Below are 45216 nucleotides of genomic sequence, written 5' to 3' on the forward strand. Positions count from 1 at the left end.
AAACGAGTCTGAACGATTGTTTTGGAAAAACTCTAAAACCGTGGCCACTTTTACTTGACCACTACACAGGGATGCGCTTTAGCGTGTCAGAGAAGGGTTCCCAGTCGCCTCTGGGCATTAATTTCCTGGCTAGCAACTTGTGACTAAGAGGCTGGCGATCAGCTAAAGATAGACACCTTCTTTGGCGTGGCTCTGTGTTTGTCTGACCGCTTATCGCTGACTGCTATTTTCTTAACCTCGTTTAGGTATTAATTGCGATAGCAGGAAGAAGGCAGCCGCCACCACCACTACCGAAGGTCCGGCTGGGGTGTCGTGGCTTACCGATAACTGCAAGCCGCCAACCACGGCGGCCATGCCCAAACCGCTCGCATACAAAGCCATTTGCTCAGGTGTCCGGCTAAAACGCCGAGCGGTCGCGGCTGGAATAATCAACAGCGAGGTAATAATCAAGGCGCCAACAAACTTCATGGCCACCGCAATCAACACACTGATCATCATCAGCAGTAACAACTTGAGCGCCTCGACCCGAATTCCCTCTACGCGCGCCAACTCTTCGCTGACTGTAATCGACAACAACTGGCTCCAGTAATGGCGTAATATCAGCAATAGCACAAGACCGCCGCCGTAAATCCAGTACAAATCGACCAACTGGATTGCCAATAAGTCACCGAATAGATACGCCATTAAATCCACGCGTACATTATCCATAAAGGCCAATGCGACTAACCCTAACGACAGCGAGGTATGCGCCAAAATTCCCAGCAAGGTATCGGTAGCCAGCCAACTAGAGCGCTGCAAAGCCGCCAATAAAATGCCCAAGCACAAACAGGCCACCAATACCGCCAACGTTAAATCAATTTGTAGCAGCAAGCCAAAAGCCACACCCAGTAAGGATGAGTGTGCCAGAGTATCGCCAAAATAGGCCATGCGTCGCCACACCACAAAGCTGCCCAGCGGTCCCGCCAAAATGGCAATGCCAAGGCCGGCCAATAGCGCATACAATAAAAAACTATCCCACATGACGTACGTCTCCGTGATGCTCATCGTCACAGTCATGATGATGGGTATATACCGCCAGCTGCGCCAACTCGGGCCGACCAAACAACCGGGCAAACTCAGGATGGCGCGCCACAGTTTCAGGCTCGCCGTGACAACAGATATGCTTGTTTAAACAAATCACCCTGTGGGTGCTTGCCATTACAAGATGCAAGTCGTGGGAGACCATTAACACCCCGCACTGCAGTTCGTCACTTAGCTGTTTAATTAAGGCATATAACTCGGTTTGTCCGTGTACGTCCACCCCTTGAGCGGGCTCGTCGAGGATCAGCAATTCAGGGCTCATCATTAAGGCTCGAGCGAGTAAGATGCGCTGCATTTCACCACCGGATAACGCCTGCATAGCGCGATCAGCTAAGCGCTCGGCGCCTACTTTGGCCAAGGCGTGTGCGACCGTAACTCGGCGACCATGAGACAAGCTCATAAAACGCGCCACGGTTAAGGGCAGCACCGAGTCTAAATGCAATTTCTGTGGTACATAACCAATGCGCAAACCGGGCTTAAGCCATAGCTTTCCCGTATGCCCTTCATTAAGGCGTAACACTAATTTTATTAATGAACTTTTACCGGCTCCGTTTGGACCAACAATGGTGAGGATTTCCCCTCGATGTAGAGTCAGTGAAATGCGCTCAAGAATGACATTATTCTCAATACTCAGCCCCACATCGGTCAATTCAACCAGTTTAGTCATTCAATTTACGCCTTTACATTTCAATTTGTAATATTATAACATCACTTATCAACTAAACTCTATTGCCCATCAGGATCTAGTGCCTAATGAAAGCTCTATTATTACTACTCGTCCCTTTGCTGCTCAGCAGCCAAGCTCGCGCCATAGAGGTATTAACCTCGGTCAAACCTTTGCAGCTGATTGCCAGTGCGATTACCGAGGGCGGACCGGCTCCTAAACTACTGCTGTCACCGGGCAGCTCGCCTCATGATTATGCTTTGCGTCCATCCGATGTACGTCGCGTTAACAATGCCGATTTGGTGCTGTGGGTTGGCCCAGAGCTGGAAGTATTTTTAGCCTCCTTGCTCGAGCAGCATCCCAACAGCCTGGCATTGATGACGCAAATCGACACAGACGGTCATCACCCGCAGTCAGGCCACGAGCAGCATTCTGACCATTCTAACTATGCAGACCATACAGACCATGCAGACCATGCAGACCATGCAGACCATGCAGACCATGCAGACCATGCAGACCATGCAGACCATGCAGACCATGCAGACCATGCAGACCATGCAGACCATGCAGACCATGATGATCATTCACATAGCAGTCATGACAAGCATGATACCGATAATATATCGCTCGAAAGCGACGATGATGGTCACGGTCACCATCACGGAGAACAGGATACTCATATCTGGCTGGATCCCCACCATGCCGAAACCATTGCCCGTCTGCTGGCCGAGCGCCTGATTCAACTAGACCCTGACAATGCTGACCGATATCAGCACAATCTTACCGCCTTTCAAGCAGGCTTGGCCCAGGCTGATCAGCAAGTCGCCGCCAAGCTGGCTCCTGCCGCCGGCATCGGATATTTCGTATTTCACGATGCTTATGGGTACTGGGAGCGCCATTATCAGCTACCTTCGCTTGGCCATTTTACCGTGAATCCTGCCCGGGCTCCTGGAGCCAAAACCGTGGCACACATCCATCAGGCACTGCGCCAGTCTCAAGCCGAGTGTGTGTTTGCCGAGCCGCAGTTTAAGCCGGCCGTGGTGGAGGCCGTGATGCGTAATACTCAAGCTCGCATTGGCATATTGGATCCATTAGCCGCCGATATTGAACCCGGTCCGCTCAGCTATTTTGCTTTTATGCATCAATTGGCAGACGCCATGACCACTTGCTTACTCAATGAACACTAAAGCTTTATAATTAAATCCGATATAATAGTGAACTTTGTTGCTCTAAATTGTTCAAACAAGCTTAATACTAAGCGTGGCCATGCTCAAGGCGTGCTGTTTGGTAATAAATATTAACCGCTTTATTACCTTTGGGTCTATGCCTTGGTAAATAAAGCGGTTTTTGCATTCATAATTTTAGTCTCCGACAGCCATAGGTAACCCGGATGAATCTTCTCCGCCCTGTACAATCTAAATTACATAATTTACCCGCTCAATTACCCAAGCGGCATCTATACGGGATGGTGTTGCTCAGCACGCTGACGCTAACTGTCACTATTATGTTGCCCTCAACCAAGAATTTGTTGGAACAGCCGGCTAGTATTAGCATTCCAAACAGTCTGAACTTGCCGCAAAATCATGCAAAGACTAAGGTTAATAATACTGAGTTTTATAGTTTGCCCAACGACGACTTAGGCCCAGTTGAGTCGGCAGATGCATTAGATGATATTGCCGCTAGCGAACCTGAGTGGCAGCAATACAATGTTCAAAATGGCGACACCTTAAGCACCATTTTTAATGGTCTTGGGCTGCCGCTAGCGACCATGTATAAATTATTGGATGCGGATAAAGAGAAAATACTCGACGGGCTCAAACCAGGCCAAGTTTTATCCCTACTGATCGATCCCGACAATCTGTTGCTAGAATTCAAGATCAAACAAGACTTACTACACACGCGCATTTTTACCCGCAGCGGTAACAGCTACGACAGTCAAATTAAGACCGAGACCAGTAATTGGGAAAACCGTGCTCTAAGCGGTGTGATTAAGGGCAGTTTTTATCTTAGCGCCCGTGATGCAGGCTTATCAGCTAACCAAATTCAACGTATCGCTAATCTTTTTCAATGGCGGCTCAACTTTGCCCGCGATTTGCGTCAAGGCGACAGCTTTAAGGTGTTGGTACAGCGTGAATTCGTTAAGGGAAAAAGCACCGGCAAGTCTGAACTCCAAGCCGTGGAGCTGACCAATAAAGGTCACACCTTTTACGCCTTTCGCCATGAAGACGGCAAGTTTTATGACAATAAAGGCCAGAGTTTAGAGCGGGGCTTTATGCGTATTCCACTAGAGCGTTCATCGCGTATTAGCTCGACGTATAACTTAAACCGTAAACACCCCATTACCGGTCGCGTTCGCCCGCACAAGGGCACCGATTTTGCGGTTCCTACTGGCACCGCTGTGCTCGCCCCCAGTGACGGAGTAGTCGTTAAGTCGGTTTATCACGCGCTGGCAGGTAACTATTTAGTGATCCGCCATGGTCGCCAGTACACCACTCGTTTTCTACATTTAAGTAAGTTTTTAGTAAAAGAAGGTGACACGGTACGCCGTGGGCAACGTATTGCGTTATCAGGTAATACCGGCCGCTCTACTGGGCCGCATTTGCATTACGAATTTCATGTGAACAACAGAGCCGTAGATGCCATGCAGGTTAAGTTACCGATGGCAGAAGGATTAGGCGGTGAAGAAAAGCGTTCTTTCTTGGCCACTATCGCCAAATATCAGCAAGAATTAGCGGGTTGAAACATGAATGTGAAGGGTGAAGGGAGAAGAATAACCCCGAGTCTGAAGGTGCAGAGTTTTACTCCTCAAACCTCACCACTGACTCCTCACATGATTCAATAAAAAAAGCGCCTCTCGGCGCTTTTTTTATGCATGACTCTTATATATCACCGATATCACTTAGCGTGATATGGACGAGATAAGCGGTGCACCGACTCAATAAAGGCGCCCGCATGCTCAGGATCCACATCTAAGTGAATACCATGGCCTAAGTTAAAGACATGACCGGGACCTTCGCCAAAGCTTTCTAAAATGGTCGCTACTTCCTGCTCGATGCGAGGAATAGGTGCATACAACATAGAAGGGTCCATGTTGCCTTGCAGAGCCACTTTATCGCCTACGCGACGTTTAGCATCGGCCATATCGATGGTCCAGTCCAGCCCAATACCATCACAACCGGTGGCGGCTATTGATTCTAACCACTGACCACCATTTTTGGTGAACAAGGTCACTGGCACATGGCGGCCATCGTTTTCACGGGTCAGACCATCGACAATTTTCGCCATATACTGTAGTGAAAACTCATTGTAATCACGGGTACTTAAGATGCCGCCCCAAGTATCGAAGATCATCAACGACTGGGCACCGGCCGCAATTTGCGCGTTCAAATAACTGGTCACGCTGTCCGCCAGCTTATCCAACAGCAAGTGCATCGCTTTAGGATCGGCAAACATCATGCCCTTAGTTTTCATAAACGTCTTAGAACCACTGCCTTCCACCATATAAGTGGCCAGCGTCCAAGGGCTACCAGAAAAACCAATCAACGGTACTTCGCCTTTTAGCTCGCGACGAATGGTGCGTACCGCATTCATTACGTACTGCAGTTCGCCTTCTGGGTCGGGAATTCCCAGCTTTTGCACATCGGCCATGCAAGTAATGGGACGCTTAAACTTAGGGCCTTCACCAGTTTCAAAGTACAGACCTAATCCCATGGCATCAGGAATAGTCAGAATATCAGAAAATAGAATGGCGGCATCTAACGGAAAACGACGCAACGGCTGCAGCGTTACCTCACAGGCCAACTCAGCGTTTTTGCACAGTGACATAAAATCACCCGCTTCGGCACGCGTCGCTTTATATTCAGGTAAATAACGGCCTGCTTGGCGCATCATCCATACAGGGGTGTAATCTACTGGCTGGCGAGCAAGCGCACGTAAGTAACGATCATTCTTGAGTGTATTCATCAACCTCGATTCCAAAACAGGTGGCAAATTGGTGACATTATAACATCAGATGTCGTAAAGCCCCAATCTGCCATAAACAACAATTTTAATAGCTTAGAAAAAAGGCAATATACTTGCATGTATCTAAAGTTACAGACTTTTTTAATGCTGACAGCTATGCTTAATAGCGAGCCAACGCTCAAGTTATGCGCAACGCTATTGACCAGAGCAATGATTTTCCTTAATGATGGTAGTCACTACCTGCTCAGGTCATCCCAAGGAGGGAATCATGCTTAGGAAAATGGAACAAACCAAAGCTCAGTTGGCCGGAAAACACCAAGCACTAGATACATTTATCGATGCTCGCCAAAATTTGCTGGTGGAATATATTCGTTTGTCGACCAACGCAAAAACACTGCCCACGCCCAAAGAACTGTCCGACTTTTGCTCTCAGTTGGTCGACTATGTTAGTGCGGCACACTTTGAAATATACGATTATGTAATGGCGGCCTATGAAGCAGCACGCGGCAACGGCCGCACCTTGGCCGAGCGTATTTACCCACGCCTTAAGAAAGGTACGGTACAAGCGCTGGATTTTCATGACAAATACGCCCAAGCAGATGAAGATGCGCTGCTAGAGCTGGATCGCGATTTAAGCCAGCTCGGTGAGATGTTAGAAGAACGATTTAACCTTGAAGACCGGTTGGTTTTTGCCGTATCACTGCTAAACCACCTGAATACCAGTGAACCGGCCTAATTAAGGAGTGCTGACATGGCTGAACGCAGAGTATTTACCCGCATTGGTTTTAGCTCTCCAGCTTGGCTTGTGGGGGCTGACGGCCATCAATATCACACCGAGGTACAAGATATTTCATTGCATGGGGTTCTGGTGTCCGTCACCGAGCCTTGGTCTGCACAAAACGGCGACATCATTGAACTGCGGCTATCGTTAGATGGGCACGATCAAAATATTATGATGCGCACGCAACAACGTTATCACCAGCCAGGTTTTATTGGCCTGGAATGCCAGCAGTTAGACATTAACAGCGCCAGCCACTTACGCCGATTGGTGGAGCTTAATCTTGGGGACGAAACCTTACTGCAGCGCCAATTTGAAGAGCTAATAGGTGACTGAGAAAGCGTAAGGAGTTTCGTTGGGGCGACTTGTTTTGGGTAAGAGCGGTAACCCAAAACTGTGATTCGGCCGAAAAGAGGTAGAATGAATTCGATCTACCATTGGTTATATCTCAAATTTATCGCTCTTTCTTTTAAAGCGCTCAGCACTGACTTTTCTTTAACTGACAGCTTATAGCTGACGGCTTCTTTATAATGCTTCTAGTGCCTCTTCTAGTTTTTTAACGGCGATCACTTCCATGCCCGGCGGTGCCTGCTTGGGTCGATTAGCCCAAGGTATAATGGCTCGAGTAAAGCCATGTTTGGCGGCTTCCATTAAGCGTTCCTGCCCAGAGGGTACTGGCCGAATTTCTCCCGACAAGCCAACCTCACCAAATACCACCAACTCTTGGGGCAAGGGCTTATCACGAAAGCTTGATACTAACGCCAATAGCAACGCTAAGTCGGCACTGGTGTCCTCCACTCGTACCCCGCCGACCACGTTCACAAACACATCCTGGTCTGCCATTTGCAAACCACCGTGGCGATGCAAAACCGCTAATAACATGGATAAGCGATTTTGCTCCAGCCCCACCGTCACTCGCCGCGGGTTACCCAATTGGGAGTAATCCACCAACGCCTGCAATTCAACTAATAACGGTCGGGTGCCTTCCCAAATAACCATGACTACCGAGCCAGTCGTTTGCTCCTCGCCTCGGCTCAAGAAAATAGCCGATGGATTGCTCACTTCTTTAAGGCCAGTTTCAGTCATAGCAAATACGCCGAGCTCGTTAACGGCGCCAAAGCGGTTTTTATGACTGCGTAGCATACGAAAACGGCTGTCATTAGCGCCATCAAGCATAATAGAACAGTCAATGCAGTGCTCTAATACCTTGGGTCCGGCCAGCGCACCGTCTTTGGTCACATGCCCAACCATTAGCATGACCACCCCTTGCTGCTTAGCAAAACGCGTCAACTGTGCCGCGGCTTCTCGCACCTGACTGACCGTACCTGGGGATGATTGTATTTCAGCAACGTGCATCACTTGAATAGAGTCAATGACCACAACTGCAGGCTTTTCTTCTCGTGCTATATGACAAATTTGCTCAACGCTGGTTTCAGACAGCATGCGCAGCTGATTTCTTGGCAACCCGAGTCGCTGAGCACGCATCGCCACCTGTTGTAGTGACTCTTCGCCTGTCACATAAAGCGTTTTCATACGACTGGCCAGTCCACACATCACCTGTAATAACAGCGTACTCTTGCCCGCGCCTGGGCTGCCGCCAATTAAAATGGCCGATCCTGTCACCATGCCGCCGCCTAATACGCGATCCAACTCAGTAAATCCGCTGTTAATGCGCGGCAGCTCCGTTAACGCGACGTCATCGAGTGTTTGCACCTTATTGTCTTGAGTGCCCGCATAGCCTACAAAGCGGCTATTACGACTAGAGGCGGAGGCTGTGGCCGGTGCCAATCGAATTTCGGTGACGGTATTCCACTCTTTACATTCCGAACACTGCCCCTGCCAGCGGGGAAACTCGGCACCGCATTCTCCACAAACAAATGCCGTTTTAGACTTGGCCATGCATATTCACTCATTTAATAACGAGCTGCTATACTGGACCAAGTTTTTCACCCACTCAACCCCAAGCTAGGCCAAGATGGATCTCAGCCCATATAAGACGTTACTCAATAAGTTAGTACCGCTTAGTTACCATAATGACATTGACAGTTTGCTAGATAGCCTACTGCCCGAAGCAGACAAAGATACTCGTTATCGATTGCAGGCTGAGCTGAGTCGTCTAACCAGCCCGTGCCTGCGCGTGCTCGATTTACGCAGCCTGTTCCCTGACAAATGCCAGTTAGTACGCCATCAGGGATTAGATCACATGATGCCCGAGCCACTAGCGCGACGCTTTCACACCCTGCTCAAAGATTTTAATGGCGAATATTCTCGCGGCTTATACGAAGTGCTGCTGGCCGAACTTGCCGCTCTGCGAAAGTTGCCAGCTCAGTTTAACAACACTTCTTGGCATCTACCTGCGCTGGGCTTGCAGCGTAAAGAAAGCCGATTGCGCTTCGTGACACCAGTTGTGCTTCATCTTGATAATGGCAAATCATTACAGGGGAACAGTCTGGATATCTCTCCAGCAGGCTTGTTAGTACAACTGGCCGATGCCGTTCGTCTACCTGAGCAGATAGCTATATCGTTTCCGGAGCTGGCCAAACAACCCAACATGGTCAGCTTGGCCTCGCCACGACGCTATAGTCTCAAGCAAGACTCTGATGATTTAAGCCGCTTGAAGATGCAGCGTCTAGAAGACGCACCGGACTGGCAACAGGCGTTGAGTGAATTTATCGAACAAAACCGCCCTCGCTACGGTCTGGATGCAGAAGATTTATACACAACGGTCAAAACTCAGTGCTGGGGACAAGTTCTTTTGGAGACAAGCCTTAGCCTGTCGTTGTTTTTTGATGAGCAGGGCGAGCTACAACATATACTAACTAACCGTTACAGTAGTAAAACTCTGGCTCCCTGGCAACAAAAGCAGCCTGGCGACCTGCTAACCACATTATTATCGCCCGAACGCATTCTGCAGATGAGCCAGCAACCATTATCGACTACGCTGCTATATAGCTTTCGTCGGCAGGGTAAGCATCTGCCTTATTACTTTGTAGCCAGCCAGCACGAACTAGCGCAGCAGAAAGCCTTTGCTGTCTTTATCAATGAAGGATTAAAGGCTGGTACCCTGCTGTGTTATTACGTCAGTATTCGTCCACTGCATTATGCAGACCAAGCCGTAAATGCGTTAGATCTGCAAGGCATACGTCAGTTAAATCAGCTGAAATGGCAGCTCTGGCTAACGCCACTTTCGATCCCCATTGCGCCGATTGCTGCCGAGCTAAATATTCAGCAACTCGAGCCCTTTATTCGGCCACTGCGCCAGCAAACTCCCACCATCACCCCCTTAGGAAAACAGGCATCCAAACGCCAAGAAACCCGTTTTAAGCTACAGAGTGCGTTAGAATTAACCGTCGCAGGCAAAACTATTAGCGGCCATAGCGAAGACTTGTCGAGCAGGGGTATCAAGGTGTTGCTGACGGAATCGCTTCGTCTTGAAGTTCCTTGCCTAATCTCCGTGCACTTGACCGAACTCAATAAGCGCAGTCCGCGCTCGCGACTAAAAAATCTTCCTTATCGAGTGGTTAATATCAGTGGGGACGGAAAAATATTGCACTTGCGCATTGAAGGGGCAGAAGAAACTCATGCGGCTTATCTGTTTTTGACCGCACTGTTCGAGCAGAATCAGAGTAAGCTTCGCGCTAGACACGAGGCCCATCATACGCCGGCATGGTTAACTTGGCTGAGTCGCCAGACATTACAACAACCATCCTCGCCCACGTTTTTATTGGCCCGTAACGAATCTGGTTTCTACCTGCAAGGCGCCATTTCCTGCCCTGCTCAACAATCATTAATGTCGTTTTTATCTAATGAACACCAGCAGGCTCATTTAAGCCGTTTGGTGTCCCGCCAGCTCTTACAGTCAACGTTTACTCAGCTGCTGCGCCCCGACGGCCGAGATCATCATTATCTTGAGATATGGACGGCGAGTGCGGCAGGTAACAGCGGCCAAAGCTGGTTATTAGTGGATCCCGATGCTAATCGCCGTGCCTTTTTACAAGACTCTCGCCACAGCAAGGACTTACGAGTTAGCTTAGTAATTATCAACCGCTTACAACTGCGCCAACTCGATTATATGGTGCCAGAGTGGGAAAAACTGACTCAAACTTCGCTTTATAAAGCTCAGCAGCTAGAGCAACAGATTGCCGAGCTTTCTGTGTTGAGTCAGGTATTTGATATTACAGAGATGGTACTGTGCCAGCTGCCGGTTAAGGAGCCTGCAACAAACCAAGTACCCCTTCCAAGCTCAGCTGATTAAAGCATACTGGAGCTTGCTCTTGTACTAAGGGCTTGGCATGCAATGCGATGCCTAACCCTGCTTGGGCAAGCATCAGTAAATCGTTGGCACCATCACCAATGGCCACTGTTTGGCTTGGCTCAATATTAAAGTGCTCGGCCAGCTCGAGTAAGATGCGCGCTTTTGCTTCTGCATCTACAATATTGCCTAGAACTTCACCGCTAAAGCGGCCATCTTTAATTTCTAGCGTATTAGCAAAATCCGCATCTAGCGCAAGAATATGTCGCAAGTGGCCGGTAAACGGTGTAAATCCGCCGGACGCCAGCGCAACTTTCCAGCCCATGGCTTTTAAGCCTTCGACTAAGGTAATTAATCCTGGCATCAGTGGCATGTTGGCAATCACTTGATCAATAATCGCGGCATCGGCTCCAGCTAATGCCTTGACTCGACGGCGCAAGCTTTCAGAAAAGGGCAAGGCACCTTCCATCGCGGCACGGGTAACGGCCGCAACCTCTTCGCCCACACCGGCCAAACGCGCAATTTCATCGATGCACTCTATTTGAATAGCAGTCGAGTCCATATCCATCAGCACCAAACCCGGTTTGTTAGCATCAGGCAAAGCAGGTACACACGCGAAATCCCAGCCGTTGGCAACCTGTTGTAACTGTTGTTTAAGTTCTAATGACCAGTCTGACAAACGTAAACTCAATACATCACGATCGGCGACTCGCTTCACGCCTGCGACTTCGACTGCGATGCCAGCAGCGTCCAATACCTGCAAACTTTGTTGTACTGCAGATTTATTTAAATGCTCGGCTAGCAGCACTAAATGCCCTTTAATCGCACTTAAATGCCCACAACTCAGTTGCCCTGACTGCCAAAGGCAAGATTTTCCAGACAATATATCCGCCCAATCAGCTACCTGCTCGGGTAAATCATTCATTAACAGTGTCACTTGCTCTTCCTATGGTCACAAAAGCCAATGCTCAGGGTAGCGTATTGCTTTTTAATCAGGCAAGAGACAATATTAGCCACTATGTGGAAAAAACACTTTACTCGACCTCGGCTCCTACTGTGGCTCGCCTTGTTACTGCTGGTATTACTCACCGGCTGGCAATGGTTGCAAGTCACGCAACTGGGCCATCACTGGCGGCAGTTTCCTCAACGCACGCTAGCCACCCCCTTAGCAGATTATGCCGAGCAACAAGCGGTGCGCGCCTTGCTGACAGAAGATGAAGCACTAGGCTATTTGCTCGTCACTGAGCTTGCCAACGCCCGCCTTATCAGCTCAGCCCAGCTGTATGAAGATAGCGGCCACTTATTAGCCGAGTCGGCTGCGCTAACAGACGAAGGCCGCATCGAGCCAACATTGCCCTATGTTCGCCCGTTATATCAAGAGGGTGAGCCTATCGGGTTTTTACGCCTGCAGCTGGCCAATAACCCCATTGCTGTTGCACAGCGTAATATCTGGCAGCAGCTGGAATACTATTTAGGTTGGTTACTTCCTTTGTGCCTACTGCTAGGTCTGTTGCTGGGATTAGGTTTACAGCACTGGCGACAGCACCGACAAAAAACGATAAAGAGTGAATAGTGATGCGTCAAATACCGAATGTCTGGGTACGATGCCCCTCACTCTTTACACTGCTCTTCGCACAATAAATTTCAGTCTTCCAGCAATACCGATTCCAGAGCTACTTCTATCATGTCGTTGAAGGTGTTTTGCCGCTCATCTGCCGTGAGTGCCTCTTTACGCAGAATATGATCCGACACTGTACAAATAGTCAGCGCCCGTGCGCCGTACTCAGCTGCCACGCCATATAAACCAGCCGCTTCCATCTCTACGCCCAGAATGCCGTATTGCTTCATTAACTCGAATAATTCCGGCTGCGGCGAATAAAATAAATCAGCTGAAAATAGATTACCTACTTTAACTGCCACCTTGCAGGCTTTGGCTGCTGCTACCGCATTACTTACCAGCTCAAAGTCGGCCAGTGCCGCCAGGTCATGGTCCTTAAAGCGCATGCGGTTTACTTTAGAATCGGTACTGGCACCAAGGCCTACCACCAGATCACGAAGCTGAACATCGTCGCGTACCGCGCCGCAGGATCCCACGCGGATCAATGTCTGCACACCAAACTCGGTGATTAATTCTTTGGCATAGATCGACACCGACGGAATGCCCATACCATGGCCCATGACCGACACCGCGCGCCCCTTATAAGTGCCAGTAAAGCCCAGCATATTGCGTACCTGATTAACCTGTTTAACGTTCGATAAAAAGGTATCGGCAATAAATTTCGCCCGCAAAGGATCGCCCGGCATCAGTATGGTATCGGCAAAATCACCGCGCTCGGCATTAATATGAGGAGTCGCCATCATTTTTTCCTGTATAGGATTTAAAAATAAATTCTTTCGCCACCGAATACACGGAACCCACAGAAAAAATTAAGCTGAGATAAGGTCGACAAAAAAACTTTTGCTTTTTAAGAACTAGCCTTGTAGCCAGCGATTACTTTCTTAAACGAAGATCTTCGCCAATTCTGCGAAGCTGGATGGTTTTAAGCTACTGCTTGCAGCTTTTTTCTAGCTCTTACCAATTAAATGTTTTTCAAATCTGCTCTCTCTTTCCGTGTTCTTCAGTGTATTCCGTGACAAAAAAAGCGCTTAATTTTAGTGCTATATCGTTCTCTTCACTCTTTACCCATTACCTTTTACTCGCTTAAAAACGAAGTGCCGTAATCCATGGGGCTGGTGCCAAAGTACTGAGCTAGGCTTTGGCCGATATCGGCGAAGGTATCGCGCTGACCTAAAGATCCGGCCGTTAAACCTGCACCGATGCACAATACCGGTACTTGTTCGCGGGTGTGCTCGGTACCGGGCCAGCTAGGATCGCAGCCGTGATCGGCGGTGAGGATCAGCAGATCGCTCGGTGCCAACTGAGCTAATAATTCAGGTAATCGTCGATCAAAGGCCTCTAACTCAGCTGCATAACCGGTAATATCGCGCCTATGGCCGAAACTGGAGTCGAAATCGACGAAGTTGGTCATGATCAGGGTGCTATCACCCGCGCGGGCGAGCTCAGCCAACGAAGCGTTAAACAAAGCATCCATACCGGTGGCTTTTACATTTTTTGTAATACCCGAGTGGGCATAAATATCGGCAATTTTACCAACCGACACTACTTGGCCTTGGCGCTCGGTCACTAATTTATCGAGCACGGTTGGTGCCGGTGGCTTAATGCTGTAGTCACGACGATTGCCGGTGCGGGTAAAGTCCGCTGGTGTTTCACCAACAAAGGGCCTCGCTATCACGCGCGCTATGTTGTACGGCATCAGTAATTCGCGAGCGACTTCACACACTTCATATAAGCGCTCTAGGCCAAAGTGCTGTTCATGGGCCGCAATCTGAAATACAGAGTCGGCGGAGGTATAGCAAATCGGCTGATTGGAACGCACATGCTCTTCGCCTAATTGCTCCAAGATAGTGGTGCCTGAGGCATGGCAGTTGCCTAAAATGCCCGATAATTTGGCTTGAGCAATGAGATCCGCCACTAAAGAAGCCGGAAAGCTATGTTCAGTGTCTAAAAAATAACCCCAATCGAACAATACCGGCACACCTGCCAGCTCCCAGTGGCCAGAAGGCGTGTCTTTGCCAGACGAAATTTCCTGCGCATGGCCATAACTACCAATAACGGTATCGGGCAAGCTCACGCCTGCGGCTAATTGCCCAGTGCTAGCAAGGTGTGCATGAAACAAGCCTAATTTGGCTAAATTAGGTAATAGCAAAGGGCCGGTTCTGCTCATAGGAAAACGTTTGTTGCTAGTACTACTCACGTCTCCATTAATAAGGTCCGCTCGGCCTTCGGCACAAGCCAAGGCAATGCTGCCGAGAGTATCGGCACCTTGATCGCCAAATTCGGCCGCATCCAGTGCACCGCCAATACCAAAAGAGTCGAGTACTAATACCACTGCACGTTTCATAAGCTTTCCTTGTGCGAGTTATGCGCTAGCTCAGTAGTAAGTCAATATTAAATGAACGGTGTTCCATCGCCCTTAGCTTAATAGTCTGTCGCCAATGGCACAGTGGGCTGTTCATCCAATGTATTTAACAGCTGAGCTAACAAACCAGAGGCGCCAAATCTCATATGGGCCGGCGTTAGCCAGTCTTTTCCCATAATACGCGCAGCCAATTGTAAATACTGCTGGGCATCTTGAGTGGTACGCACGCCACCAGCGGCTTTAAAGCCGACGTTTTTCCCGCTATCTCGAATGGCGATAAGCATCAGCTCGGCTGTATCTAAAGTGGCATTCACCGCTACTTTGCCGGTGGAGGTTTTAATAAAATCCGCGCCGCCTTTTATGGCGAGTTCACAGGCTTGAGTGATCAGCGCCGCCGTGGCCAGCTCGCCACTTTCGATAATGACTTTGAATAAGGTTGGCTTAGCTATGCGCGGTTCAACGCACACCGCTTTTACCGCCTGCACCATGGCTAGCCCGAAGTCGCTATCGCCTGCCATGAGTTGCCGATAAGGCAGTACCAAGTCTATCTCTTGGGCACCGGCGGTAATAGCGGCACGAATATCTTGCTCAACGTGTGTGATGCTGTCTAAGCCATGCGGAAAATTAACGACAGTAGCTATGGCCACTTGCTCGCTAAGCCCTAAGGCATGTAAGGCGGAGTGTACTGTATTGATAAACCGCGGATAGACGCAGATGGCGGCTACGCAACCAAAGGGCGTTGCCGCCTGCTGGCAGAGCGCCTGAATGCTGAGCTCGGTGTCATCATCATTAAGGCTGGTTAAGTCCATCATGCTCAGCGCTTGCTTTGCTGCTACCAAGGATAAATTAGGTTTGCTCATGTTCTTCTCCCGCTATTTCTATCAGCATATCAGAATGACCAAAAAGAAAGAGCCGCAAACCCATCGCTACCAGCCAAACAGGCGCTCTATGTTACGATCTAGCTGTATGGCCAAGCTTGTTTCATCTACCTGGCGCAGTCCGGCTAAGGCGGTCAGTACTAGTGGTAGCTGTGCGGGATGATTAGGCTGGCCTTGAAAGCCACATAACGGCATATCAGGAGAGTCGGTTTCTAGCACTAGCGCCTCTACTGGCAAGGCAGCTATGGCTTGGCGGGTTTTATTGGCTCGGGGATAAGTAATGGTCCCCCCAACACCAATATGAATGCCTAACGCCCAAAAGGCCTCAGCCTGTTGCAGAGATCCTGAGAAACCATGTAGCACGCCGCCGACAACGGCATAGCGACGTAGCCACTTTAGAATTCGGTCGTGAGTGCCATGACTGTGCAGGATCACCGGTAGCTGATACTCAATAGCCAACTTAAGTTGCACGATGAAGGCCGCTTCTTGCTGATCTAGCGCCAATGATAAATTCTTATCTAGGCCGATTTCTCCTACCGCTACGCAGCGTTTATCAGCGTTGGCCAACACTAGTGCGGCAGCTAATTGGCTCGGCCAATCCGCCGCCGCCTTAGCCAGCCACCAAGGGTGCAGTCCTAAGCCATAATAAAGCCCAGTATGCGCCTCACACAGGCTGGGCAGAGTCGGCCATTGTGCAGCTTCAATACCAGGGATAACCAACCGATGCACACCCACTGCCTGCGCACGCTGCCAATGCTGCGCTCGGTCTGCCTCGAAGGCTGAAAAGTCAAAATGGCAATGACTGTCGGTAATCCTCATGCAACCTCCTTACACTCACCCGCATCTAAAAAGTATAGAGCTTAAAGATTAAAGACTTTTTCGCCACGGAATACACGGAAGAACACAGAAAAATTAAGCTAAGATAAGCGCGAAAAGGATCTTATTAGTAATACCAATTAAATCACTTTCAGATCTGATCTCTATTTTTCCGTGTATGCCGTGGCAAAAATGTTCTAGGGTTTTAGGCCTTTAGGCCTTTAGGCCTTTAGTTTAGTGTTACGGGTTAGTTAGTCTTCTTTACTCTTCACATAACTACCATAAACACAAACGCCGGCTGCAGCCGGCGTTTTCATGTTCAATCACTAAAGCGCTAAACTTAGTGTTCGCGGGTTTTGCTGAACTCAATATCAGGGTAACGCTCTTGTGTTAAGTTCAGGTTAACCATGGTGGGAGCAATGTAGGTCAGGTTATCGCCGCCGTCCAATGCCAAGTTTTGTGACACTTTACGTTCAAACTCATCTAACTTCTTCGCATTATCACAATAGACCCAACGCGCAGTAGACACGTTAATCGACTCATAAATAGCGTCTACGTTATATTCAGATTTCAAACGAGCCACCACGACATCAAACTGCAATACCCCAACCGCACCCACGATAAGGTCGTTGTTATCCAGCGGGCGGAATAACTGCACCGCGCCCTCTTCCGATAACTGCACTAGGCCTTTCAACAGCTGTTTTTGCTTTAGCGGGTCGCGCAGGCGAATGCGACGGAACAATTCTGGCGCAAAATTAGGAATGCCTGAAAACTTCAAGTCTTCGCCTTGAGTAAAGGTATCGCCAATTTGAATGGTGCCGTGGTTATGCAAACCAATAATATCGCCAGCAAAGGCTTCTTCTGCTCGTTCTCTATCGCCCGCCATAAAGGTGACCGCATCGGAAATATTGATGGTTTTACCAATGCGCACATGCTTCATCTTCATACCTTGATTATAGGTACCCGATACGATGCGCATAAAGGCGATACGGTCACGGTGACGCGGATCCATGTTGGCCTGTATTTTAAACACAAAACCAGTGAATTTTTCTTCGCTGGCCTCAATGTCACGCGCTTCAGTTGCGCGTGGCATCGGCTCCGGTGCCCACTTGCTAAAGCCATCCAACACATGGTCTACACCAAAGTTACCGAGCGCAGTACCAAAATAGACAGGCGTTAGCTCACCGGCTAAAAATAGCGCGTGATCAAACTCGGTAGCAGCACCCACCACCAGCTCAAGTTCTTCACGCAAATCGGCCAACTCTTTGGCATCTAAAATGCTCTCCAGCTCCGGGTTATCCAAGCCTTTGATGATTCTAATGTCTTGAATCGCATGGCCCATGCCGGGCTGATAGAGGGTAATTTCATCATTTTCTAGGTGATAAACACCTTTAAACCACTTACCACTGCCGATGGGCCACGTGATAGGTGCACACATAATCTTAAGTTCGTTCTCTACCTCATCAAGCAGCTCCATGGGGTCGCGAATATCGCGGTCCAGCTTATTGATAAAGGTAACAATGGGCGTGGTACGCAAGCGCGTCACTTCCATTAATTTGCGTGTTCTGTCCTCTACCCCTTTACCGCCATCAATCACCATCAGGCAGGAGTCGACTGCCGTTAACGTACGATAAGTATCTTCCGAGAAATCTTCGTGCCCAGGGGTATCAAGCAGGTTGATCAGACAGTCGTTATAGGGAAACTGCATCACAGAGGTGGTCACCGAAATACCTCGCTCTTTTTCCATCTCCATCCAATCGGACTTGGCGTGTTGGTTAGAGCCACGGCCTTTTACGGTACCAGCACTTTGAATGGCATGGCCGTGCAGTAGTACTTTTTCGGTGATAGTGGTTTTACCCGCATCCGGGTGCGAAATAATGGCGAAAGTACGGCGCTTGGCGACTTCCTGTAGAAACTGCGATGATGACATAGTCGGATTTCTTCTACTTTGATGAAGGAGCGAAGGGCCAACAAACTAAGCCTCACTCGGGGAGTAACAGATAAAACGGCGGCTATTGTCGCTGATCTGCGGCCGATCCTCAATCAACAGTTAAATTTGCATGCTGAAAAATCAATTATGGGTAAGTGCTTCACCACTAGTGTGCTTATAGCTATGATGCGCGCTTTTCAGATTACTCACTATTTTTCATAATTAGATATTAGATGGGGTATTGATGTCGCGCGCTTACTGTTCATGTTGTCAGCTACCACAAAGTGTCTGTTTGTGCGGACACGTAGTCACGCAGGCTTGTCCTCTGCCGGTGATTATTTTACAGCACCCTTTAGAAGCGAAGCACGCAAAAAGCACGGTACCCCTGTTGCGTTTAGCCTTGCCCGATATACAAGTCGAAATCACTGAGCAACTGGCACCTCCGCCGCTTCCACCTGAAGGAGGTTGGTGGCTGCTGTATCCGGGGCCACAGGCGCTTGATCTGGATAGCGAGCAAGGTAAGCAAACCTGTCATCGCATTGGCGGTCTTATCGTACTAGATGGTACCTGGCGTAAAACTCGGCGCTTACTGCACCTTAATCCGTGGTTACGACAATTACCCAGCCTAAGTTTTAGTCAAGCGCCTAACAGTGCCTATGACATTCGCAAGGGTCCAGGTGGGCAAGCGCTGTCAACGCTCGAAAGCGTTAGTCATGTGTTGCATCGTTTGCAACCCAACTTTGCCACCGCGCCTTTACAGGCGTTGCTATTAGCTCGAGTGAGACAATTTGAAACACACATTGCACACACTGCACGAAACAATCAAAAAAATTAAGGCCCGAGCTTTGCGCTAAACTACCGACGATGCTGGCGGAGGTGAGCATAATATATGCAAATATTTAGCACTTTCGATACATTTAAAAAATTACTGCTCACTTGTTCACAAAACCCGCTACAATTACGCTATCTGGCACTAGATGAATGTTTTTTAATCAGTATTGCGTAAATAAAAAGGTCCTCCACCTATAAAAATATAAGCAACTGATAAATAACAATTTAAAGCATGGCCAAATCAAAAAGTAAAATTTTTTTGCAGCTTAAAAACTATTTAACTGTTAAATTCATTGACATTCATCACGAAATTGAAAAAAATCCACACACAAATTGTCAACATTCTGAATTTAAAATAGTATACAATTTGAACGCAAGAAGGCAGCGCATGTGGTCTCAGCCCCCAGCTCATAGCAAGCTGGGCACCTGTTTCGATGCGCTAGGGTCCCAACTAATAAATATGAAACAGAGAAGGTAAGACCATGGAAGCGTATCTGCTGGATTTTGGTAACTTGTTAATAAGATGGCTACACGTCATCGCGGCCATCGCATGGCTAGGTGAGTCTATTTATTTCGTTATGCTAGATAACGGCCTTAAGCCGCCTAAAGGCGAAGCTTGCAAGAAAAAAGGCGTGTTTGGTGAAATGTGGGCGGTGCACGGTGGTGGTTTCTACCACAACCAAAAATATGCAAGCAGCCCAGAAGATCTGCCAGACGATCTGCATTGGTCATTCTGGAAGGCCTACACTACCTGGTTATCAGGTTTTGGTCTGTTCACCCTGTTATACCTGACCAAGCCTAGCTTTTACTTGGTCAACCGTAACAGCCCGTGGGAATGGGCTGCCAATATGACGGGTACGCAAGCCAACATTGCTGCTTTGGCCTTTCTGCTGTTAGGTTGGGTTATCTATAACGAGCTGTGTAAGCGTATCAGCCCCAACATGACCCGCGATGGAATCTTGAGTGTTGCCGTTGCCGTGATGATGGTTGTAGTTGCTTACTTAAGCACGCACATCTTCTCTGGCCGTGCCGCCTTCTTGCTGACCGGTGCAGTGATGGCTACCGCCATGTCTGCCAACGTGTTCTTCTGGATCATCCCAGGCCAGCGTCGCATGGTTAATGCCATGAAGGCCGGTAACAAACCAAACCCAATTGATGGTTTGCGTGGTAAGCAACGCTCAGTACACAACACCTACTTCACTCTGCCAGTGGTGTTGTTGATGCTGAGTAACCACTACGCCTTCACCTTCACTCACTCGCTGTCTTGGGTGATCATGGTGTTGTTCATCTTTGCCGGTGCTCTGATCCGTCAATACTTTGTATTGATGCATGGCGGCAAAATTCGCCCAGGCTACCCAATTGCGGGCGTGGCACTGATTCTGGTTGCTGTGTGGATTGGCGCGCCGACGGCCAAGAAAGCCGTACAGGCACCTGCTCCAGCTCAAACTCAAAGCAGTGTGGTTGCGACCGACGGCACCGTCGTGGAAGCAACAGGCACCGTTGTCGCTGACGCTGCTGGTGACGTGACGCTGGCGCAAGTAGAAACTGTTATGAATAACCGCTGTGTAGAGTGTCATGCAGCCGCCCCAACCAGTGCCATGTTTGCTGCGGCGCCGTTGGGCATAGTGCTGGACTCCCAACAGGAAATCTTGCTGCAAGCTGCTCATATCAAGCAAGTGGTTGCCAACAAGTATATGCCTTTGGGTAACCTGACTCAGATGACTGATGAAGAGCGCGAACTGATTGCTGCCTGGAATGGCCAGTAAGTTAATCGACTCTTATTAAAAAAGGCCCGCCCCGTGCGGGCCTTTTTGTTTATCCCCCCTAAAAAGCTCCAATTTTACTGCTATCTATCCTTTTTCCGCCTAACACCCGCCAATAATGCATAGCAAAAAATTACATTTAAAATCAAACTACAAAATTAATATATCCAAGTTAATATTAAGAATATTTAAGAATACTGAAGATCAACATAACAATGCAGCGCAAAATTTAAGCTACAATCGAAGCCTCGGTTCCACCTGTTGGTTATCCGAGTTATTTTATTCACTCGAGGACTTTGCTGATGAATACATCTCATCTGGATATGTACGAAAAAATCTGCGTTGTTACCGGAGCCGCCAGAGGGTTAGGCCGCACTATCAGTGAGACTCTCGCCAAGGCAGGCGCAAAGCGCGTTTATGCCTGCGATATCAATATGGCACCGGCGGAAAGCTGGATTGGTGATTACCCCAACATCACCGCCATTACTCTGGATGTCTGTAACGCCTCTGCCCTTGCCATTTTGAGCCAACGCATCCTCGATGAACAAGGCCGTGTCGATGTGCTGGTGAATAACGCCGGCATCACCCGTGATGCGCTGCTCGGCAAGATGAGTGAGACCGAGTGGGATCAGGTGCTGGACGTAAACCTGAAAGGCGTCTTCTTGATGACTCAAGCCATGTTGCCGCTGATTAAAGTACACGGCAAAGGCAGCATAGTGAGCATTTCTTCTGTCGTCGGTACTGATGGTAACATTGGCCAAACCAATTATGCGGCCAGCAAGGGCGGCATCATTGCCATGACCAAAGGCTGGGCTAAAGAATTAGTACATGGCGGCGCGCAAATTCGCGCCAACTGTATTGCCCCCGGTTTTATTAATACCGAAATGACTCAGGCCGTACCCGAAAAAGTACTGGAAAAAATGGCGGCTCGTATTCCATTAGGAGCCTTGGGTGAGCCACAAGATATTGCCGAAGGGGTATTGTTTTTAGCCAGTGACCGCGCGCGCTATATCACCGGCCAAGTACTAAAAATAGACGGCGGCTTAGTGCTATAACGGCACTTTTCTCGCTAAACAAAAAAAGCGCAGTAGTCAAAGGCTACCGCGCTTTCTTTAATTTAGCATCGGCAAGAAACTAGTCTGTTATAAAGACTCGCCAGGGAAATGCTCGCTAATACAGCAACATACACAGTTCCATCAATAGCGTGTATTGCCCTAACTTCGTGCTAGCCGCGTGGCGCTGCCGTTAAGTGCAAATTCCGCCGCAGGCGCCGCGCCAGCGCATCAATGGCAATATTTAACGCCGCACACACCAACAGCAGTACCATGGCCCTGTCTAGGCGAAACTCACTAAACGCAGAATCAATAAAGAAGCCCAGCGTAGGAATACCCAACATGCCGAGGATGGCCGTTTCTCGTACTACGTTTTCAAAACGATATAAGCTGTAGGCCATAAAGGGACGATACAGTCGCGGCAATACCTCAAATAGATAGAGATTAACTCCTTTTGGCGCATCCTCTCGCAGCGTTAAGGTATTGAGGTGGTGACCAAGCAGGTGGGCAATAATGGCGCCATTGTGCAAGCCCAGTGCCGCTATGGCCGGCAACATACTCGGCCCCAGCAACAGGGTACCAATAAAGGCCAGTAGGTATTCTGGTAAGGCGCGCATCAGCACTAATCCAAAATGGCTGCTCAACCGCGTAGCGCGGTTACCAAAACGCTGGGAAATAGCCGGAAACCACACTAGCGCCAGCACCGCCATTACCACCAAGGCCAATAACGCCAACACTAACGTATTCAATAAGCCGGGGGCAATTTGCTGGCTCCATAAGTCGTGTAACCAAGGTAACAACTCATTCCACTCTCCCTGGTGCAGCGGGGCGGGTATGATATCTTGGGTAAAAAAGCGCACAATTAACGACCAGTTAAACACCGCCTGTGGTGGCAGCCACCATAATGCAGCACTCAAATACACCGGCAACAATTTCGGTCGCAGCCACCACTTTAGAGTGGCTATCAGTAATACCAGCGCATAAAAGAAACTAGCGGCCTCGGCGTAGTAACCTTGGCGTAGCAAAGACTCTAGGTGATAACCCAAGGTAGGCAGGCCAATAAAACCGAGCACTGCTGAGCTGCGAATTCCGCACTCTAAGCGATAGCCGATGTAGCTGACCATTTGTCGCCAGCACAGCGGCAACTGCACATAACAGAGCCGCGAACACCAGCCGAGCTCTTCTCCTAAATCGACACCCAGCGCCTGCTCAGGGGCGGGGTCAGCCTCTTCAAACAGCTCGCCAAACACCTTGGCAAAGGTGCCCGCATACGGCAAGGCAATGGCTAACACGCCCGTCAGCGGAGAGATGCCTAATAACTGAATAAACAACAGCGCCCAAAATAGCTCGTGCACCGCACGCAAGCCCGCTGCCAAACGGCGCACACTACCACGTCGATAACCAGCGGCCAGCAGCAGCCCTAATACCACACCCAGCGCCACGCCCTGCAAGGCAAACGCCAAGGTATTGGCCAGCGCCGACAACAAGGTGCCAAATGCAGGCCAAGTGGGCTGCAATAACCCTGCCCCCAATCGCGTTAGTTCAAACCAAGGGTCGAAAGTACTAATGGACAAGTCCGCCCACGGCAGACACAGCACTGCCAGCAGCACAAACAACAGACTGCTGTGCAACATGGCACGATTAGGGCGAACAACAGGCATTAGGCGACTTGATATAAGCCGCTGAGATCAGCGGCATTTAGGGTATGCGTTGGCGCATCCAGCACCACTCGCCCCGCCCGCAAACCAATAATTCGCGTGCAGTGCGTAAGTGCTTGCTCAATATTATGCAGTGCTAGCACCACCGTTTTGTGTCGCACGCACAACAGCTGCAGTAGTGCATCGGCTTGGCGCTCATCCAATGCCGATACCGGCTCATCTCCCATAAAAATAGGTCTGTTCTGATACAGGGCACGGCCTAAGTTAACCCGACTTTGCTGGCCGCCAGATAACCGCTCTGCCGACTGCCACAACTGAGATCCGAGCCCAAGGTTATCGGCTAGTTCACCAATTTCAGCCTTGGGCTTCGCCTGCGGCCGCACCAGGTTGGCCAGATTATACCAAACCGAATAGTGCGCTAGCCGGCCCATATAAATGTTATGAAACGTCGATAATACCGGTACTAAACTCGGATTTTGCGGGCACCAAGCCACCTCTTTGGGACGTAATTCGCGCAAGTGACGCAACAAGGTACTCTTGCCAGTGCCTGACTCACCGAGCAGTGCCACTCGCTCACCCTGGTATATTTTTAAGGTAAGATCAGGCAGCACCGGGCTAGCACCATAGCCTAGGTTTTGTCGGTGAAACTGAAACAGGCAGCTGTCGGCGTTCATTCGCACTTGGCATCCATAATTAAATAACAACCATCAATTATTGGGCGTCCACTATTTATCATCCATTATGCCAATGGACACCGCAGTGTCGCGGATCGGGGTATAATCTTGGTTAGTGGCTTTTACGAACCCTGAACGCGGAAACGCCGCCAGCAGCTCAGGATCTGTCATGTCTAATAAGGCTTGCTGCACCTTATCTTTAAAGCCAGCGCCAAAACGTGCATCCACGTCGCCACGAATGGTCCACTGATAATCAGGGTAACTCGGTGAGGCCCAAATCACTTTTACCTTACTGGTATCTATGTTGCCCTTAGCAAGCTCTGCATCCCATACCGCGTAGTTAAGCGCGCCCACTTCAAACGCACCGGACTGCACTAGGCTAATAGTGCGGTTATGATCACCCGAAAAGCCGACCCGCGAAAATAGCTCAGTGGGGGCTTTGTCATAATGCTCGCGCAAGAAGAATTCTGGCATCAGGCGGCCAGAGGTCGAGCCCTTGTCACCAAAGGTAAAGCGCTTGCCGGCTAGCTCTGCAGGTAACTGCTCACTTCTCTCCAACCCCGTGCTGGTGTTGGCAATGATGTAACTCACAAACTCGGTATCTTCTGTGCCCTGCGCGATGGCCTCACTATTGGGGACTAATTCACGCGCCTGCACTCCAGTTAGCCCGCCAAACCAAGCCAGCTGCACCTGATCATTACGAAACGCACTCACTGCGGCTGGGTAGCTTTTTACTGGTATATATTTAACGTCTACCTCAAGCCGCTCACTCAGGTAGTCGGCTATTTTACCGAAGCGCTCAGTAAGGTGGCGCTCATCTTGATCTGGAATAGCAGTAAACACAAACGCCTCTGCTTGTGCAGGCAGCGCTGCGGCTCCCGCCAAACACAACACACTCACACAAGCAGTACGCAGCCGTGACCACGCAGTAGAAGCTAAACAGTCCATGATAATAATCATCCAAAATTAACGGGAGGCAATTATATCCTATATGGACAGCAAGCTGACAGTGGTACGCTTTAAGCCGTCAGAAAAAACCAAATTATAAAACGATTTTTGCTACGCAACAGACAGAGAAAGACAAAAAATAAAGTTTATAACTTATAAAACATAATTGAAATAATCACTTAGATACAAAGAACTAAGAGCACACCGAGCAAGTCGGCACACAACAAGCAGGTTTACACCTAACGTTTCACTCCTTACGGCTTACGGCGCTTAAAACAACCAGCCATTCATCAGAGCCATATAAACGAGGGTGCCGGTTAGAATACTGAGTAAGGCTTGCCGGCGCCATAACTGTAATATTGCCACTATGGCTACCGCGAGAGTTTGCGCATAACCATCGGCTGGTTGGCTCCAATTATGTACATTCATAGCGTACAAGGTTAACAGTACCATCATGGCTACCGGTAAACGGTGACCCAGCATCTGGATGCGCTTGTGGTGAGCAATAAAGCCCCGTGCCATAAAAGGAAAGGCCCGTAAACCAAAAGTGACTGCAGCCATGATCAGGGCACTGATGAGATAATCTAGTTCGCTCATGCTTTCGCCTCCTGTGGCTGTGGCCATGTCAGCAACACCAATACCAGCAGAATAGAGGCAGCCAATAAGAAGTACTCACTTACCCAGATGCCTGCAGCGGCTGCCGCTGCTAGCCCAAGAGCGACGGCTCCCCAGTCTTTTTTAGCGCGTATTTGTTCAACCGCCAACACCGTAAATAAAGCGGTCAGCGCAAAGTCTAATCCTTGCAAGCCCGACGGCAGACCTCGCGCCAGCACCATGCCAATCAGGGTGCCCAACACCCAATAACACTGATTAAATGCAACTATTTTTAACGCCGTCTTACTGTCTTTTACGTGGCCCGAGGCACTTAACAGCGAATAGGTTTCGTCGGTAATGCCGAAGATGAAGTACGGTCGCCCCAACACGCCATTCGGCAGCAGGTGGTACAAGGAAAGGCCATAAAATAAATGCCGAAAGTTCACTAACAGCGAAGCCACCGCCAAATCAATCCAGCCAATGCCCGCCGCCAGCATGCCAACCGCCAGATATTGCAGCGCCCCCGCATACACAATAATGCTCATCAATGGTGCCCAATACCAAGTGAGTTCGGCATCCACCCACAGCACGCCAAATACGGCCCCAAGAGGTAAATAGCCCATCATCACGGGAAAAGTAAGCGATAAGGCGCCCTGCCTGCTGGTCATTTGCTTTCCTTAATAGCGATAAAGTGCTAAAAAATAAGGGATTTACCTGTGTTTGGCAAGGTAATGACCATAGTGATAGCGAGGCCTATCTATTTTATGCTCATTAAGTGGTGGATAGCTGCCACTCAGTTGTCTTAGCATCACTCGCCCCGTAATTTCTTTAGCCTGTTCTCTATAGAAGGATGAGTTGAAAAAATAGAGTCCCCTTTGCTGAATATATACGCTGCGGCTCGATACTTCTCGGTATAAGACTGCTCGTCTTTTTTATAATTTTCATGAACGTCGTAATCACCTGAAATCTTCTGTAATGCAGAGATCATGGCTTGGTTATCACCCGTCAACCTCACTGATGCCGCATCCGCCATATACTCTCGGGTGCGAGAAAGATAAAGGTAGAGTACTTGAGTGACAATCGGCAGTACGAAATTCAGCACCAGCAAAATCATCCTCGCCTTATTCGCACTTTTATTTTGACTACGAGAAAAGAAAAACACTCGAGTAAACACATTAGTAATGGTGAGTATCACATTCGCCAAAATGCCGACATAAAGCGTTAACTTAGAGTCACCATGCAATATGTGCCCCACCTCATGAGCAATAACCGCTTGCACTTCACTACGAGTAAGCTTGCTTAATAGGCCAGAAGTCACCGCAACCAAGGCGTTGTTTTTGCTCCAACCTGCCGCAAAGGCATTCATTTGCTCAGTCTCCATGATGAAGACCTTAGGGGTGTAGCCAAGGTTGGCACTAATCGCCATTTCCTCGACCATATTGACCACTCTTCTATCTTCATAAGACAAGGTACTATCGGGGACTAGCTCTCGATAAGTGGATCCTGACAGCATTAACTTATGCCCAAACTTACTGATAATGAAAATACCGATTAAGGTAAGCGAAAAAATGCCCAGTGTGATGTAGGGAGTTTCAGCAAAGGTAATATACAGCTGCATATCATGAAGCAGCCCCACTTCAGATAAAGGCCGAATAGAAATGTCGGCTAATAGTCCAATTACAATCATGATGACAATGTAGCTACAGACCACCAACTTAGTTTTTCTATTGTTAACAGTAATTGACTCTCTAAAATCCATAGTTTTTTACTTTTTAAGAAAAAATTCAAACAAAAAAGCCCCGCATGGGGCTTGTTATTAAAACTGAACTCTACGCGCTTCTTCGGTCTTTATAGTTTCTTCATCTAAAGACCAATAAATAAAGGTTTTATTTAAACTACTAAATACACTAGGTATAATCAGCCCAGGAAAACTCCCTTTAGCCACATTGTATCGCTCAATAGCATTATTAAAGGCTTTTTTAGCAAAGGTCAGTTTATTTTCGGTGGACACAATCTCTTCTTGCAGCTGCATCATGTTGCGATCGGCTTTCAACTCGGGGTAACTTTCTACTGCGATGTTAAGAGAGCCACTGCTCACGACTTTAGACAACTCATCTTGTGCATTTTTTACTTCTTGTGATGAAACGGTCGGATCCAGTGTTTGCGATCGCAATGCCGTCACCTTGGTAAACACCTCACTTTCATGTTCCATGTAGCGCTTCACTGCAGAGATCAAGCTGTCAAACACCTTGCCCCGCCGATCTAACTGCACTGATATTTCTTTTTCAGAGTTATTCACCGCCTCGATCAATTTAACGAAATTGTTATAAGCGGCTATGCCCCATATAACAATCACAACCAAGACTGCGATTAATATAAATTCCATAAGCCTTTACTCGACTAAAGATAAAGTGAATATTTAGTATACGCACCGCCGTTAAAATAGCCAAACGTAAGCCGCCACTCATTAGCATGTTTAACACTAAGACTTAACTCATGTGATTATAGAGTAAAGCACCATTACGCTAAGTTATCTTTAGAGATGAAAAAGGGAGCCGAAGCTCCCTTTTATATTCTGTTTATTACCGAACCAATTACAGCGCCTTGAGGATGTTATCCACGCTGTCTTTGGCATCGCCAAACAGCATGACGCTGTTATCCTTGAAGAACAGCGGGTTTTGCACCCCGGCATACCCGGTGTTCATCGAGCGTTTGAACACCACTACCTGCTGTGCTTTCCACACTTCCAGTACCGGCATGCCGGCAATAGGGCTGGCTGGATCTTCTGCCGCAGACGGGTTAACGGTGTCGTTCGCGCCGATCACCAACACGGTATCGGTATCGCTGAAATCGTCGTTGATTTCATCCATTTCCAATACGATGTCGTAGGGTACTCGGGCTTCTGCCAACAACACGTTCATGTGCCCAGGCAATCGCCCAGCTACTGGGTGAATACCAAAGCGCACTTTAACGCCCGCCGCTTGTAGCTTAGACACTAACTCAGCCACCGGATATTGAGCCTGAGCCACCGCCATGCCGTAGCCTGGGGTGATAATCACCGATTGTGAGTTTTTCAGTATGTCAGCCACATCTTCGGCGTTCATTTCCGTGTACTCGCCCTCTTCCTCTTCACCACCGCTGCTCACGGCGCCGTCGGAACCAAAGCCACCGGCGATGACCGAAATAAACGAGCGGTTCATTGCTTTACACATGATGTAAGACAGAATGGCACCGCTTGAGCCTACCAAAGCACCGGTGACAATTAGTAAGTCGTTTGACAGCATAAAGCCCGCTGCCGCCGCTGCCCAACCCGAGTAAGAGTTCAGCATCGAGATAACTACCGGCATGTCCGCACCACCGATGCTGGCCACTAAATGCCAACCAAAGGCCAGTGCAATTAGGGTCATCACCAATAACGGGAAGGTGGAGCCTTCTACCTGCACAAACCAAATCAGCAACAGTGCTGATACCACTAGCGCCAGCAAATTCAGCTTATGGCGATGAGGCAGCTGCAACGCCTTGGAGGAGATCAAACCACGCAACTTGCCAAAGGCCACAATGGATCCGGTAAAGGTGACTGCACCAATAAACACACCCAAAAAGACTTCGGTATTGTGAATATTAAGCATGGCACCCAATAATGGCTCATGATCCAGATAGGTGTTAACGCCGACAAACACCGCCGCCAGCCCGACGAAACTGTGCAAGATGGCGATCAGTTCCGGCATCTCGGTCATTTCCACTTTAAGTGCCAAGCGAATACCGATGGCCGCACCAATGGCCATAGCCACTATGATCCAGCCAAGGCCGGTGACCTCGGGGTTGAAAATGGTGGCCAGCAGGGCGATGGTCATGCCCGCAATACCATACCAGTTACCAGCCCTAGCCGATTCTTGCTTGGATAAACCGCCTAGGCTCAAAATAAAGAGCACGGCGGCAATAAGATAAGACGCAGTTACAAGTCCTTGTGACATTTCTATTAGCCCTTCCTAAACATCTTCAGCATACGGTGTGTCACGGTAAAACCGCCAAACACGTTAATTGACGCTATCAGTATTGCCACAAAGGCCAGAAAACTGACAAAGCCACCGCCTCCTACCTGAGACAAAGCACCCACCACGATAATCCCCGAGATGGCGTTGGTCACCGACATCAAAGGCGTATGCAGGGAATGAGAGACGTTCCACACCACGTAATAGCCAACAACACAGGCCAGTACAAATACGGTGAAGTGAGACAGAAACTCCGCCGGTGCCACGGCTGCCAGCCAAGCGAACAGCAAGACGCCAACGCCGCCTAAGTAGTACTTGAGGTTGCTCGGTTGCTTGGCGTGAGGCTCGACCTTAGGCTGTGCCTGAGCGGCCGCCTTGGGTGCGGCAGACACGCTGATGGCCGGCGGCGGGAAGGTCACTTCGCCATCTTTGACCACGGTCATGTTGCGCAGCACTACGTCGTCGAAATCAACGTTAATATTGCCGTCTTTTTCTTTACTCAACAGCTTGGCCAAGTTCACCAAGTTGGTGGCATACAAGGTGGAAGACTGAGTGGGTAAACGGCCATTAAGATCGGTAAACCCAATAATTTTAACGCCATTGTCGGCTACAAACAGCTCTCCGGGCTTGGTTAGCTCACAGTTACCGCCATTTTGTGCTGCTAAATCGACAATCACCGAGCCAGGCTGCATATTGGCCACCATGTCGGCGGTAATCAGCTTAGGTGCCGGTCTGCCAGGAATAAGCGCGGTGGTTATAATGATGTCGACTTCTTTGGCTTGCTGCATAAACAGCGCCATTTCGGCATCAATAAACGCCTGACTCATCTCTTTGGCGTAACCGTCTGTTGAGTCAGAGTCTTCTTCGTAATCCAACTCTAAAAACTCACCGCCCATGGAGTTAATCTGTTCTTTTACCTCGGGCCGAGTATCGAAGGCGCGCACGATAGCACCCAATGACCCTGCGGTGCCAATGGCCGATAAGCCCGCGACACCGGCGCCAATCACCAATACTTTAGCCGGGGGGACCTTGCCTGCAGCGGTGATTTGACCGGTAAAAAAGCGACCAAATTCATGTGCCGCTTCAACCACTGCGCGATAACCGGCAATGTTCGCCATTGAAGACAACGCATCCAGCGACTGTGCACGAGAAATACGTGGCACCATGTCCATGGCCAGTACGGTAACGCCTTTATTTTTTAGTTGCTCGACCAACTCGGGGTTTTGCGCCGGCCAAATAAAGCTCACCAGCGTAGTACCGGCTTGCAGCAGTTCAATTTCATCGCTGCTTGGCGCATTAACCTTATAAATAATAGCGGCTTGCCACACCTCATTGGCATCCACCAAGGTGGCGCCTGCTGCTTGATAAGCGCTATCGTCAAAGCTGGCCAAACTACCTGCACCCTGCTCGATGCACACCTCAAACCCCAGTTTGCGTAGCTGCTCTACCGACTTGGGACTTGCTGCCACCCGAGTCTCGCCGCTAAGCGTTTCCTTTGGAATTGCGATTAACATAATACATCCCTAATTAATGTTGATATAACCACCAAAATTGCTGCTGGTGTGAAGTGAACTATTTATTCACTATCTCGTCACTATGCCAGCAGCCTTTATGTGGGTGTTCTTGGCTAAATACAGTGCTTAATTTAGCTATACTGTACGCTACGTTTATCCACCTTATAGCGACGCGTCGATGTGTTTTAAGCCATCAACAACCTTGGTTGTCTTTAAGCAAAAAAAGCGTAATAAGCTCATAAAGTTGCATAACAATAACGTAACCGCTAAAACACTATACGTTTATCTTCAGTGGAAAATAAAACTCTTTTTACGCCTTACTGCCACTTGCTCTCTTACGTTAACATTGATTGCAGAATAAGATGACAGCGTTTTCGCGCCAGCGATCACAAAAGACAAGGCTGCCCCCCTCTTTGACTGACTAACACTGACCCCATACATTACGGCCAGCTAATTAGCTGGCCGTAATGTAAAAACAAGATGAAACACCGTAACCTTTTAGCTTCAACATCGCATTTACTTATGCTATTTCACCAACAAATACCAATAGGCAAACAGTAGATTAAAGCCGGCAAAAAACAAAATTCCCACCCAGCTTAACGCGACCATGCCGCGTCCCAAACGAAAGCGCTCCGGCACCAAGGGTAACTTCATCAAACGATAGTTTAACCAAGCAAACACTAAAGCACTGATAAAGGCAGAAATCATCGCCAGCTCTAGCATGGCCAGCAGCGCCCCTTTAAAAAACATAATGATGAAGGCACTAATAATGCCCATGGCAATCATCAAGGGATAGGTATAGCGACTGCCGGTGCCAGTAGGGCCACTGCCTTGCGGCTGACCCAACTGCACAAAACATTCGCTTAAAGCTCGGCTGTAGCCGTCTAGTACCGTGACGGTCGTGGAAAACATGCATAAAAACGCAATCAGTGCGATCAGCCAGCGGCTCCATTCGCCTATCACACTGGCATAAACATTCACTAACTGATGGGCAAAGCCAATACCCGAGGTGGCAAGGCTAGTGCCGCTGCCATGTAACACTAAGGCGCCCAATGCCACAAAAGCCAGCGCCAACAAGGTAGAAGTAATGTAGCCGACATTAAAATCGACCAGTGCATCTTTATAATCTAGGCTGCTGTTTAGCTCTTTTTTCTGCCGTAGCCACACACTATTCCAAGTCGAAAGCTCAATGGGGGCCGGCATCCAGCCCATTAGCGCCACAAGAAAACCTACCGAGGCCATATTCCACGGGCTAGGTGATACAAAGTCCGGTGGCGCTACCCCTCCTTTATTTAGTGCGATACAAACCGCGGTTACGGTAGCCACCGCCAAACCAATAATAACCCACTTGGCAACCTTATCGAGTGTCTTGTAATGGCCGGTAATCAAGAACACTAAGGAACCGGCCAGCACGATCATACTCAGCTGAGTCACTGTTAGACTTTCGCCAACAAACAAGCCTAAAATACTGCCACACAACATAGCTACACCAGCAGTACTGATTACCGCAGCCACTAGATTTAGGGCAGTAAACAAATAAAGGTAACCACGGCCGATGCGATCGTAACCTTGTATTAAGGTTTCATCTGCCGCCATGGTGTAGCGAGCGCCAATTTGAAAAAACGGATATTTAAGCAGATTCACCAATAAGATAAGCCCCACCAACTGCCAACCATAAATGGCGCCAGCCTGAGTTGAGGCCACTAAATGCGAACCACCAATGGCAGCGGCAGCCCCCAAAATACCGGGGCCCAATATTTGCATATAGTGACTTATGCTGCGGACATCACTTTTTGCGATATCAATTGACTCTGCCATCTTTATATCCTGCCTATTCACGTTGCTATTTACATAAAAAAAGATGTAAAAGGCCACAAGACAACGGATAAATCAACTGGTTTCGATATTAACCAGAGCCATCATTTAATATAAAAACCTAAAAAAATATTTAATTTAAGGCTTTAAATCCAAACCAAAGGGCGAAGCCAATAACATATCCTAATGTTCAGCCAGATGCCTTATATTGCACGGTATGGTTTATTTAGCATTTTTCACTACTCATCACCCCAAGCCGTGCCTGACAACCACAGTCCGGCTACCGGTTGACTGCCTTGCAAGGTAAAGGGAATAGACTCATTGCGCCCGGATTTAACAATTTGTAACGCCAAGTGCAGATGGGGCCCAGAGCTGTAGCCCGTATTGCCCGATGCTGCAACCCGCTGCCCCACTTTAACTCGGTCCCCTTTGCGCACTCGTAGCGACCCAGTTTGCAGGTGAGCATACAACGTCATACTGCCATCGGCATGGCGCAAACGCAGGTGGTTGGACTTACCGCGGTATTGTGGTGCCAAACCGCCCCCAACATGGCTATCTACCGCTGCCATTACCACTCCATCTCGAGTGGCGTATAACGCTGTACCCACGGGCAAGGCAATATCCAGCGCATAACGGTTGGACAACTTGTTGTGACTAAAGTCGCCATTAAATCCTTGAGCAATACGGTAACGTCCCACTATCGGTGAAGCCAAATCATGGTGGGCAGAAAAATAAGAACCAACTCTTTTATTGTTAGCAAAATCGGCAGGAAGCTTGATCTGTCGGGCGTTAAACTTGCTAGATGTCGCAGCTTGAACTGGTGTACTAGGCTCGCCGCCATAGGAAAAATCATAGTGATAGCGCCAATCGCCACGGCCTTGTGCCGATAGTTTACCAATAAATGACTCTTTCTTGGCCGGCAATGTCAGTATCTGCTGCATTTGCTGAGGAATTACGAGATTGTGCTGCTGAGAAAAGCGAAAGGTAAGATCTACGGCACTTAGAAGCCGATTTAAGGCAAAAAAGTAATGGCCGTCAGGCTTCTCGACGACCCGTACGAGTACACCGTCACGATTAAAGCTGTGCTCTTTACCGTTGGTAGGCAACGTTTTTACGGCATAATTTTGATTATCAGTATAGTGCACCATGCCATTGGCATCTAGATAACGGTATACGTCTGCCTGAGCAGGCAAAGAACACAGTAACAAGCTACCGAGCCCGCCTACACTAAACCAAATGCGCAACGGTGCTATCCATGAACTTTTCATGCTTTCATCCTTGAAAGAGTGTGCCGTTAAGTATAGGAACAACAAGACTATTTTTTAGTTTTAATTCCATGAGCACCGCGTCTTCATCGCCAGCAGCGCTTTGATAATAATGTCGCCTACGCCCATTCTCTTGATAGCCGCTGGCTAAATATAGCGCCTGAGCCGCAGAGTTAGACGCTCTAACTTCAAGCCAACATTGGCTAACAGCAAACTGTTCGCAATGTTGTAAGTAGTAACTCATCAGCAGCCGACCGAACCCTTGCCCCTGTAGCTCGGGTGCAACACAAATATTCATCAGCGTGCTTTCATCAAGAATACGGTCGGCAATAAAATAGCCCAATAACCGTCCCCCCCCCGACACAGACTCCGCTGCTTTCTGTAAGGGCTGCCATAACGAACCTGTAAAATAGCGCTCACCAAAGCTCTCCGCTAGCAGATTGCGGCTCCAAGGATGAGCATGGGCCGCTTGCTCGATCAACTGCATGGTATCTAAATCGTCAGCAGTTAGTGGGCGAAATAAAGGTGACATAAGCAGCTCCACAGTGCTTTTTTTTCCGTTGCAGATAAAGGTAAGCTGGTATGCCAGCTAAAACGTTCGGCACTGCAGGTGAGGTTTAGACCCAACAAGATAGGAGCCGAAGGTTGATCGGCAGCCAACCAAGCGGCCTCATCCATGATCTGCAACTGAGTATCGCTAAGGCCTAAGGACTGCATTAAGTCTCGAGTCATTACTGAAGATAATATTTTGCCTTGGCCAATCACAATAAGTACGTCGGCGCTGGCCACAGAGGGTGCAGGGGCAAAGGGCAATCGCTCGGGGTGAGCACAATGCCAAGCAGGTAATGCCAATAATTGCCAAAGCTGTGCTTGGTTCGGCGTCATTTAGCTACTCCAAAACGCAAAAAGCCAGCTGTTAAGCTGGCTTTTGCAAGAAGTTGGCAGGGGTGGAGGGACTCGAACCCCCAGCCGTCGGTTTTGGAGACCGCCGTTCTACCAATTGGAACTACACCCCTGCAATACGAAGCGAATTATAGAGATACTGGCTTAAAGGTAAAGTGCTATTTGCTATAAACTGGTTTGTTCGCTTATCTTTTCACCATATTCACGCGATATTTTGCTTATGGCACACATTTCTTTATAATCTGCATGATTCGCAAGCGCTTGGAGTGACCAATAAATGCTCATTGTTGTTTCTAAACAATTTGCTCTGTTAAGAGCCACAGATCTTAGTGGCGGTCATGGTGATCGCGTTTGCAATCAATTAGCGCTAATAGCCCCATATTGGGGCTTTTTTGTGGCCCTCTCCCTACACCTGCAAGAGCGTTGCTGATGGCAAATCCACTATATCAAAAGCACATAATCTCTATCACCGATTTCACTCGTTCCGAGTTGGAATTGGTCATAGATACCGCGGTAAAACTTAAATCTCAGCCTCATCCCGAGGTACTACAGCATCAAGTAGTAGCCAGTTGTTTTTTTGAGGCTTCTACCCGCACCCGCTTATCATTTGAAACCGCCATCCAGCGTTTGGGCGGCTCGGTAATCGGTTTTTCTGATAGCACTAGTACTTCGCTGGCCAAAAAAGGGGAGACGCTGGCCGACTCAGTCAAAGTCATCAGCTCATATTGTGATGCCTTTATTATGCGCCACCCTCAAGAAGGTGCTGCCCGCTTAGCGGCCGAGTTTTCTTCTGTGCCGGTGATTAATGCCGGCGATGGTTCAAATCAGCATCCTACGCAAACCCTGTTGGACTTATTCAGTATCTACGAGACGCAAGGCACCTTGCAGGGGCTCACCATTGCCTTTGTCGGTGACCTTAAATATGGCCGCACCGTACACTCTTTAACTCAAGCCTTAAGCTTATTTGGCTGCAAATTTTACTTTATTGCGCCTCAAGCTCTAGCTATGCCAGATTACTTGTGTGATGAGTTAATCGACAAAGGCATCAACTTCGAAATATGCGACAGCATGGAAGAAGTGATGGACGAGCTCGATATTATCTATATGACGCGAGTACAAAAAGAGCGTTTCGACGAGGCAGAGTATGTGCATGTAGCATCAAAATATGTGCTGACACCCGCCGTACTCAACGGCGCGAAAGACAGCCTTAAAGTACTTCACCCGCTACCGCGCATCGATGAAATTGCGGTTGAGGTAGATGACACCCCTTATGCATATTATTTTCAACAAGCAGAAAACGGCGTTTACGCACGCCAAGCTCTGCTTGCGCTGGTGTTAAGCGAGAGTCTGCTATGAAAGACATGATAAATAAAAGCCAACTCCAAGTGGAAGCCATCAATCATGGCACCGTTATTGACCATATTCCGGCCGGCCAAGGCATTAAGATTTTGCAATTGTTTGGCTTGATTAAAAATAAAGAAAGAATCACCGTCGGCCTTAACCTACCGTCGGTCGCGTTGGGCAGCAAAGACATCATTAAAGTAGAAAATACCTGGCTTTCTGCCGAGCAAGCAAACCAACTAGCTCTGTTTGCACCAGACGCCACGGTTAACTTAATTGAAGACTTTGAAGTAGGTGAGAAGCTACAACTGCAATTACCTGAGCAAGTTGAAGGGGTATTCTCGTGCCCTAACTCGAACTGCATTAGCCACAACGAACAAGTGAGCAGTAAGTTCAAGGTGCGCGCAGTTAAAAGACAGGTACGTTTTCGCTGCAACTACTGTGAAAAGTCCTTCCATCAAGACTTTATGACGTTCTAAAAAACAGCTTTAAGCCGTCATCCATAAGCGGTCAACTAAAGAAAATCCAAAGCCAAGATCTGAGTCAAGGTCTTGGCTTTTTTATGCCGGCATGACGCCCCCGGTATTTAAGCCCTTCGGGCAGCTTTAAACCGCAGCTATACGCCGTAAGCAAAGGACAAACACCGCTCTTTGTTGGTTCTTGCCCTATGCCATCTTACTGGGCTCGCCACGGAATCCACAGAACCCACGGAAAAATAGAGATCAGATCTGAAAGGGCCAAAGCTATATAAGGGGTAAGAGCCAAACCACCGACACCATCAGTAAGCAAGGGCTGGCTCTCACCATGAAATATCTGAGTCACTCGTCGATTTTATCCCAGCTTAATTTTTCCGTGCCTTCTGCGTTCTTCCGTTGCAAAAAGGTTTGGTCTGTGACTTTGGCTTGCCTCTTTACTGTTTAGTTTTAATGTTGCCAAAGCCACATCTGCAAGCCAAGCTATAACCATCGCTTTCTCGGGACGAAAATAATGACACTGCTCAACACCTTACAACAACACTTTGGCTTTTCTACCTTGCGCCCTGGACAGCAACAAGTCATTGAAACCATCATGGCAGGTCAGTCGGCTGCGGCCATTTTCCCAACTGGCTCGGGTAAATCGCTGTGCTACCAACTGCCTGCGGTATTACTACCCCATCTCACCTTGGTTATTTCGCCGCTGTTAGCACTCATGCAAGACCAATTGGCTTTTTTACAGCGCATGAATATTCCAGCTGCCAGCATTGATTCCACGCAAAGCTTTGAAGAAAGTCGCAACGTGATGCAAGGCGTGCGTGAAGGTAGGATAAAGGTACTTATGATTTCGGTTGAGCGGCTTAAAAACGAACGGTTTCGCCAGTTTATCAGTCAAGTACCAATATCGTTACTCGTTGTTGATGAAGCCCACTGTATCTCGGAGTGGGGCCACAATTTTCGACCCGATTATTTAAAACTGCCGAGCTATTGCCAGAGCTTGAACATTCCTCAAGTATTGCTGCTGACGGCCACCGCAACACCTAACGTTATTGATGATATGCAGCAAAAATTTTCTTTGCCTGCCGACAACGTCGTGCTAACCGGATTTTACCGCCCCAACCTACACCTGGAAGTATTCCCCGTGGCGGAGTCCGACAAAATCAGCAGCCTGATTACACAACTACGAACAGAGCCCAAAGCACCAACTATTGTCTATGTCACCCTGCAACATACTGCCGAGCACGTAGCGGAGAAAATCATGGCTGCAGACCTTCAGGCAAAAGCTTATCATGCGGGTATGGAGCAAGAGCGTCGCCAACAATTACAACGCGATTTTATGGACGGTCGCGAGCCTTGCATCGTCGCCACCATCGCTTTCGGTATGGGCGTAGATAAATCTGATATTCGCCGCGTAATTCACTTCGACTTACCCAAGTCGATTGAGAACTATAGCCAAGAAATTGGCCGAGCTGGGCGAGACGGCCAGCCATCACACTGTATCTTACTCGGCAATCTAGCGGGCCAGAATGTGCTAGAAAACTTCGTCTATGGCGACACGCCCGAGCCCGAAGCGATTCTGTCCTTATTACAACAACTTCCTAGCAACGGCGAGCAGTGGGAAATTATGCCCATTCGTCTCGCCAACCACTGTAATATCCGCGTGTTACCGCTTAGAACCCTACTGGTGTACCTAGAGCTTAATGGCATCATAGAGCCGCTATACAGCTATTATGCTGACTATCGTTTTAAGTTTAATGCCTCGCCTGATGACATCATCGGCCGCTTCAACCCCGAGCGACAGGCGTTTTTAAGTGCGGTATTTAATGGCTCGCCACTGGCTAAAACTTGGTGCCAAGTCGACTTTGAAGCGATTTGGCAACAGGCGTCAGGTGAGCGTAAACGTGTAATAAGCGCACTAGACTATTTACATCAGCTAGGTTTAATCACCCTAGAAAGCAAGCAGATGATTGAAGTGTATAAAGTACTGCAACCGACTCTGAACTTAACTGAAGAAACAAATCGCCTGCACCACTTGTTTCAACAAAAAGAGCACAGCGAAATTACCCGCCTCAATGAGATGATCCAGTTCTTTGAAAGTGGCAGCTGTTTAAGCCATAACCTTGCTGCCTACTTTGCAGATCATCAAGCACCAGAACGATGCGGCCATTGCTCGGTGTGTACCGGCAAGCCAGCACAACTTCCTACCCCCTCTAAACCGCCCTTGCCTGCAACTAAACAACTGCAGCAGTGGTGCCAAGAGCTGCAAGCACAAAGTGTTCCCCCCCTCAGTTTGCATACCCTCACTTGCTTTTTATGCGGTATTAGCACGCCACTACTTAACCAATTAAAAGCCAAAAAGCTGTCAGGCTTTGCAAGATTAGAACAGCACAGCTTCAACGATATCCGTAACGCGCTGGCTGAAAAAACATAGCGCCCAGTGCTATATTTTCCTTAAACTGACAGCTTACGGCTTAAAGCTTACCGCTGCCCGTAGGGCTTGGCTTTACTATGCTGTCATAAAACTCTATATTCTCATCATCGGTATAACCGATTTCGTTCTCGGGGCGGGGTGCAATTCCCCACCGGCGGTAAACATAAGAGGCCACAACAGGCCAACCATGAAGCCCGCGAGCGCCTTACTGGCTAGATTACTCAGCCGATAAGGGTCTAGCAGATCTGGTGTGATTCCAGAGCCGACGGTGATAGTCCGGATGTGAGAGAGCGTCAGACATGTCCTTTAATACAGTTTTACTGCACCGTTAAGTGTGGTTTGTGCTGACCAAAGACCCACAGCCTTTTGCGAATCTAGTTTCGCCTATGCTGTGCTTGCCTGTACGTTCACCCTGATTCAGTGATTTTTATAATAGGATTTACCCATGGATCAGAGCTTAACGAAAAAAAGCGACTTTAATGTTCGCGACCAACGCATTGCCTTTATTCACGCCTCATGGCACGCCGACATAGTGCTTAACGCACTAGAAGGCTTTCGCAGTCAACTTATCGAGCTGGGATATGATGCCGATAAAGTTGACGTTATTGCCGTTCCAGGGGCTTATGAAATTCCCCTGCAGGCCAAACTGTTGGCCAAAACCGGCCACTATGCTGCCATTGCCTGCAGTGGCCTGGTGGTAGACGGCGGTATTTATCGTCATGACTTTGTGGCACAGACCGTGTGCTCGGGCTTGATGCAAGTGCAGCTAGAAACTGAAATCCCGGTACTTACTGCCATTCTTACTCCTCATCATTTTCATGAGCACGGTGAACACCAGCAATACTTTAGCCGCCACTTTGTACAGAAAGGGCAAGAGCTTGCCCATGCTGCCGATGGTGCCATACGCTTAACTGCCCAAGCTAAAGCCATTAGCTGAGTTTATTCTGCAACCACGATAAAACGGGCCAGGCGCCCGTTTTTTATTCTTTACATAAATAAGAGCCAACACCCCGCTTTATTCGCTTTAACTGCCCCAGTGTCACTACTTTTTAATACATAAACCACACAAAATATAACAACCAAAGTGAGTCAGTCACTCTGCTCCTATGCACTTAATATGCTCGGCAACCAGACTCTGTTAGGCTTTAGGGTCATTATCTGTTACACCTATTACTTACAGGATAAAATCAACAGATAGAATATAAAAAGAGATAATGGCAGGGTACTGCCACGCTATTGATTCAACATTGAAAATGAATAAAGACCTGTTGCTTGAAACTGCCTGATTTTTATTATCGCGCTCACTTTGGCTATTACTGATATCGCCTCTAACATTGAGCTAAGGAAGGCTCATTGATGATTATGATCCAACATTATGCCGCTAAACTGTCCCGACTCGCGTGGTTAATTGCCATTTCAGGCTTGTTGCTGACCATCTTTGCCTCCTTACAAGTCAAGATGCTTAATCAAAGCAATGCCATTAAAAACTTTGCTTTTACTGCCGATCAAATCGCCATTAAAATTGAAGAGCGTTTAGCCGCTTATGCATTGGTACTGCGTGGAGGCGCCGGCCTGTTTGATGCTTCAGGCTCGGTTACTCGCCAAGAATGGACACAGTACGTCAAGAAGCTGCAAGTGTCACAAGCAGTAAGTGGCATATCCGGCATGGGGGTTATTACGCTGATGTCAGCTGAAAACCTTGAAGATCATATTGCCGAGATACGAAGCGAAGGCCTTGCTGACTATCAAGTATGGCCTGCTGGTAATCGTGATCGCTATTCCTCTATTCTTTTTATCAGCCCCGCTACTGGTAACAATTTACGTGTTCTTGGCTACGACATGTTGAGTGAGCCAGTGCGCCGTGCCGCCATGTTAAAAGCAGCAAAGACAGGAAAAGCAACACTGAGTGGCAGAGTTGACCTCAAAATAGCAAACAACAATAACATACAAGCTGGCACCCTAATGTTCGTGCCTCTCTATCAAAAGGGCGCACTCGTAAACACGGTAGAGCAACGTCAACAGGCTCTGATTGGTTGGACATACTGCGCCTACCGCATGGACGATCTCATGCAGGATATACTGGCTGATTGGTCACGCCACCAGGAAGAAGTCATTGAACTGCGTGTATACGATGGCAATAACGATATACAGCAGCTGCTGTATGTAAACCATGAGCGATATAACAATCTTCCTGCCAATACTTTACAACAACAGCGAATAATCAATTTCAATGACCGACAATGGCTGCTGATATTTGATCACTTACAACCTGGCCAGCTGCTTAATAACACCAGCAGCTGGATGACTGCCTTAATCGGCTTCGCATTGACTATTTTGTTATTTTTCCTCTTTCAGTCTATCTCGGGAACCCGTACTCGAGCCTTGGCACTGGCAAAAAAACTAACCAAGAGAATTAATCAGCGCGAACAACAGTTTGAAAAATTACTTAATCGCCTAAGAGCAGTGACCAGCCGCATCCCGGGCATGGTGTATGAATACCGACTTTACCCCGACGGGCGAGCTTGCTTCCCCTATGCCAGTGAGGGTATTCACCAGATCTATCGTGTGAGCCATCAGCAGGTTCAAGAAGACGGTACCTTAGTGCAAGAGCTGATTCACCCAGCTGATCTTGCCGAGGTATTGAGCAGCACACAACACTCGGCAGAAACCCTGGAACCTTGGCGTCACGAGTATCGGGTGATATTTGCAGACGGCACCCAGCGCTGGCTATTTGGTGACTCTCAGCCACACAAAGAAGCGGACGGTTCCATCAGCTGGTACGGCATGATGACCGACATCACAGACCGTAAACAAACCGAATTAGCACTCAAGGCCGCCAACCAGCAGACCCAACGCTTTAAAGAAGCACTCGATCATGTCCCCGCCTGCATATTCATGAAAGATACCCATTCTCGTTATATTTATGCTAACCGTACCACCCTGAAATTGTTCAATTGCACCGCACAAGAATTGCTTGGCCATCAAGGAACCCCGTTCTTTTCTAAAGAAGAGCTGCGGCGTTATCAGCAAGTAGACTCTTATGTATTAAGCGGAGAACAGATACAAAGCGAGTTTGAAGCCAGCCATCAAGACGGTAAAAAAGTGACTTTTTTAGAGGTTAAAACCCCTATTTATGACGGGTCTGAAAGTAAAACAGCCGTCGGCCTGTTGGGCATTGCTACCGACATCACCCAGCTCAAGGCCAATGAGCAAAAACTGGAACGACTGGCTCATTACGATCCGCTCACTCAACTACCTAACCGAGTACTACTGGCCGACCGGCTGCAACAGGCGATGCTGCAAGCTCGGCGTCGGCAACAGTCACTCGCCGTAGTCTATCTGGATCTGGATGGTTTCAAGCAGATCAATGACAGCTACGGGCATACCGCAGGCGATCAACTGTTAATGACGGTGACCGCGCGCATGAAAAACGAAATCAGAGAGGGCGATACATTATCACGACTCGGTGGCGACGAGTTTGTGGCCATTTTACTCGATTTAGCCGACTTGGCAGACAGCGCTCCTTTACTTAATCGGCTACTGCAAGCGGCGTCACGACCGATACAGCTGGGTCGCCACCGATTACAGGTCAGCGCCAGTCTGGGGGTTACTTTTTATCCGCAAGCAGAAGATCTAGAGTCCGAACAACTGATACGCCAGGCCGATCAGGCTATGTATCAAGCCAAACTGGCTGGCAAAAATCGTTACTACTTGTTTGATGCCGAGCAAGACCGCAACATGCGTAGCCACCACGAAAGCCTGGAACATATCAGCGAAGCCCTTAAAGCCGATCAATTCGTGCTCTATTATCAGCCCAAGGTCAATATGCGTACTGGCAAGGTACTGGGCGTAGAAGCACTGATACGCTGGCAACATCCCGAACAGGGATTATTGGCACCTGCACATTTTTTACCTGTTATTGAAGATCACCCTCTTGCGGTGAATGTAGGTAACTGGGTGCTGGATACTGCATTACAACAGATTCGCAACTGGCAACAGCAAGGAGTAAGCCTGCTCGTTAGCGTTAATATCTGTGCTCGCCAGCTGCAACAGCCCGATTTTGTACACTTACTCGAACGTTTGTTACAGAGCTACCCAGATATTAGTGCCGAGCTGTTGGAACTAGAAATTCTGGAAACCAGTACGCTGGGCGATTTGGCGCAAATATCTAACACATTGGAGGCATGCAGAGCCCTGGGGGTCAGCATATCCCTCGATGACTTTGGCACCGGATACTCGTCTCTCACTTACCTAAAGAGATTGCCAACCAATGTCATCAAAATCGACCAAAGCTTTATCCGTGACATACTGCAAGACTCAGAAGATTTGGCCATACTCGACGGCGTGCTCAGCCTAGCAGGTGCCTTTGGCCGCAAGGTCATTGCCGAGGGTGTAGAAACCCTCCAGCATGGTGATACCTTATTACGCATTGGTTGTGACATTGCTCAAGGTTACGGTATTGCCAAGCCCATGCCAGCAGCAAATATTCTTACCTGGGTAGCTACATGGCAACCCGAACCCCACTGGGCTGATTTACGTCGCCTAAGTCGAGAAAAACTCCCCTTGCTCTATGCCAGCATAGAGCACAATACCTGGTTCGAAGACATCGCAAATACACTGCATAATCACAGTAAACACTGGCCACAACTTGATATTGAACAAGGTTACCTAAACCATTGGTTGGCCAGCCAACCAGCTATTTCCCCCGAACGCCTCGCAACTCAGTATCGTCTGCACCATCAAATACGCGACCTTGCACTGGAGCTAAAAGAAGCACACCAGGCAGGGCAAGCCAGCACTGGCTTAGACAAGTTAGACGCCTTATTCGCGCTGCGCGATCAGCTGTTCCATGAACTGGAAGACTGTATGAATGAGTAGTATCAACTTCATAGTACTCTGCTCATATACTTACACCAAACTGAGTAAGTAATACCAATCACACTAAAAAAATGGTCTGATTTTATTTCATGTAAAGGTCGAACAAAGGCTCTACTCCACCGACACGCTGCCAGGGTTAATGACATTCACCATTTTAATTTACTGCGAATATTCACTGGATATTCGGTCAGATTAAAACAGTTCATCTCGGCGGAACACACTCGCCTATGACGCTCAAACACATAACATCCCTGTTATGTGATGGTCGGTGGAGCCGATCTCTTTATCCGTCCCTAGGCTGCGAGGTCGCCTGTCGCTGCGCTTTACAGACAACTCGGTGCTTAAGGAGAGGTAATAGAGATCGGCTCTCACGTCCGTGACAATGCCATGGATGGCATTTCCTGAGCCCCCAGGGGGCAGCGTGCTGCCGTGTATCTTTGTTGGGTAATGGAACGAATTCCCTGTGAATATTCGCAGCCGCTACCCAGTAAAGATGGCTAGCCCAGTGGCGTGTCGTGGGAGTTGACTCTGTTTCCTCTCGTATCCGATTTTAAACTAGATCACATTTTTACTTAGATTGGTATTATACCAATCCTCCCCCAAGCGTAGGGTCGCCTTATTTAGGCAAGGAGTATTCGACCTCTTTAGGCCGTGCTATGGTTTTTGGTCGATTGAAATCGACCCTTGTATGTTTAAGTCAGATGAATTGATAGAGTATTTAACAGTTACTGGGGAAGCCGTTC

General features: G+C 48.5%; 37 protein-coding genes, 1 tRNA gene and 1 riboswitch. Of the genes, 14 read left to right on the plus strand and 24 right to left on the minus strand.

All coding sequences use genetic code 11. From position 1 onward, the window contains the following. Positions 1-231: 231 nt before the first annotated feature. Together znuB and znuC are read right to left on the minus strand one after the other, a co-directional pair. Complete coding sequence (znuB, locus tag ACFQ1C_RS12045; protein WP_379558864.1) at positions 232-1020, minus strand: zinc ABC transporter permease subunit ZnuB; 789 nt, start codon at positions 1018-1020, stop codon at positions 232-234. Further along, positions 1010-1747, minus strand: coding sequence for a zinc ABC transporter ATP-binding protein ZnuC (gene znuC, locus ACFQ1C_RS12050; protein WP_379558865.1), 738 nt, complete (start codon positions 1745-1747; stop codon positions 1010-1012). The genes znuB and znuC overlap by 11 nt, the downstream gene beginning before the upstream one ends. An 86-nt stretch (positions 1748-1833) precedes the next feature. Here znuC and znuA point away from each other — a divergent pair, with 86 nt between their 5' ends. Continuing rightward, positions 1834-2931 (plus strand): zinc ABC transporter substrate-binding protein ZnuA, encoded by a 1098-nt coding sequence (znuA, locus tag ACFQ1C_RS12055; protein WP_379558866.1) that lies wholly within the window; start codon positions 1834-1836, stop codon positions 2929-2931. A 203-nt stretch (positions 2932-3134) separates the two neighbouring features. Continuing rightward, a complete protein-coding gene (gene mepM, locus ACFQ1C_RS12060) occupies positions 3135-4484 on the plus strand; it encodes a murein DD-endopeptidase MepM (RefSeq protein ID WP_379558867.1) in 1350 nt (449 codons plus the stop codon). Positions 4485-4639: 155 nt separating this feature from the next. Here the strand turns inward: mepM and hemE are convergent, their stop codons facing one another. Beyond that, entirely contained in the window at positions 4640-5707 is a 1068-nt protein-coding gene (gene hemE / locus ACFQ1C_RS12065) for a uroporphyrinogen decarboxylase (RefSeq protein ID WP_379558868.1), read from the minus strand. 268 nt (positions 5708-5975) lie between these two features. Between hemE and rsd the strand changes: the two genes are divergently transcribed. Together rsd and ACFQ1C_RS12075 are read left to right on the plus strand one after the other, a co-directional pair. Then, positions 5976-6443 carry a sigma D regulator gene (gene rsd, locus ACFQ1C_RS12070; protein ID WP_379558869.1) on the plus strand — a complete coding sequence of 156 codons (468 nt, stop codon included), beginning with the start codon at positions 5976-5978 and terminating at the stop codon, positions 6441-6443. Positions 6444-6458: 15 nt separating this feature from the next. Then, positions 6459-6821, plus strand: coding sequence for a PilZ domain-containing protein (locus tag ACFQ1C_RS12075; RefSeq protein WP_379558870.1), 363 nt, complete (start codon positions 6459-6461; stop codon positions 6819-6821). 189 nt (positions 6822-7010) lie between these two features. Here ACFQ1C_RS12075 and radA read toward each other — a convergent pair whose 3' ends face one another. Then, a complete protein-coding gene (radA, locus tag ACFQ1C_RS12080) occupies positions 7011-8384 on the minus strand; it encodes a DNA repair protein RadA (RefSeq protein WP_379558871.1) in 1374 nt (457 codons plus the stop codon). A 76-nt stretch (positions 8385-8460) separates the two neighbouring features. Here radA and ACFQ1C_RS12085 point away from each other — a divergent pair, with 76 nt between their 5' ends. Continuing rightward, positions 8461-10740: a PilZ domain-containing protein gene (locus tag ACFQ1C_RS12085; RefSeq protein ID WP_379558872.1), complete on the plus strand. Its 2280-nt coding sequence runs from the start codon at positions 8461-8463 to the stop codon at positions 10738-10740. Here ACFQ1C_RS12085 and serB read toward each other — a convergent pair. After that, positions 10691-11668 carry a phosphoserine phosphatase SerB gene (serB, locus tag ACFQ1C_RS12090; RefSeq protein ID WP_379558898.1) on the minus strand — a complete coding sequence of 326 codons (978 nt, stop codon included), beginning with the start codon at positions 11666-11668 and terminating at the stop codon, positions 10691-10693. The genes ACFQ1C_RS12085 and serB overlap by 50 nt on opposite strands. A gap of 87 nt (positions 11669-11755) precedes the next feature. On the opposite strand from serB, the gene ACFQ1C_RS12095 reads away from it, so the two are divergent. After that, positions 11756-12310, plus strand: coding sequence for a hypothetical protein (locus tag ACFQ1C_RS12095; protein WP_379558873.1), 555 nt, complete (start codon positions 11756-11758; stop codon positions 12308-12310). 71 nt (positions 12311-12381) lie between these two features. Here the strand turns inward: ACFQ1C_RS12095 and deoD are convergent, their stop codons facing one another. From deoD to prfC, 5 genes are all read right to left on the minus strand, one after another. Continuing rightward, positions 12382-13095: a purine-nucleoside phosphorylase gene (gene deoD, locus ACFQ1C_RS12100; RefSeq protein WP_379558874.1), complete on the minus strand. Its 714-nt coding sequence runs from the start codon at positions 13093-13095 to the stop codon at positions 12382-12384. A gap of 335 nt (positions 13096-13430) precedes the next feature. After that, the gene (locus ACFQ1C_RS12105; protein ID WP_379558875.1) at positions 13431-14699 is read right to left on the minus strand and encodes a phosphopentomutase; all 1269 of its coding nucleotides are present in this window, start codon (positions 14697-14699) and stop codon (positions 13431-13433) included. Positions 14700-14776: 77 nt separating this feature from the next. Continuing rightward, entirely contained in the window at positions 14777-15577 is an 801-nt protein-coding gene (gene deoC / locus ACFQ1C_RS12110; RefSeq protein ID WP_379558876.1) for a deoxyribose-phosphate aldolase, read from the minus strand. Between the two features lie 66 nt (positions 15578-15643). Further along, positions 15644-16414 (minus strand): TatD family hydrolase, encoded by a 771-nt coding sequence (locus ACFQ1C_RS12115; protein ID WP_379558877.1) that lies wholly within the window; start codon positions 16412-16414, stop codon positions 15644-15646. Positions 16415-16751: 337 nt separating this feature from the next. Next, complete coding sequence (gene prfC, locus ACFQ1C_RS12120; protein ID WP_379558878.1) at positions 16752-18341, minus strand: peptide chain release factor 3; 1590 nt, start codon at positions 18339-18341, stop codon at positions 16752-16754. Positions 18342-18585: 244 nt separating this feature from the next. On the opposite strand from prfC, the gene ACFQ1C_RS12125 reads away from it, so the two are divergent. The 3 genes from ACFQ1C_RS12125 to fabG all read left to right on the plus strand — a co-directional run bounded on the left by ACFQ1C_RS12125 (position 18586) and on the right by fabG (position 21990). Then, on the plus strand, positions 18586-19176 hold the full coding sequence (locus ACFQ1C_RS12125) for a tRNA-uridine aminocarboxypropyltransferase (protein WP_379558879.1): 591 nt from the start codon (positions 18586-18588) through the stop codon (positions 19174-19176). Positions 19177-19654: 478 nt separating this feature from the next. Then, the gene (locus ACFQ1C_RS12130) at positions 19655-20938 is read left to right on the plus strand and encodes a urate hydroxylase PuuD (protein ID WP_379558880.1); all 1284 of its coding nucleotides are present in this window, start codon (positions 19655-19657) and stop codon (positions 20936-20938) included. Positions 20939-21237: 299 nt separating this feature from the next. Further along, positions 21238-21990, plus strand: coding sequence for a 3-oxoacyl-ACP reductase FabG (gene fabG, locus ACFQ1C_RS12135; RefSeq protein WP_379558881.1), 753 nt, complete (start codon positions 21238-21240; stop codon positions 21988-21990). Between the two features lie 170 nt (positions 21991-22160). On the opposite strand, the gene ACFQ1C_RS12140 is transcribed toward fabG, so the two are convergent. The 14 genes from ACFQ1C_RS12140 to ACFQ1C_RS12205 form a co-directional block, all read right to left on the minus strand. Continuing rightward, a complete protein-coding gene (locus ACFQ1C_RS12140; protein ID WP_379558882.1) occupies positions 22161-23648 on the minus strand; it encodes a PhnE/PtxC family ABC transporter permease in 1488 nt (495 codons plus the stop codon). After that, on the minus strand, positions 23648-24319 hold the full coding sequence (locus tag ACFQ1C_RS12145) for an ATP-binding cassette domain-containing protein (RefSeq protein WP_379558899.1): 672 nt from the start codon (positions 24317-24319) through the stop codon (positions 23648-23650). The genes ACFQ1C_RS12140 and ACFQ1C_RS12145 overlap by 1 nt, the downstream gene beginning before the upstream one ends. A gap of 51 nt (positions 24320-24370) precedes the next feature. Then, the gene (locus ACFQ1C_RS12150) at positions 24371-25267 is read right to left on the minus strand and encodes a putative selenate ABC transporter substrate-binding protein (RefSeq protein WP_379558883.1); all 897 of its coding nucleotides are present in this window, start codon (positions 25265-25267) and stop codon (positions 24371-24373) included. A gap of 270 nt (positions 25268-25537) precedes the next feature. Then, a complete protein-coding gene (locus tag ACFQ1C_RS12155; protein WP_379558884.1) occupies positions 25538-25864 on the minus strand; it encodes a branched-chain amino acid transporter permease in 327 nt (108 codons plus the stop codon). Then, on the minus strand, positions 25861-26529 hold the full coding sequence (locus tag ACFQ1C_RS12160) for an AzlC family ABC transporter permease (protein WP_379558885.1): 669 nt from the start codon (positions 26527-26529) through the stop codon (positions 25861-25863). The genes ACFQ1C_RS12155 and ACFQ1C_RS12160 overlap by 4 nt, the downstream gene beginning before the upstream one ends. 140 nt (positions 26530-26669) lie before the next feature. Next, positions 26670-27620: a zinc metalloprotease HtpX gene (gene htpX, locus ACFQ1C_RS12165; RefSeq protein WP_379558886.1), complete on the minus strand. Its 951-nt coding sequence runs from the start codon at positions 27618-27620 to the stop codon at positions 26670-26672. A gap of 57 nt (positions 27621-27677) precedes the next feature. Then, positions 27678-28247, minus strand: coding sequence for a LemA family protein (locus ACFQ1C_RS12170; protein ID WP_379558887.1), 570 nt, complete (start codon positions 28245-28247; stop codon positions 27678-27680). Positions 28248-28455: 208 nt separating this feature from the next. Next, complete coding sequence (gene pntB / locus ACFQ1C_RS12175; RefSeq protein ID WP_379558888.1) at positions 28456-29835, minus strand: Re/Si-specific NAD(P)(+) transhydrogenase subunit beta; 1380 nt, start codon at positions 29833-29835, stop codon at positions 28456-28458. 5 nt (positions 29836-29840) lie between these two features. Continuing rightward, a complete protein-coding gene (locus tag ACFQ1C_RS12180) occupies positions 29841-31367 on the minus strand; it encodes a Re/Si-specific NAD(P)(+) transhydrogenase subunit alpha (protein ID WP_379558889.1) in 1527 nt (508 codons plus the stop codon). Between the two features lie 525 nt (positions 31368-31892). Next, positions 31893-33185 (minus strand): NRAMP family divalent metal transporter, encoded by a 1293-nt coding sequence (locus ACFQ1C_RS12185; RefSeq protein ID WP_379558890.1) that lies wholly within the window; start codon positions 33183-33185, stop codon positions 31893-31895. A gap of 236 nt (positions 33186-33421) precedes the next feature. Next, on the minus strand, positions 33422-34450 hold the full coding sequence (locus ACFQ1C_RS12190; protein WP_379558891.1) for a peptidoglycan DD-metalloendopeptidase family protein: 1029 nt from the start codon (positions 34448-34450) through the stop codon (positions 33422-33424). 4 nt (positions 34451-34454) lie between these two features. Continuing rightward, positions 34455-34979 carry a ribosomal protein S18-alanine N-acetyltransferase gene (gene rimI / locus ACFQ1C_RS12195; RefSeq protein ID WP_379558892.1) on the minus strand — a complete coding sequence of 175 codons (525 nt, stop codon included), beginning with the start codon at positions 34977-34979 and terminating at the stop codon, positions 34455-34457. Then, complete coding sequence (locus tag ACFQ1C_RS12200) at positions 34955-35332, minus strand: hypothetical protein (RefSeq protein ID WP_379558893.1); 378 nt, start codon at positions 35330-35332, stop codon at positions 34955-34957. Before ACFQ1C_RS12200 ends, rimI begins: the two co-directional genes overlap by 25 nt. A gap of 54 nt (positions 35333-35386) precedes the next feature. Beyond that, positions 35387-35463 (minus strand) — tRNA-Trp (locus ACFQ1C_RS12205). A gap of 316 nt (positions 35464-35779) precedes the next feature. Between ACFQ1C_RS12205 and pyrB the strand changes: the two genes are divergently transcribed. From pyrB to ACFQ1C_RS12230, 5 genes are all read left to right on the plus strand, one after another. After that, a complete protein-coding gene (pyrB, locus tag ACFQ1C_RS12210) occupies positions 35780-36706 on the plus strand; it encodes an aspartate carbamoyltransferase (RefSeq protein WP_379558894.1) in 927 nt (308 codons plus the stop codon). 5 nt (positions 36707-36711) lie between these two features. Next, positions 36712-37170, plus strand: a complete 459-nt coding sequence (gene pyrI / locus ACFQ1C_RS12215) for an aspartate carbamoyltransferase regulatory subunit (protein ID WP_379558900.1) — start codon at positions 36712-36714, stop codon at positions 37168-37170. A gap of 508 nt (positions 37171-37678) precedes the next feature. Then, positions 37679-39595, plus strand: coding sequence for a RecQ family ATP-dependent DNA helicase (locus tag ACFQ1C_RS12220; protein WP_379558895.1), 1917 nt, complete (start codon positions 37679-37681; stop codon positions 39593-39595). A gap of 120 nt (positions 39596-39715) precedes the next feature. Beyond that, a riboswitch (FMN riboswitch) is annotated at positions 39716-39891 on the plus strand. A 149-nt stretch (positions 39892-40040) separates the two neighbouring features. After that, positions 40041-40532, plus strand: a complete 492-nt coding sequence (locus tag ACFQ1C_RS12225; protein ID WP_379558896.1) for a 6,7-dimethyl-8-ribityllumazine synthase — start codon at positions 40041-40043, stop codon at positions 40530-40532. Positions 40533-40951: 419 nt separating this feature from the next. Further along, entirely contained in the window at positions 40952-44473 is a 3522-nt protein-coding gene (locus tag ACFQ1C_RS12230; RefSeq protein WP_379558897.1) for a bifunctional diguanylate cyclase/phosphodiesterase, read from the plus strand. The last annotated feature ends 743 nt before the right edge of the window (positions 44474-45216 follow it).

This window comes from Oceanisphaera ostreae, assembly GCF_042676125.1.
Taxonomy (GTDB): domain Bacteria; phylum Pseudomonadota; class Gammaproteobacteria; order Enterobacterales; family Aeromonadaceae; genus Oceanimonas; species Oceanimonas ostreae.

Excerpts from the sequence above, each read along its gene's own strand:
- znuB (WP_379558864.1), bottom strand. The coding sequence starts at position 1,020 with ATGTGGGATAGTTTTTTATTGTATGCGCTATTGGCCGGCCTTGGCATT.
- pntB (WP_379558888.1), bottom strand. The coding sequence starts at position 29,835 with ATGTCACAAGGACTTGTAACTGCGTCTTATCTTATTGCCGCCGTGCTC.
- ACFQ1C_RS12200 (WP_379558893.1), bottom strand. The coding sequence starts at position 35,332 with ATGACGCCGAACCAAGCACAGCTTTGGCAATTATTGGCATTACCTGCT.
- mepM (WP_379558867.1), top strand. The coding sequence starts at position 3,135 with ATGAATCTTCTCCGCCCTGTACAATCTAAATTACATAATTTACCCGCT.
- ACFQ1C_RS12140 (WP_379558882.1), bottom strand. The coding sequence starts at position 23,648 with ATGCCTGTTGTTCGCCCTAATCGTGCCATGTTGCACAGCAGTCTGTTG.
- ACFQ1C_RS12150 (WP_379558883.1), bottom strand. The coding sequence starts at position 25,267 with ATGGACTGTTTAGCTTCTACTGCGTGGTCACGGCTGCGTACTGCTTGT.
- ACFQ1C_RS12190 (WP_379558891.1), bottom strand. The coding sequence starts at position 34,450 with ATGAAAAGTTCATGGATAGCACCGTTGCGCATTTGGTTTAGTGTAGGC.
- ACFQ1C_RS12105 (WP_379558875.1), bottom strand. The coding sequence starts at position 14,699 with ATGAAACGTGCAGTGGTATTAGTACTCGACTCTTTTGGTATTGGCGGT.
- ACFQ1C_RS12095 (WP_379558873.1), top strand. The coding sequence starts at position 11,756 with ATGTGGAAAAAACACTTTACTCGACCTCGGCTCCTACTGTGGCTCGCC.
- ACFQ1C_RS12125 (WP_379558879.1), top strand. The coding sequence starts at position 18,586 with ATGTCGCGCGCTTACTGTTCATGTTGTCAGCTACCACAAAGTGTCTGT.
- znuC (WP_379558865.1), bottom strand. The coding sequence starts at position 1,747 with ATGACTAAACTGGTTGAATTGACCGATGTGGGGCTGAGTATTGAGAAT.
- ACFQ1C_RS12160 (WP_379558885.1), bottom strand. The coding sequence starts at position 26,529 with ATGACCAGCAGGCAGGGCGCCTTATCGCTTACTTTTCCCGTGATGATG.
- ACFQ1C_RS12185 (WP_379558890.1), bottom strand. The coding sequence starts at position 33,185 with ATGGCAGAGTCAATTGATATCGCAAAAAGTGATGTCCGCAGCATAAGT.
- ACFQ1C_RS12220 (WP_379558895.1), top strand. The coding sequence starts at position 37,679 with ATGACACTGCTCAACACCTTACAACAACACTTTGGCTTTTCTACCTTG.
- ACFQ1C_RS12225 (WP_379558896.1), top strand. The coding sequence starts at position 40,041 with ATGGATCAGAGCTTAACGAAAAAAAGCGACTTTAATGTTCGCGACCAA.
- ACFQ1C_RS12230 (WP_379558897.1), top strand. The coding sequence starts at position 40,952 with ATGATTATGATCCAACATTATGCCGCTAAACTGTCCCGACTCGCGTGG.
- ACFQ1C_RS12180 (WP_379558889.1), bottom strand. The coding sequence starts at position 31,367 with ATGTTAATCGCAATTCCAAAGGAAACGCTTAGCGGCGAGACTCGGGTG.
- deoC (WP_379558876.1), bottom strand. The coding sequence starts at position 15,577 with ATGAGCAAACCTAATTTATCCTTGGTAGCAGCAAAGCAAGCGCTGAGC.
- ACFQ1C_RS12075 (WP_379558870.1), top strand. The coding sequence starts at position 6,459 with ATGGCTGAACGCAGAGTATTTACCCGCATTGGTTTTAGCTCTCCAGCT.
- znuA (WP_379558866.1), top strand. The coding sequence starts at position 1,834 with ATGAAAGCTCTATTATTACTACTCGTCCCTTTGCTGCTCAGCAGCCAA.
- prfC (WP_379558878.1), bottom strand. The coding sequence starts at position 18,341 with ATGTCATCATCGCAGTTTCTACAGGAAGTCGCCAAGCGCCGTACTTTC.
- fabG (WP_379558881.1), top strand. The coding sequence starts at position 21,238 with ATGAATACATCTCATCTGGATATGTACGAAAAAATCTGCGTTGTTACC.
- rsd (WP_379558869.1), top strand. The coding sequence starts at position 5,976 with ATGCTTAGGAAAATGGAACAAACCAAAGCTCAGTTGGCCGGAAAACAC.
- ACFQ1C_RS12170 (WP_379558887.1), bottom strand. The coding sequence starts at position 28,247 with ATGGAATTTATATTAATCGCAGTCTTGGTTGTGATTGTTATATGGGGC.
- pyrI (WP_379558900.1), top strand. The coding sequence starts at position 36,712 with ATGATAAATAAAAGCCAACTCCAAGTGGAAGCCATCAATCATGGCACC.
- ACFQ1C_RS12145 (WP_379558899.1), bottom strand. The coding sequence starts at position 24,319 with ATGAACGCCGACAGCTGCCTGTTTCAGTTTCACCGACAAAACCTAGGC.
- hemE (WP_379558868.1), bottom strand. The coding sequence starts at position 5,707 with ATGAATACACTCAAGAATGATCGTTACTTACGTGCGCTTGCTCGCCAG.
- ACFQ1C_RS12085 (WP_379558872.1), top strand. The coding sequence starts at position 8,461 with ATGGATCTCAGCCCATATAAGACGTTACTCAATAAGTTAGTACCGCTT.
- rimI (WP_379558892.1), bottom strand. The coding sequence starts at position 34,979 with ATGTCACCTTTATTTCGCCCACTAACTGCTGACGATTTAGATACCATG.
- radA (WP_379558871.1), bottom strand. The coding sequence starts at position 8,384 with ATGGCCAAGTCTAAAACGGCATTTGTTTGTGGAGAATGCGGTGCCGAG.
- ACFQ1C_RS12130 (WP_379558880.1), top strand. The coding sequence starts at position 19,655 with ATGGAAGCGTATCTGCTGGATTTTGGTAACTTGTTAATAAGATGGCTA.
- pyrB (WP_379558894.1), top strand. The coding sequence starts at position 35,780 with ATGGCAAATCCACTATATCAAAAGCACATAATCTCTATCACCGATTTC.
- htpX (WP_379558886.1), bottom strand. The coding sequence starts at position 27,620 with ATGGATTTTAGAGAGTCAATTACTGTTAACAATAGAAAAACTAAGTTG.
- deoD (WP_379558874.1), bottom strand. The coding sequence starts at position 13,095 with ATGGCGACTCCTCATATTAATGCCGAGCGCGGTGATTTTGCCGATACC.
- ACFQ1C_RS12115 (WP_379558877.1), bottom strand. The coding sequence starts at position 16,414 with ATGAGGATTACCGACAGTCATTGCCATTTTGACTTTTCAGCCTTCGAG.
- ACFQ1C_RS12155 (WP_379558884.1), bottom strand. The coding sequence starts at position 25,864 with ATGAGCGAACTAGATTATCTCATCAGTGCCCTGATCATGGCTGCAGTC.